At 28.0% G+C, this 40,525-nt stretch carries 39 protein-coding genes, 1 pseudogene and 1 riboswitch; of the genes and pseudogenes, 7 read left to right on the forward strand and 33 right to left on the reverse strand.

Going from position 1 to position 40,525, the window contains the following annotated elements; translation table 11 throughout:
- Window positions 1-75: 75 nt before the first annotated feature.
- The 3 genes and pseudogenes from HCG76_RS14005 to HCG76_RS14015 all read right to left on the reverse strand — a co-directional run.
- Window positions 76-1,206, reverse strand: a pseudogene (locus HCG76_RS14005) (HelD family protein); the annotation flags it as partial.
- A gap of 267 nt (window positions 1,207-1,473) precedes the next feature.
- A complete protein-coding gene (locus tag HCG76_RS14010) occupies window positions 1,474-2,829 on the reverse strand; it encodes a PFL family protein (protein ID WP_221701025.1) in 1,356 nt (451 codons plus the stop codon).
- A gap of 28 nt (window positions 2,830-2,857) precedes the next feature.
- On the reverse strand, window positions 2,858-3,127 hold the full coding sequence (locus HCG76_RS14015) for an ACT domain-containing protein (protein ID WP_195990261.1): 270 nt from the start codon (window positions 3,125-3,127) through the stop codon (window positions 2,858-2,860).
- Window positions 3,128-3,335: 208 nt separating this feature from the next.
- Between HCG76_RS14015 and HCG76_RS14020 the strand changes: the two genes are divergently transcribed.
- Complete coding sequence (locus HCG76_RS14020) at window positions 3,336-3,491, forward strand: hypothetical protein (protein ID WP_221701024.1); 156 nt, start codon at window positions 3,336-3,338, stop codon at window positions 3,489-3,491.
- Window positions 3,492-3,536: 45 nt separating this feature from the next.
- Here HCG76_RS14020 and HCG76_RS14025 read toward each other — a convergent pair whose 3' ends face one another.
- Window positions 3,537-4,751, reverse strand: a complete 1,215-nt coding sequence (locus HCG76_RS14025) for a sensor histidine kinase (RefSeq protein ID WP_221701023.1) — start codon at window positions 4,749-4,751, stop codon at window positions 3,537-3,539.
- Between the two features lie 276 nt (window positions 4,752-5,027).
- Between HCG76_RS14025 and HCG76_RS14030 the strand changes: the two genes are divergently transcribed.
- Window positions 5,028-5,609: an accessory gene regulator B family protein gene (locus tag HCG76_RS14030; RefSeq protein ID WP_221701022.1), complete on the forward strand. Its 582-nt coding sequence runs from the start codon at window positions 5,028-5,030 to the stop codon at window positions 5,607-5,609.
- Window positions 5,587-5,727 (forward strand): hypothetical protein, encoded by a 141-nt coding sequence (locus HCG76_RS14035; RefSeq protein ID WP_221701021.1) that lies wholly within the window; start codon window positions 5,587-5,589, stop codon window positions 5,725-5,727. The genes HCG76_RS14030 and HCG76_RS14035 overlap by 23 nt, the downstream gene beginning before the upstream one ends.
- A gap of 74 nt (window positions 5,728-5,801) precedes the next feature.
- Here the strand turns inward: HCG76_RS14035 and HCG76_RS14040 are convergent, their stop codons facing one another.
- The 17 genes from HCG76_RS14040 to HCG76_RS14120 form a co-directional block, all read right to left on the reverse strand.
- A complete protein-coding gene (locus tag HCG76_RS14040) occupies window positions 5,802-7,070 on the reverse strand; it encodes a sensor histidine kinase (protein WP_221701020.1) in 1,269 nt (422 codons plus the stop codon).
- On the reverse strand, window positions 7,070-7,789 hold the full coding sequence (locus tag HCG76_RS14045) for a LytR/AlgR family response regulator transcription factor (protein ID WP_221701019.1): 720 nt from the start codon (window positions 7,787-7,789) through the stop codon (window positions 7,070-7,072). Before HCG76_RS14045 ends, HCG76_RS14040 begins: the two co-directional genes overlap by 1 nt.
- A gap of 237 nt (window positions 7,790-8,026) precedes the next feature.
- Window positions 8,027-8,482: an S-ribosylhomocysteine lyase gene (locus HCG76_RS14050; RefSeq protein ID WP_221701018.1), complete on the reverse strand. Its 456-nt coding sequence runs from the start codon at window positions 8,480-8,482 to the stop codon at window positions 8,027-8,029.
- A 16-nt stretch (window positions 8,483-8,498) separates the two neighbouring features.
- Window positions 8,499-9,386, reverse strand: a complete 888-nt coding sequence (gene metF, locus HCG76_RS14055; RefSeq protein WP_221701017.1) for a methylenetetrahydrofolate reductase [NAD(P)H] — start codon at window positions 9,384-9,386, stop codon at window positions 8,499-8,501.
- A 158-nt stretch (window positions 9,387-9,544) separates the two neighbouring features.
- Window positions 9,545-9,727: riboswitch (SAM riboswitch) on the reverse strand.
- Window positions 9,728-9,787: 60 nt separating this feature from the next.
- The gene (locus HCG76_RS14060; RefSeq protein ID WP_221701016.1) at window positions 9,788-10,741 is read right to left on the reverse strand and encodes an MraY family glycosyltransferase; all 954 of its coding nucleotides are present in this window, start codon (window positions 10,739-10,741) and stop codon (window positions 9,788-9,790) included.
- 195 nt (window positions 10,742-10,936) lie between these two features.
- On the reverse strand, window positions 10,937-11,584 hold the full coding sequence (locus HCG76_RS14065; protein ID WP_221701015.1) for a V-type ATP synthase subunit D: 648 nt from the start codon (window positions 11,582-11,584) through the stop codon (window positions 10,937-10,939).
- A 3-nt stretch (window positions 11,585-11,587) separates the two neighbouring features.
- Entirely contained in the window at window positions 11,588-12,970 is a 1,383-nt protein-coding gene (locus HCG76_RS14070) for a V-type ATP synthase subunit B (RefSeq protein ID WP_221701014.1), read from the reverse strand.
- The gene (locus HCG76_RS14075; protein ID WP_221701013.1) at window positions 12,963-14,738 is read right to left on the reverse strand and encodes a V-type ATP synthase subunit A; all 1,776 of its coding nucleotides are present in this window, start codon (window positions 14,736-14,738) and stop codon (window positions 12,963-12,965) included. The genes HCG76_RS14070 and HCG76_RS14075 overlap by 8 nt, the downstream gene beginning before the upstream one ends.
- 17 nt (window positions 14,739-14,755) lie before the next feature.
- Window positions 14,756-15,067 (reverse strand): V-type ATP synthase subunit F, encoded by a 312-nt coding sequence (locus tag HCG76_RS14080; RefSeq protein WP_195988870.1) that lies wholly within the window; start codon window positions 15,065-15,067, stop codon window positions 14,756-14,758.
- The gene (locus HCG76_RS14085; protein ID WP_221701012.1) at window positions 15,060-16,061 is read right to left on the reverse strand and encodes a V-type ATP synthase subunit C; all 1,002 of its coding nucleotides are present in this window, start codon (window positions 16,059-16,061) and stop codon (window positions 15,060-15,062) included. The genes HCG76_RS14080 and HCG76_RS14085 overlap by 8 nt, the downstream gene beginning before the upstream one ends.
- 11 nt (window positions 16,062-16,072) lie before the next feature.
- Window positions 16,073-16,657 carry a V-type ATP synthase subunit E gene (locus HCG76_RS14090; RefSeq protein WP_221701011.1) on the reverse strand — a complete coding sequence of 195 codons (585 nt, stop codon included), beginning with the start codon at window positions 16,655-16,657 and terminating at the stop codon, window positions 16,073-16,075.
- Window positions 16,658-16,709: 52 nt separating this feature from the next.
- Window positions 16,710-17,192 (reverse strand): V-type ATP synthase subunit K, encoded by a 483-nt coding sequence (locus HCG76_RS14095; RefSeq protein WP_042396194.1) that lies wholly within the window; start codon window positions 17,190-17,192, stop codon window positions 16,710-16,712.
- 12 nt (window positions 17,193-17,204) lie between these two features.
- Window positions 17,205-19,154, reverse strand: coding sequence for a V-type ATP synthase subunit I (locus tag HCG76_RS14100; RefSeq protein WP_221701010.1), 1,950 nt, complete (start codon window positions 19,152-19,154; stop codon window positions 17,205-17,207).
- Window positions 19,141-19,467: an ATPase gene (locus HCG76_RS14105; protein WP_221701009.1), complete on the reverse strand. Its 327-nt coding sequence runs from the start codon at window positions 19,465-19,467 to the stop codon at window positions 19,141-19,143. Before HCG76_RS14105 ends, HCG76_RS14100 begins: the two co-directional genes overlap by 14 nt.
- 212 nt (window positions 19,468-19,679) lie before the next feature.
- Window positions 19,680-21,356, reverse strand: a complete 1,677-nt coding sequence (locus tag HCG76_RS14110) for a B12-binding domain-containing radical SAM protein (protein WP_221701008.1) — start codon at window positions 21,354-21,356, stop codon at window positions 19,680-19,682.
- 25 nt (window positions 21,357-21,381) lie between these two features.
- Window positions 21,382-21,879 (reverse strand): hypothetical protein, encoded by a 498-nt coding sequence (locus HCG76_RS14115; protein WP_221701007.1) that lies wholly within the window; start codon window positions 21,877-21,879, stop codon window positions 21,382-21,384.
- Between the two features lie 199 nt (window positions 21,880-22,078).
- Window positions 22,079-23,359: a hypothetical protein gene (locus HCG76_RS14120; RefSeq protein WP_221701006.1), complete on the reverse strand. Its 1,281-nt coding sequence runs from the start codon at window positions 23,357-23,359 to the stop codon at window positions 22,079-22,081.
- Window positions 23,360-23,656: 297 nt separating this feature from the next.
- On the opposite strand from HCG76_RS14120, the gene spoVB reads away from it, so the two are divergent.
- Window positions 23,657-25,156 carry a stage V sporulation protein B gene (spoVB, locus tag HCG76_RS14125; protein WP_221701005.1) on the forward strand — a complete coding sequence of 500 codons (1,500 nt, stop codon included), beginning with the start codon at window positions 23,657-23,659 and terminating at the stop codon, window positions 25,154-25,156.
- A gap of 69 nt (window positions 25,157-25,225) precedes the next feature.
- Here the strand turns inward: spoVB and HCG76_RS14130 are convergent, their stop codons facing one another.
- From HCG76_RS14130 to HCG76_RS14150, 5 genes are all read right to left on the reverse strand, one after another.
- Window positions 25,226-26,830 (reverse strand): putative polysaccharide biosynthesis protein, encoded by a 1,605-nt coding sequence (locus HCG76_RS14130; protein ID WP_221701004.1) that lies wholly within the window; start codon window positions 26,828-26,830, stop codon window positions 25,226-25,228.
- Between the two features lie 20 nt (window positions 26,831-26,850).
- Window positions 26,851-27,819: an RluA family pseudouridine synthase gene (locus HCG76_RS14135; protein WP_221701003.1), complete on the reverse strand. Its 969-nt coding sequence runs from the start codon at window positions 27,817-27,819 to the stop codon at window positions 26,851-26,853.
- A gap of 107 nt (window positions 27,820-27,926) precedes the next feature.
- Window positions 27,927-29,111, reverse strand: a complete 1,185-nt coding sequence (locus HCG76_RS14140) for a M20 metallopeptidase family protein (RefSeq protein ID WP_221701002.1) — start codon at window positions 29,109-29,111, stop codon at window positions 27,927-27,929.
- A 128-nt stretch (window positions 29,112-29,239) separates the two neighbouring features.
- Window positions 29,240-29,626 (reverse strand): hypothetical protein, encoded by a 387-nt coding sequence (locus HCG76_RS14145; protein WP_221701001.1) that lies wholly within the window; start codon window positions 29,624-29,626, stop codon window positions 29,240-29,242.
- A gap of 66 nt (window positions 29,627-29,692) precedes the next feature.
- A complete protein-coding gene (locus HCG76_RS14150) occupies window positions 29,693-31,687 on the reverse strand; it encodes an ATP-dependent helicase (protein WP_221701000.1) in 1,995 nt (664 codons plus the stop codon).
- A gap of 123 nt (window positions 31,688-31,810) precedes the next feature.
- On the opposite strand from HCG76_RS14150, the gene HCG76_RS14155 reads away from it, so the two are divergent.
- Window positions 31,811-33,277 carry a nicotinate phosphoribosyltransferase gene (locus HCG76_RS14155; RefSeq protein ID WP_221700999.1) on the forward strand — a complete coding sequence of 489 codons (1,467 nt, stop codon included), beginning with the start codon at window positions 31,811-31,813 and terminating at the stop codon, window positions 33,275-33,277.
- A 44-nt stretch (window positions 33,278-33,321) separates the two neighbouring features.
- Here HCG76_RS14155 and HCG76_RS14160 read toward each other — a convergent pair whose 3' ends face one another.
- Complete coding sequence (locus tag HCG76_RS14160; RefSeq protein ID WP_221700998.1) at window positions 33,322-33,546, reverse strand: hypothetical protein; 225 nt, start codon at window positions 33,544-33,546, stop codon at window positions 33,322-33,324.
- Between the two features lie 216 nt (window positions 33,547-33,762).
- A complete protein-coding gene (locus HCG76_RS14165; RefSeq protein ID WP_195988842.1) occupies window positions 33,763-34,089 on the reverse strand; it encodes a hypothetical protein in 327 nt (108 codons plus the stop codon).
- 226 nt (window positions 34,090-34,315) lie between these two features.
- Here HCG76_RS14165 and HCG76_RS14170 point away from each other — a divergent pair, with 226 nt between their 5' ends.
- Both HCG76_RS14170 and HCG76_RS14175 read left to right on the forward strand, forming a co-directional pair.
- On the forward strand, window positions 34,316-34,723 hold the full coding sequence (locus HCG76_RS14170; protein ID WP_221700997.1) for a Fur family transcriptional regulator: 408 nt from the start codon (window positions 34,316-34,318) through the stop codon (window positions 34,721-34,723).
- A gap of 74 nt (window positions 34,724-34,797) precedes the next feature.
- Window positions 34,798-35,721: a hypothetical protein gene (locus tag HCG76_RS14175; protein WP_221700996.1), complete on the forward strand. Its 924-nt coding sequence runs from the start codon at window positions 34,798-34,800 to the stop codon at window positions 35,719-35,721.
- A gap of 146 nt (window positions 35,722-35,867) precedes the next feature.
- On the opposite strand, the gene HCG76_RS14180 is transcribed toward HCG76_RS14175, so the two are convergent.
- The 5 genes from HCG76_RS14180 to lon all read right to left on the reverse strand — a co-directional run bounded on the left by HCG76_RS14180 (window position 35,868) and on the right by lon (window position 40,352).
- Window positions 35,868-36,374 (reverse strand): hypothetical protein, encoded by a 507-nt coding sequence (locus HCG76_RS14180; RefSeq protein ID WP_221700995.1) that lies wholly within the window; start codon window positions 36,372-36,374, stop codon window positions 35,868-35,870.
- A gap of 108 nt (window positions 36,375-36,482) precedes the next feature.
- Window positions 36,483-36,797, reverse strand: coding sequence for a hypothetical protein (locus HCG76_RS14185; protein ID WP_221700994.1), 315 nt, complete (start codon window positions 36,795-36,797; stop codon window positions 36,483-36,485).
- Window positions 36,798-36,820: 23 nt separating this feature from the next.
- On the reverse strand, window positions 36,821-37,198 hold the full coding sequence (locus HCG76_RS14190) for a hypothetical protein (RefSeq protein ID WP_370778508.1): 378 nt from the start codon (window positions 37,196-37,198) through the stop codon (window positions 36,821-36,823).
- Between the two features lie 234 nt (window positions 37,199-37,432).
- Window positions 37,433-38,032 carry a ribosome biogenesis GTP-binding protein YihA/YsxC gene (gene yihA, locus HCG76_RS14195; protein WP_221700993.1) on the reverse strand — a complete coding sequence of 200 codons (600 nt, stop codon included), beginning with the start codon at window positions 38,030-38,032 and terminating at the stop codon, window positions 37,433-37,435.
- Window positions 38,022-40,352: an endopeptidase La gene (lon, locus tag HCG76_RS14200; RefSeq protein WP_221700992.1), complete on the reverse strand. Its 2,331-nt coding sequence runs from the start codon at window positions 40,350-40,352 to the stop codon at window positions 38,022-38,024. Before lon ends, yihA begins: the two co-directional genes overlap by 11 nt.
- Between the last annotated feature and the right edge of the window lie 173 nt (window positions 40,353-40,525).

The following is a 40,525-nucleotide window of genomic DNA, read 5'->3' on the forward strand; positions in this document are numbered from 1 at the left end:
ATATATACTCAAAAAGGACACAGCACTGTGTCCTTTTAAATTTAATATATAATCAACCTTCATTTAAAACAGAGCCTTATTTATAGGATAACTTTGTAAATCTTTTAAGTATAATCTCATAATTTCTCTTTTAGAAAATAAAACATAACCTTCCATTAAAATATCATCTATTTCTAATGAACTACTTTCTAATAAAGCTATATATCTATCAATTATAGTCTTAAATATTAAATTTCCCTTTACCCTTGACGCATTTACAATTGATTGTTTTTCTCTATGATCTTCTATTTCTATAAGCTCCTTTAGCTTATCATCCTTAGTTTTTATTTTTCCTTTTAATTTAAGAGTTTTCATAACAAGTTCCTGAAATGTTGTTTGTTTTACATCATTTGATCCTAATGTAGGTAAAATATCAGAAATGTAATCTAGAAATAACTTATTAGGAGCTAATACTAATATATCTTTTCCATCCATAGATTCTCTGTATCTATATAAAAGATATGCTAATCTATGTAATGCAATTGTAGTTTTTCCTGATCCAGCTGATCCTTGAACTATTATTGGAAGGTTCTTAGGCCATCTTATAATATCATTTTGTTCCTTTTGGATAGTTGCAACTACTTCCTTAAGCTTTTTTCCTCTACTTTCTTCTAGATTTATTTTTAAAAACTCATCAACAAGTTCTGATCCCTCTTCACCATTAATAATAATTTCATTAGTACTTTCATCAAAAACCTTATCTAAGTGCTTATCACTAAATAAAAACTTTCTTTTTAGATTTAACTCACCTTCAACTACCCCCATTGGAGCCCTATAATAAGCTTCTCCTCCAGTCCCACTATAATAAAGATCTGCTACCGGTGCTCTCCAATCTACAACTATTTCTTCACCGTCTACTGTAGATGTTATTCCTTTTTTACCTATATAAATCTTTTCTTCAACTCCAAACTTTTCATTAAAATCTACCCTTCCAAAATAAGGATTTTTTAATGCTTCTTCATAATTTTCTATTTCTTTTTTTAGCAAGTTATATATCTTTTCAGTACTTTCTTTTTCTTGATTATAACTTCCTTTAGCTTCCTTAGTTAATACCTTTAACTTTTTAGCTATTTCTTCTTGGTATCTTTTTTTATCTTCGACTTCATTTAATATATCTTTACGCTTTTGTTCAAGAATTTCTTTTTCTAAAGCTAAATTTCCACTCATTAGTTTTTCCTCACGACCAATCTATTTTTTTGTATTATTTTATGCAACATTTAATAATAATCTACTGTTAGTAATTTGTACAGTTATAATTATTTATAGTATTGCCTAAATTGAACATTTTTATTTTATTTTTCCTAAGTTTATTATATATTTTTTCTATTTAACAATACAAATATTTAATTTTATATAATAAAATAGAGACTTGTCAAATATTATTTATTATTTTATAAATAATATTTGCTTATCTCTATTGTTATATTATTCTATTTAATTTTTAAATGAATGAATTGGTGCTGGTATTCTACCTCCACGTTGAATAAAATCAAATGAAGAATACTTATTTATAGGCATTACAGGTGCTGTACCTAAAAGCCCTCCAAATTCAACTAAATCTCCTACTTTACATCCTGGAGCTGGAATTATTCTTACTGCTGTAGTCTTGTTATTTATAACTCCAATTGCACTTTCATCAGCAATCATTGCTGATAATGTTTCTGCAGGTGTATCTCCTGGTACTGCAATCATATCTAATCCAACTGAGCAAATAGCTGTCATTGCTTCAAGCTTTTCTAGATTTAAAGAACCATTTAATACAGCATCTATCATTCCAGCATCTTCAGAAACTGGAATAAAAGCTCCACTTAAGCCCCCAACATGACTACAAGCCATTACTCCACCTTTTTTAACTGCATCATTTAAAAGAGCTAAAGCTGCAGTTGTTCCATGAGTCCCTACAACTTCAAGTCCCATAGCTTCTAAAATATGCGCAACTGAATCTCCAACTGCAGGTGTAGGTGCTAATGATAAATCTACTATTCCAAAAGGTGTATCCAATCTTTTAGCAGCTTCATGTGCTACTAATTGTCCTATTCTTGTAATTTTAAATGCAGTTTTCTTAATAGTTTCAGCAACTACATCAAAGCTTTCTCCTTTAACCTTCTCTATAGCTCTTTGTACTACTCCAGGTCCACTAACTCCTACATTTATAACTCTATCTGCTTCTCCAACTCCATGAAAAGCTCCAGCCATAAATGGATTATCCTCAACTGCATTAGCAAATACAACAAGTTTTGCACAGCCAAATCCTTTTTTATCTGCTGTTAATTCTGCTGTTCTTTTAATTACTTTTCCCATTTCCTTAACAGCATCCATATTAATACCACATCTAGTTGAACCAACATTTACAGAAGAACAAACCTTACTAGTTTTCGCTAAAGCTTCTGGTATTGAATTAATAAGAATTCTATCTCCTTTAGTATATCCTTTATGTACTAATGCTGAAAAACCACCTATAAAATCTATGCCTAATTCATGTGCAGCTTTATCTAATGTTTCTGCAAATTTCACATAATTAGTTTCATTTGTTGCTCCAGCTATTATTGAAATAGGTGTAACTGATACTCTTTTATTTACTATAGGTACTCCAAATTCATTTGCTATTTCATCTCCAACTTTAACTAAATCCTTAGCATAAGTAGTAATTTTATTATATATTTTTTCTCTTGCCTTATCTCCATCACTATCTATACAATCTAAAAGAGAGATTCCCATAGTTATAGTTCTAATATCTAACTTTTCTTCTTCTATCATTTTTATAGTTTCTAATATATTATTTGCATTCATAATTTTCCTCCATTAAAGACTTGATATTTTATACAGTATACATTGAGTTAAATATTTCTTCTCTTTGAATTTTAACTTCAACACCTAATTCTTTTCCTTTTAGCTCCAAAGTCTTTTTAATTTCCTCAAAATTATTAGTGCTTAATTTTAGGTCTAACATCATTATCATAGTAAAGAATTCATCCATTATTGTTTGATTAACATCTAAAATATTAATATTTAACTTCTGCAATTCACTACTTACTCCTGCTATTATCCCCACTTTATCTTTACCAATTACCGTTAAAATTGCTTTCATTTCTTAATTCCCCCTTTTTATTAACTGAACTTACACTCAGAAATTATATTTATTCTACTATTAACCCCCTCAATTGTCAATTTAATCCTTTTATATTTGTAATAGTTTTTTTATTATATGACAAAATATAATTAGGTGAATTTGTTGTTTAGTAATTTTCTAACTACATAATGATATACCTTTAAACATTGAAAGGAAGATGATTTTTATGAGTAATAATATTCATGTAAATACTCCAGCTGACTTAGCTAAAATAGGTAACTTCACAAAAAATGCTATTGAATCTTTTGAAAATTGTATTGTAAATGAACATAATTATTTAGAAAAAGTAGATAAAAATTTAAATAATAAAAATAATAAGTAAATAAAAAAAGTAGTATGAAAATACTATTTTATTTTTCATACTACTTTATATCTTAATAGTTATGTTAAAAACATCTGAATCTAAAGACATTATAACATTCCCTTTATATTTATTAATTATATTTTTTATATTATATAATCCGTATCCTCTTCCTTTTCCCTTAGTTGAAAATCTCACCTTAGAAATATCAGTCATCATTTCTTCTGTAAGATTAGTAATGCTATTTGAAACCTTTATTATATGCTTCTCTTCTCTAAATTCCGTAAAAATATTAATATGCTTTTTATCACTTTTACTTGCTGCTTCAATTGCATTATTTAATAAATTACTTAATACTACTGTAAGTTCACTATCATCTAATGGTATACATTCTAATTGGTTATTTATTTCATAACAACACTTTATCTCATTTTTTTCAGCTTGAGTTATTTTACTTAATAAAACAGCTTTAAGAATAATATTTTCAATATTTGATAAATTATGTAATAAATTTTTATTTTCGAATACATTTCCTATGTATTTTTTAGCTCTATCACGCAGCTCGTCCTCTTTGCAAACTTGTATCATGCAATATAATATGTTTAAATGATTTTTATACTCATGCTCACTTGCTTTCATTTCATCAATAAGATCTTGTATTAATGGATTAATACTTTCTTTCAATTCAGATTTTTTACTATTTCTATCCTTTTTATAAAGATCTATAAAATAAAATAAATTTATAACTATAATAGCTATAAATAGTACCCCACATTCTACTAAATTTAATCCTTCTATAGAGCTATTTTGAAATAACACTTTAAAAAATAAAAATACTATGATTATATTAATACAAACTATAAGAATAGAATTGTATTTTTCTATAAAATTATCTATTCTAACTTTTTTAAATTTAATAATTTTATGACTAAAATATATTGCTAAACTCATTGTTACCAAAAGAATTACCGCACATAACCAAGATGGTAAATCATTATGTCCAACTATTAAAATAGATATTACCATAACTATAAGTTCAGTAACAATTACTATAATACTTGAAATAATCAATTCAACTATATTAACTATAATACTTTTCTTATAAATTTGCCTTACTATAATTGTAGCTATTAAGAAAATAAAAATAAATGCTAATACTCTGTACTCCTTTAAAATCATAAATATAGTAGTTGCTATTATTCCCCCTACTATTGAATGAAAAATATATTTTTTTATATTACTTATTCCTTCAATAAATAGTATATGATATAGCATTAACATACTTGTAAATTCAAGAAATGTAAATATTTAAATCACCCCATATCCCCAACATATTTTATCATATTTTATCATATTTTTACATTTTCCAAAAGTATTTTTTACTTATTATTCATTATTAGAACATTACTGTTCATATTAAGAAAATATGTATCATTTCTTTCTTTCTATTCCTTTTTTCTTCTTTTTATGCTAATTTAAATGAAATTTGTGGTTTTAATAGAATTTAAGTGTAATTTATATTATAATTATTTATGTAATACTTAAGGAGGTATACTTTTGAGTAATCAATTTATAAAAAAACAATTAGATTTTATAGTTACAAATGTTGGATTAACTGATATTTATGAAATTGATAAAATAAGATATGGATTAGAAGTTTTTTATGGTGAGACCTCTAAAATAATAATTATGGTTTTAATTGCATTATTATTAGACAAGTTACCGGCATTTATATTGATGATAACTTTATTAATGCTAATAAGACCTTTTATTGGTGGAAGCCATGCCAAGACTTTTATTAGCTGTGTAGTTCAAAGTAATGTATCATTTATTGTAATATATTACTTAGCCTATATTCTACCTCCAATAAACATTATACTTCATTTAATGCTAATATTACTAAGTATTATAATTATCAGAAAATTCAATCCTGTTAATCCTCTTCGTAAAGTAATTAAAACACAATATAAAAAGATAAAATTTAAAAACATAGTTACTTTCACTTTATTAATTTGGTTTGTTTTTTCAAATTTATTACTATCAAATTACTATATTAATTGTGGTTTATTAATAATTTTATATATAATTTTAGATTTTTTAAAGGAGGTTTATAAAAATGAAAAAAAAATTAGCAGTTAAATTAGCTACTTTAATGTGTGCAGTTACAAGTGTAGGTGAAATAGCTACATTAGCAGCACCTAATAGTCTTTTATTATGGGGTGAACCAACTCCACCTATGAAAAAAGAAAATAAATAATAAATAGGAGATATATAATTAAAAATTTATTATATATCTCCTATTTAATTTTAAGTGTTTATTTCACTATACACTTATTTAACAAATAAAATTTTAATATTCATAATATCTTCTTCTAAAGATAATTGTATTTTTCCTCTATATTTATCTACTATATTTTTCACATTATATAATCCATAGCCTCTACCTTCGCCTTTAGTACTATATCCCATTTTAAAAATATTAGATAAATCTTCTCCTTTTAATCCTTCTGTCCTATTCTTTACATTTATTATATAATACCTATTATCCTCTTCTAGGATTACTTCTAACTCTTTTTTCTTTATCATACTAGTTGCTTCTATAGCATTATTTAATAAATTACTCAATATTACTGTAAGCTCTGAATTATCAAGAGAAATATCTTTAAAGTTACTTTTTATATTATATGTATATTGAACTCCTAACTTTTCTGCCCTTTGTCCTTTATTATAAAGCACAGCTTTAATTATAGTATTTTCTACATTTAATAACATTGAAAATTCTTCTGTATCATCTACTATATTTGATATATACTCTTGTAATTTTCCTTTCATTTCTTCTGGTGTTGTAACTTGTGCTATACTCCAAATAGTATTTAAATGATTTTTATATTCATGCTCATTAGCTTTAAGCTTACCCATTAAATCATTTATAAGTGGATTAAATGAAGTTTTAATTTCACTTTTTTTCTTTTCATTTAATGTTTTATATAAATAAACATAAAAATAACAGTTTACTCCTATAAGTATTAACCCTAATATTGTTATTGGAATAATAATCGTAGTACTCATTAACCTATTAGTCATTAATACCTTTATTAACAAAAAGAATACAAATAAGTTTAATATTATTATATTTATACTTTTATATTTAGAAAAAAAGGTTGAAAACCTTACCTTTTTTACAACTTTATTAGTACTTAATAAATAAATTAATATAGACATTATACATGTCACTAATATAAGATATGTTGTTGGACTTAAATCATCATTTCCCATTGTTACATACACTATAAAACTTATTACTAATTCAAAGCCTAGCATAAGTAAAGCACTGACTATAAATTCAATAAATGTTACTATTGTATCCTTTTTTTCATATTTACTTATTAACATAGAATTTAAAAATAATACCCCTATAAGAATTATCAGTGGATCAGTAGAATATATAGTTACAAATAATGAATATGTCAATGAAGTTATTATTGAAAGAATACCTATCTTAAAAATTCCTTGAAATATTCTATCATTTATTAAAATATTATATATTAAAAATATAGTTAAAATTTCTATAAACGAAATGCATATTCCTATTATGTCCATTATTCAATCCTCCTTAAAAATGCTTGTCTATATGTGTAGCTTAATAAAACCACATCATCACATCCCCTCAATTTAATATTCCATACTTTTTCATAGGTCTTTTCAATTTCAGTAACATACTTCATATTAATAGCAAATGATCTATGTGTTTGTATTATTTCATCATTATTTAAACTTTTTAAAACCTTAACTAAAGAAGTCCTTTTCACATTATATACTCCACTTATAGTATGAATATTGCAACATTTATTTATATACTCAATATAAATAATATCATTATGATATAATTTTACTGATATATTAGAGTCAAGATCTATAAATGAATAACATCCCTCTTTAATGTTCTTTAGTGGCGTTGAGTTTAAAAACACATCTACAATCTTTATGATATCCTTTTCCTTATAGGGTTTAACAATAAAGTCATAACAATGAATGTTTTTAAATGCTTCTATTATATGTACAAGCTCACCAGTTACAAATACTATTCCAGTTAAAGCATGATTTTCATATTTACGTATTTTTTTTGCTAAATCTAATCCTGAAGAGTCTTTCAACTGTATATCAATAAAAAATAAATGTATATCCTTTTCATCAATAATTTTTATTGCTTCATTTTTAGAAGCTGCCTCATATATCCTTACATCCACAAAATTTGATTTAATTATTGATGCTAATGCCTCTCTTTGAATTCTTTCATCCTCGACCAATAATATATTCATGCTTATCCTCCTAAAATATACATATAAATATATTATAGTACAATTTTAGATATTTTGCCACATTGTTAAATTATTATTGTATTTTATTTTACATTTTAATATATACCAATTAACTTTTATTAATTTTTTTATTAAAATAAAAAAAAATAAATAGACATATAATTTTACACACTTATTTGTCTATTTATTTTATTAATACTAAGTTACTTTTAATATACTTTTATTAAAAGCATTTATTTACTCACCATAAATATTTAAAGAAAAACCACTCTCTAATGCTTCTTTAGCATACTCTTTAGCACCAAACAATGATAAGTCTCTATAATTTCCACATTGTATATCATTAGCAGCAGGAATCTCTGTTGCTTTTAGAATTTCACTCAAAGCATTTTCTACAGCACTTTTAATTTCACTAGCATCTCTATCGCCAAAAATGCTTAAATAAAATCCTGTTCTACATCCCATTGGTGATAAATCAATTATTCCGTCTAAAGTATCTCTAAGTTTATATGCTAATAGATGTTCTAATCCATGCATTGCTGCAGTTCCAAAGGCTTCTTTATTAGGTTGTAAAAATCTAATATCAAATTTAGTTACATAATCCCCTTTAGGACCATTTAGCAAACAACATTTTCTTATATATGGTGCCTTTACCTTTCTATGATCTAATTCAAAACTCTCTACTTTATTCATTATTACCCTCCTAAATTTAAACAACTTTTCTATTATTAATTGAATTTATAATTGTATTTATATTATCATGTATTCTTCTTGCTACATATGGATTATTCATAGTATATAAATGAATTCCATCTACTCCACTAGAAACTAAATCTACTATTTGCTCAACTGCATATGCAATACCAGCTTCTCTTAATGCATCTTTATCATGTTCATATTTATTCATGATTTTAATAAACTTTTCAGGTATATGTGCTCCACACAAAGATGATATTCTTTCTATTTGATTCTTATTTACCACTGGCATAATCCCAGCTTGAATTGGTGATTTAATTCCTAATTTGTCTTTTTCTTCTAGCATATCATAAAAATAATTATTATCAAAAAATAGTTGAGAAATAAAATGAGTAGCACCCATTTCCTCTTTTAATTTCAAGTGCATCATATCTTCTTTTAAATCTCTTCCCCTAACATGCCCTTCTGGATAACATGCTCCAAGAATGTTAAAATCTCCTCTTTTCTTTATATGAGATATAAGCTCATATGCATAATTAAATTCACCCTTAGGATCTTGTCCAACTGGAATATCACCTCTTAAAGCTAATATATTTTCTATTCCATGACTCTTTAAATCATCTAATATAATATCTATTTCATCTTTAGTAGATGATATACATGTTAAATGTGCAACTGATTCTACTCCATACTTTTCTTTTACTAGCGAGGAGAGTTCTGTTGTTCTATTATTAGTTAAACTTCCACCTGCCCCATAAGTTACACTAATAAAGTCTGGTTTTAAATCATTTAATTCCTCTAAAGTTTTATAAACAGTGCTAATTGGTGATGTAACCTTCGGTGGAAATATTTCAAAAGAAAATACCAGTTCCTTGCTATTAAATAATTCATTAATTTTCATAAAAAAAGCCCCCTTTAAATTAGTTAGTAGTTTTTACTAACTACTAAATCCCCATATTAAATTTTTATTCTTTTTTATATTACTTATTCTTTTTTATAAAACAAAAAAACCTAAAGGATATTTCCTTTAGGTAAAAAAACACTTTGCCTATAAAAATACCCTTATCTATCAGCTTTAAGCTGTTGGAATTAGCACCACACATTAATTAATGGGTAATTAAATAATGGTTAATGGATAATTATAAATTTTATTTATTCTCCATTACCCATTCTTCATTTTCCATTAATGAAGTAGGTTGCTGGGTTTCAACGGGCCAGTCCCTCCACCACTCTTGATAAGATTTTATTAAATTATACAAAATTTTTCTTAATTTGTAAATACTTATTTGTTTTTTTCTTCCATTAAAACTTTATTAATAAAAGTAATAGTGAAATAACACTACATGTTAAACTTATTATACTTATAAATGTTACTATTTGGTTAGTATTAAGCCCCTTTGCTTGAAGCCTATAGTGAATTTGACTTCTATCTGCTTGATATATAGGTTTTCCCTCTGAAAATCTTTTAAATATTACAAATATATTATCAAATATAGGAACAGCTAAAGCTAATATTGGTATCATTAAACTTAATATAGTTGCTCCTTTAAATGCTCCATCTAAAGCTATAATACTTAAAATAAAACCTAAAAAATTAGCTCCTGAATCTCCCATAAATACTTTTGCCGGATATCTATTATAAAATAGAAATGCTAATACAACTCCTGCTGTTATTAATGAAAATAATAATGATGGAGGTTGCCCTAATATTATAGCCGTTACTGCAAAAGTCATTGCTGAAATAAAGGATAATCCTCCTGCTAGGCCATCCATTCCATCAGACCAATTTATTACAGTTGTTACACCAAAAATCCACGTTATAGTAAGTACAAACTGAACTATAGGTGATAAGGTTATGTATTTATCTGTAAAAGGATTTGTAAAACCTTCAAATGCAATTCCTGATTTAAATACTATTACTGCTGCTAAAAGTTGAACTATAAGTCTAGGAATAATACCAAATTCTTTTCCAATGCTTTTATAATAATCATCTACCACTCCAATTAAAAGAATCAATAATGCTCCAATGAATATTCCATACTTTTCATCAAAATTATAATTGTGAAAAGCAATAAAGTATGCTGTAAAAAATCCAATAAACATGGCAATTCCTCCACAAAGTGGAGTTGCTCCTTTATGAATTTTTCTTTTAGTTGGTTTATCAGTAAAATTATATTTAAAAGCTAATTTCATAAGTATTGGTGTCAAAATAAATACTGTTAAAAAAGCTATTATTGTCGCTAGTAAAAATTTCATTAACATTCTCCTTAAAACTTATCACAATATGCAATATTATGTATTCTATTAGCATTATACTATTAATTGAGTTTATTATCAAACATATAATAAATAATATTACATATGGAAAAATTTCAAACTTCGTCTATTAATACCTCATAAAAATAAGGAGCCGTTTTATAACAGCTCCTCTTTTATGTGATAATGTGTAAATTAAGCTTCTGCTCTTGAGTTAATCATATCCTTAACCTTCATTAATCTAGTAAGAGCTCCTCTTTCATTTTCATCAAGTTTCATTCTTATAAACTTAATAGTCTCTTCTAATTGAGGAATAGTCATGTATTCAAGGGCATTAACTCTTCTTCTTGTCTTTTCAATTTCATCAGCCATTAACTGAGTTGATTTTTCAACTTCAGCTAATTCAAGAAGTTTTGGAAGTATAGATTCAAGCTTTCCTATAGCATCGTCTAATTCAGAAGATGTATTTGCAAAACCATATGGATAAATGCTTCCTTCACTATCTTGTAATTGTCTGTGGAATTTCATTTGTGGAACATTAACACTCATTATGTTTTTTGTTCCTACTTCAACAGATACACTATCTTTAGGATAAGCAACTGCTTCTTCTAAGAATTCTGAACTCATTACAGCACTTGCCATAACGAAATCCTTAAATGAACCTTCAAGTTCAGATTCTACTGACTTTCTTAATTCATTATTATATTTAACAAGGTTAATGAATTGTCTCATTAATTCATCTTGCTTATCTTTAAGAAGCTTATGTCCTCTTGCTGCAGTAGTTAATCTCTTCTTCAGCTTAGATAGCTCCATTCTAGTAGGATTGACATTTAACTTTGCCATATTCTACTCTTCATCTCCCTTTGGCATATACTTTTCAAGATATTCATCTCTGATTCTCTTAAGCTCTGTCTTAGGAAGAATCTTAAGTAATTTCCAACCTAAATTTAAAGTTTCTTCAATTGATCTATTTGCTTCAAATCCTTGAGAAACATATTGTTCTTCAAATGCTTCAGCAAATTTAGCAAACTTCTTATCAGTATCTGATAATGCAGATTCACCTAAGATTGCTGATAATTCTTTAGCTTGCTTACCTTGTGCATAAGCTGAGAATAATTGGTTCATTGTATCAGCATGGTCTTCTCTAGTCTTACCTTTACCGATACCCTTATCCTTAAGTCTTGAAAGTGATGGAAGTACATCTATTGGAGGCATAATTCCCTTCTTGTATAATTCTCTTGAAAGGATTATTTGTCCCTCTGTAATATATCCAGTTAAGTCTGGAATTGGATGTGTCTTATCATCTTCAGGCATTGTTAATATTGGAATTTGAGTGATTGAACCACCTCTACCATTAATTCTACCTGCTCTTTCATATAATGTAGAAAGGTCAGTATATAGGTAACCTGGGTAACCTCTTCTACCTGGAACTTCCTTTCTAGCAGCAGAAACTTCTCTTAAAGCTTCAGCATAGTTAGTGATATCTGTCATGATAACAAGAACGTGCATATCTTTTTCGTATGCTAAGAACTCAGCAGCAGTTAATGCCATTCTTGGAGTAGCTATTCTTTCGATAGCTGGGTCAGAAGCAAGGTTCATAAATAATACTGCATTATCTATAGCACCAGTCTTCTTAAATTCATCAACGAAGAATTGAGATTCTTCGAATGTAATACCTATAGCAGCAAATACAACAGCGAAGTTAGCATCTGAATTTAAAACAGTCGCTTGTCTTGCAATTTGTGCAGCTAATTGTGCATGTGGAAGACCTGAACCAGAGAAAACTGGTAACTTTTGTCCTCTAACAAGTGTATTTAATCCATCAATTGCAGATATACCTGTTTGTATAAATTCTGATGGGAAATTTCTTGATACTGGGTTAATTGCTTCCCCATTTATATCTAATTGCTTTTCAGGTATTATTTTTGGACCGTTGTCAATAGGATGACCCATTCCATCAAATACTCTTCCTAGCATATCTTCTGATACACCTAATTGAAGTGGCTTTCCTAAGAATTTAGCTTTAGTTCCTTTTAAGTTAATTCCACTAGAACCTTCAAATAATTGAACCATTGCTTTTGATCCATTAACTTCTAGAACCTTACCTCTTCTTAATTCACCAGTTTGTATCTCAACTTCAACTAGCTCATCGTACTTAACGCCGCTAACTCCTTCAACAACCATTAAAGGACCAACAACTTCTGTTACTGTTCTGTATTCCTTAAGCATTAAGAACCCCTCCTTCGTTGATTAAAGTATCAATGTCAGCTCTTAATTCAGCAGCAATATCATCCATCTTAGATATTTCATCTTCATGGATATATTTACTTCTTGCAATCTTATCTCTTACTTCTAATCCTAAGATCTTATCTAAGTAAACTCCTGCATCTAAAGCTCTTTCTGCTTCTTTTCTGAATAATAATACAAGCTTTAACATTTTGTATTGTTTATCTAATGAAGTATAAGTATCTATTTCATGGAAACCATTTTGTTGTAAATAGTCTTCTCTTATAGACTTAGAAACTTCTAATTTTAATCTATCTTTTTCTGATAATGCATCAATACCAACTAAGCTTACGATTTCTTGTAAACCTGATTCTTCTTGAAGTAAAGTCATTGCTTCTTGTCTTAATGTAGACCAATCTGCAGCAACTGTTTCATTTAAGTAACCATCAACAGTATCAGCATATAATGAATATGAGTTAATCCAGTTTATAGCTGGGAAGTGTCTCTTATATGCAAGTTGAGCATCTAATCCCCAGAAAACTTTAACTATTCTAAGTGTTGATTGAGTAACTGGTTCAGAAAGGTCTCCCCCTGGAGGTGAAACCGCACCGATTGCAGTAACAGCACCTTGTCTTCCATCTTTACCTAAACAAACAACTTTACCAGCTCTTTCATAGTAATCAGAAAGTCTAGATCCTAAGTATGCTGGATAACCTTCGTCTCCTGGCATTTCTTCAAGTCTACCAGACATTTCTCTTAATGCTTCTGCCCATCTTGATGTAGAGTCAGCCATGATTGATACTGAGTATCCCATATCTCTGAAGTATTCAGCGATTGTTATACCTGTATATATACAAGCTTCTCTGGCAGCAACTGGCATGTTTGAAGTATTAGCTATAAGAACTGTTCTCTTCATTAGAGATTCACCAGTTTTAGGGTCTTTTAATTCTGGGAACTCATTAAGAACGTCTGTCATTTCGTTACCACGCTCACCGCATCCAACGTAAACAACTATTTCAGCATCTCCCCATTTTGCAATTTGGTGTTGAACAACTGTCTTACCTGCTCCGAAAGGACCTGGTACTGCAGCAGCTCCACCCTTAGCTACTGGGAAGAAAGTATCTATAACTCTTTGACCTGTAGTCATAGGAGCTTCTGGTTTTAATTTTTGTGCATAAGGTCTACCTTTTCTTGCAGGCCATTTTTGCATCATTTGAACTTCTTTATCACCTTTAGCTGTTTCAACAACACAAACTGTGTCAACAACAGTGAAATCTCCGCTCTTTATTTCTTTAACAGTACCTTCTACTCCGTAAGGAACCATTATTTTATGTAATACAACAGCAGTTTCTTGAACTGTTCCGATTACATCTCCAGCTTCAACTTTATCTCCAACAGCAACTGTAGGATTGAAAGTCCAAACTCTTTCTCTATTTAATGAAGTAACTGAAATACCTTTTGTTAAGAATGGTGATTGAGCTACTTTTTCAAATGCATCTAGTGGTCTTTGTATTCCATCGAACATTGACTCTATAAGTCCTGGTCCAAGTTCAATACTTAAAGGTTCTCCTGTTGTAACAACTGGGTCCCCTGGCCCTATTCCTGTAGTTTCTTCGTAAACTTGGATAGATGCCTTATCGCCTCTCATTTCGATGATTTCTCCGATAAGACCTTTTTCTCCAACCTTAACCATATCTAATATATTTGCTTCGTCCATTCCTTCAGCAACAACTAAAGGACCTGCAACCTTGATTATTCTTCCGGTCTTCAAATCTCTAACCTGCCTTTCTATAAAATATTGACACCAACAGCTTTTTCTACGCTATCGCTAATTCTCTTTGAACCTATATTTAAAGTTCCTTGATTACTTGGAATTAATATTACAGCAGGAAGCATTTGCTTATTGTAACGTTCAATTGTTTCTTCTATTGTTACTGCAACTTGTTCTGTTATGAAGATAACTGCGTATCCATTCATAGCCATTCTATCTACAGCAACTCTAGCTTCATCCGCTTCTACAACTGGAAATACATCTATTCCAATAGCTTTGAATGCTAAAACTGAGTCTTTATCACCAACTACACCGATTTTCTTATACATAAATATCACGCAGCCTTTCTCTGATTACTTCCTCAGCAATATTATTAAGCTTTCCTACCATAATGATTCTTATTATTTTAATTTCTGTTTCCTTAGCGTAAATATATGATAATATTCTTTCTGGTCCAAATGTTACAAGCTTTCCACTTTTCATAAGATCCATAATATAATTATCACTTAATTTTTCTAAAAGATTTGCTGAATTTGTAGCTATGTACCCTTCAACACCTTCTTTTATTAAATCAGAATATACACTTGTGCTTAATTTTGAAATAATATTTTCTGGTGTTTCATTTAATATAGATACTAAAGTATCTTTGCTTATAGATCCACCACTAACTAAAACTTCTGAAGCAAATTCTCTTCCTTTACCTTGCTTTTTAATTCTTAGTAAAGTTCTAATATTCGTAGCATCAATAATCGAATTTACAAGTTTATCTGTAAATTTGTAGTTTAAAGATTTCTTTATTTCTACTAATTCTTTAAACATATATCTATCTACAATAATATCAATATTTTGAGGATCTTTATTTGCTTCAAAATCAGCTATTACTTCTAGAACTGCCTTTTCAACATTTCCTTTTAAATCTCTGAAATTATCTGTATCAATTTTTCTCTTTAAATCACTTAAATCTTCTTTTCCTAAATCTATTAACATATTAGAAAAATCTTTTCCTAAGAATTTTCCTTTTAATAATACCTTTATATTGTGGTATTTATATTTAATACTCATTAGGTCTACGATTTCTTTTACTGGGCATAGTTCATAAACTAATTTATAAACTCTTTTAAGCTCTGTACTTAGAATTTCTTCATAATCACTTGCTCTTTTAACATTACCCATTATATTTGCATACTCAGTTTCCCCAAGTATTTTTAAAACCTCATCAGCAGAATTAGCTTCTAGCATTCTCTCTACTTTGGCCTTATCAAGGAGTCTTGTTTCCAATACCCAAATTCTTGAAAGAGCTTGAGTAAATTGCATTACATCCATACTACCCCTCCTTAATTAAATAACACCTTTGCCACTTCAAACTCTAACTCATCTCTTAATGAGCTTACTAAAGCTTCATAAGTGCTATTTATTTCTATGCCGTTATTTTCTAAGATGAACCCACCTTTAAAGTTTCCAGCTGTTTCACCTAAAATTATTTGTGCATCTACGTTTTTATTTAATTCATCAATGAAAGCTTCATCAACAAATTTTAATCCCTCTTCATTTAAGATTAAAGTTTGCTTACCACTTAAGTTCATTGAAGAAATTGCGTTCTTTACAAAGTTTAAGAAATCTTCTTTAGATAATTTTGTTAACTTATCTATACTTTTTTCAAAAACTTCATCTATAATTTCTTGCTTAGCAGCTAATTTGTTATTTCTAACTTTTAATTTAGCGCTAGAAATTACTCTTTCCTTTTTAGATTTAGCTTCAACTTCAGCTTTTTCTAAAATTTCTTGTGCAATTTCATTTGCACTGCTTACTTTCTTAGAAATAATTTTGTTCTTTTCTTCTTCAGCAGCAGCTAAGATATTTTCCTTTCCAGCTTCTGCATCCTTTAGGATTTTAGAAGTCATATTCTTTACATTTGACATAATTTATATCTCCAATCTTATATTGACGCTAATCTTATATTGCGGTGTAAAATTACATTGCCATACTTACTAGCATGAATGATATAACGAATCCTAATAATGCATAAGTTTCAACCATCGCTGATAAGATGATTCCCTTAGTGTTGTGTTCTGGTCTTTTAGCTAATATTTGAATACCAGAAGCAGCAACTCTACCTTGAGCTATACCTGAGAATAAACCTGCTAAAGCGATTGGTAAACAAGCACCGATTAAGTATAAACCTTGTTCTAAAGACATTCCTGAAGACATCTTAGTGTAAGCAACGAAACCAACAACGAAACCGTATAAACCTTGAGTACCTGGTAATAATTCTAATACTAACGCTTTACCGAACTTTTCTGGTTCTTCTGTAACTAATCCAGAAGCTGCTTCCCCAACTAGTCCAACACCTTTAGCTGAACCTATACCTGATAAACCAACTGCTAATGCAACCCCTAAAGCTGCGAATATTAAACCACCGTTATTTTCCATAAAAAATTGTATCCATGTATTCATTTTAAAATCCTCCTAATTTTCCTTTAAATTCATATATTTTTCTGATGCTTTGAATGGAGTAAATGCTTTTCCTCCACCTTCATAGAATTTTGAGAAATATTCTACGTATTGTAATCTTGCTGTATGAACGTATGCTCCAAGTAAACCTAATAATAAGTTAAATACATGAGCTGCTACGAATACGAAAGGTAATAATATTATTGCTGGACCAGTTAAAGACTTCATTAATAAGTTTAATGCTCCTGCAATACATCCACCTGATAATCCTAATGCCATAAGTCTTGTATATGAAACTAAGTCACCAATATAACTTGTTATTCCATATAAAGCATATAACCCTTGCCCTATTTGAGCTCCCTTTGTCTTTTCTTCTCTACCACCTGTTAATACTATTACAAGCATACCAAATATCATAGCTGCTATTGCAATATACTTAACTACTGATGGCCATCCTAACATTATACAACCAGCTAATACACCAATTGATATTAATGTTATTAACCATGAACCAACATCATAAAATGCATCTTTAGGTTTCCCTGATTTTATAAGTGTATATGCTTTTATACATAAACCAAAGAATATTTGAATAACCCCAAATACTATTGATGCAACTAGAAGAGTATTAACATCTTCTGTTGGATTTATAAGTCCTGGTATCTTAACTGCATCACCAAAGAATGATCCGTAAATCAATCCTATAACGATTGTTGGTATACTTAAGAATAAGAAGAATCTAGCAAAGTCTTCATTTTTCTTATTTAATTTTAAGAATTTCATTGCACAGAATGCACCAATTAACATTACTAATCCATATCCAACGTCAGCAACCATCATACCAAAGAATATTAAGTAGAATGGTACTAATAATGGTGTAGGATCCACTTCGTTATATTTTGGCAAACTATACATTTCAGTAACAGATTCAAATGTTTTGTTAAGTATTCCATTTTTTAACTTTACTGGAACTGCCTCAACTTCATCCTCTTTTACTTCTTCAAATGATATATAATAATCATCATTTAATACTTTTTTACATATTTTTTGTAATTCTTCGTTTTTCTCTACTTCACACCATCCTTGAATTGCAACAGTATTAGTAGTTCTTAAGAAGTTATTTGAAGCTTTATATCTTAAAACTGCGTTTGTAAGATAATCATAAACCAACTTCATTTTTTTGTAGTCTTCTTCAAAAGAGGCTACTTCTTCTTTAACAAAGAAAATTTTTGATTTTAATTCTTCAATTTCATGAGCATGATTTGTTATTACCACTTGTGGTATTTCGTTATACTCAGACTTAAATGAACTGAATCCAAATCCCCTTAAAAGGTTTAGTACTTCGTCATGTCTTTCTTTTAAAGCCACAACTACAACATTTATGTCATTATTACCTCTAGAGATAATTTCAACATATTCGGTATCTAAACTTTCAGTAAGCTGTTCTTCATATTGCTTTGAAATACTACCTACAAAAGTTGATACCTTATCTAGCTCATTTAGAGCTTCAAAAGAAATATCTAAGGCCTGCCATGGAGTTAAAACTTCAATTTCACCTTCTAGCTTAGTAATCTTACTTTCTATGCTATGAAGCTCATCTTCCTTTTCCTTAACTTTAGCATAAATTTCATTCCAGTTAATACTCTTAACTGCTTTTTCTAATTCATCAATAGTTAAGTTTTCCTTGTCATCCTCTAATGCTTTTAATCCTGACTTTTTAGGCATATAGCTAGTTAAAAAGTCTAGAGTCATTTTAGCCTTTGATAAATCTTCTTCATACTTTGCTATATTTGAATCTATAGAATCCTTTGAAAGAGATTGTAACTCCTCATTAGCTTCTAATATATTTTCATCTTGTAGATTTATAAACTCTACATTAGAAAAACCTTGAAGCCTACGAAGAAGTTCTTCTTTCTTTGATTCAAAGGTTAGCAAAGTGAATTTGTTCATCTTAACTATTGCCATGAATCTTCACTATCCTCTCAACAACTATATTAATAGCATTATCTTTTACTTCTTGAGACATATTACGTATAGCTTCTATGTCCTTTTCACCCATCTTTAAGATAGGTTCTGAATTGCTATTTCCTTCTTCTAAAGCTGCATTTAATAAATCATTAGCTTTTATTTTAGCATTGTTTATTATTTGGTCATATTCAACCTCTGCTTCTTTAGTCGCATTGCTAACAATTTCTTTTGCATTTTGTTTAGCTTCAGTAATTATTGCTTCTGCTTTTTTCTCAGCTTCTTTTATCTCATTAATTGCCTCTAATGCCAAAGTCTCACCACCTTTACTATATACAACTTGGATAATATAAATATTAATACTTTATATAGTATTAATTACTTTTTATCTCTTTTATAATTATACACTGTTTTTACAATTTTTCAACTTTTTTTTATTAACATTCCCTAAACAACATTTTAACTTTATAATAATTATCTATTTTATAAAACTTTACCTCCTTTTTAGGAAATATTTTCATATTGTTAAATACCTTGTACTTTACTAGTTATATCCTCCATATCTCCATCATAGGAACATAAGAAATATACTTTTTCCTTATTTACATAATTATCTTTTACAAAATCATTTATATTTATAATAAAACTTTCAATATAATGTTCCCTAAATGAATATTCATCTCTCAGAAGATCCTTTATTTTACTCTCTTGACATTTTTCCAACCCTTTTCCTAAAAATTCCGGCATACCTCTTCTTTTATTGAACATTAAATAATCATATTTTATTATGTCACGTAATACTTCACTATCTAACTTTGTTATATCCATATTAAAATCTAAAAATACTTTATAATATTCACTATTACCTATATTTCTATCAAAATATCCTTTTTTATCAAAGTAGTTTCCTAGTTCTAAATAAAAATCATAAGGTGTATCAAAACTATTAATTAAGAATTTTATTATATTATTAAATTTTTGAGAATTATAATATTTATCAACCATACTTTCTACTTTTTTTAATAATAAAAGTTCATCGTAAGACACATCTTTTGTTTGTAATATTTCATATGGTGGATATGGTGAATACTTCATTCCATATTCCTCAGCTTCCTCTCTCATAGATGATCCTCTAAGTAACTTTAAAAATCCCAACTGTATCTCTTCTGGTCCTATACTATAAACATCATTAAAGGACTTTTTAAATGACGTTATATCTTCTCCTGGTAAACCTGCAATTAAATCAAGATGTTGTTTAATATTTTTAATTTCAAGTAATTCAACTACTTTTTCTTTTATATCACTAAAATTCACAAATCTATTAATTCTATTTAATACATCATCATTAGTTGTTTGAACTCCTACTTCAAACTGGAATCTATCCTTTGGAGCCTTTCTTAATAATTCTAATTCTTGTGGTTTTAATATATCTGCCGATATCTCAAAATGGAATTGCGTATTAGTTTCAGCATTAATTAAAAATTCCCATATAGCCATAGAGAATTTAAAATTACAATTAAATGTTCTATCAACAAACTTAACTAATCTAACCTTTTTATCTATAAAGTATTGTAATTCTTTCTTTACTCTCTCTACATTTAGAAATCTTACTCCATGTGTAGTAGATGAAAGGCAATATTTACAGTTAAAAGGACATCCTCTAGACGCTTCATAATATACTATTTTATTATCTAAATTTTCATCCTCTTTATATGGAAACACTATCTCTTCCATATTCATTAACGGTCTATTTCCATTACTTATAACTTCACCATTTTCTTTAAAATATAATCCTCTTATATCTCTGACATCTCTACTTCCTAGTAAGTACTCAATAAACTCTCTATAAGTTTTTTCCCCTTCTCCTTGAATTACATAATCTCCTGGAAGTTCCTTTAATATATTTAAACTATCATAAGACACCTCTGGACCACCATAAACAATTTTTATATTTTCATCTACTAATTTTATTAAATTTGATAATCTCTTTACTACTTCTATATTCCAAATATATGTTGAAAAAGCTATTACATCAGCTTTTTCCTTTATTATTTCCTCTAATATTTTTTCATCTCTATCATTTATAGAAAATTCTCTTATTTTACATTCGTAATCCATATCCTCCGTAAATGCCTTTAAATACCTAACTGCTAAATTGCTATGAACAAACTTTGAGTTTATAGCTGTTAATAATACCTTCATCCTTTTCTTCCTTTCCTTGGTTTAACTATTTTATTTTTTCCCCTTTTATAAAGAAAATGTCTTCCCAAACTTTTTCTTCTTTTATTGTATATATATCACTCAACAACCTTTTTGTATCATCTATATTTGATTTAGAAATAGGGTTTAAATTTTTAAACTCAAATTCCTTTGTTTTTCCTGATGGCAAAACTGCCATAACCTTATTATTAAACACCTCACCAATTTCCTTATTTATATCCCATATATATATTTCTCCGCCAACCTTAACTAATTTACTAGCTTCTTTAATCAAATTAATTTTATTAGCTTCTCTCCACATACTACTTAAATAAAAGAATACTGTACAAGTATCATATCCCCCATAAGTATTTTTTTCATCAATAGACCCTTCTAATAAATCAACAGAAACCTCATCTATAGCATCCTTGGAAATATTATATATTACTCCATAGCTTTCCCCTACATCTAATACATCTCCTGTTAACTTTATGTCACTTAAATTTAATATAATTGTTTTTCCCATAAATACCACTCCCCATTTTTACTATTAATAAATTTTACTATTATATTTATATAATTATGTAAATTATTTTTATAAATTCATATTTTTTATTATGTATTTAGGTTTTGTAGTATTTTCTTCTTCCACATGTATATTACATCATTTTTATATGTTAATGCAAAAAAATATTTTGAGATTACTCCCAAAATATTTTTCACTCTTATTTAACTTTCTTTTTTTGTTTACTCTTATATATTAAAGCTAATATTATTGATATTACAAAGACTATAATGAATATCCAAATTACATTTGGTAGATTAAATATATTTTTATTCAACGCTCCTCCTATTTTATATAAACATCCACCCTTACTATCTAATATATATATATTTGAATTATTATATTTTATTTTCTCTACATGACTTTCCTTATCTAATGCAACTATAGCTCTAGATGTATTATTTTCTGTTAAAACATATATATAATTATCTATATTATCTGCAAATATTACTGTATCTTTAGGAAAACACTTTCCTTCGTAATCAATAGTTAATCCACTTAGTGATGATACTTTATCATGTTGATATCTAGGTCCTAATGTAACTTCTGTTGGATGATTATTTATAACATACGAAAGTTTATTGCTTCCATCAGAAAATCTTGGTGATATAATTGGATCTCCTCCGCTAAAATCTGGCCATCCATACCAAGATTTTTCTTTTATATCATATATATAATCCACATCATCCTTAACCGGTCTAACTCCACAATCCTCCATTCCACCAATTATAGCAGTTAACTTTCCTAGACTATCGATAGCTAAACCTTCAACATTTCTAATACCTGTAGCATAAGTTACAAATTCTTTACTATTTAAATCATATCTCAAAATACTTGCATTGCTTATAATATTCTCTTTAATTTTTTGCCCTTCCTCACACTTTGTTCCAAAAGGAAGAAACCCATAATTATTGTTATATCCTATACCTGTTGCTTCCCATTCAAAGGATGCCATATCTTCATTTTTATTATTTTCATCAACAACTCCAGAGTTAGTATTAGACCCTATACTTATATATAAATATTCATTATTTAAAATAATATTTGTTTTGTAATTTAATCCATTGTTAGGCAGATTATTAATTAATTCTATATAATTTTTCTTATTTGTATCATATAGTAATACTCTATTGTCACTTGCTATTATAATATCATTATTATAACATGCTATATCATATATATTTAACTCTTCATCATATAGTAAAATATCTTCTTTATTATCCTTATTTACTATTTTTATAGTATCTTTAAATGCTATGTATAAATTATTTTCTTTATCAAAATCAAAAGAGACTGCTCCTTCTAAAGCCTTTGTATTTATTGACCAATCTACATTTTTATAAATTAGATTCAAGTCATACCTATTACTAATTTTATAAATTCCAAATGATAAAGTTACAATAACTATTGAAAAAACTAAAAATTTTAAAAACCTCTTCATTAACTCTCCCCTCCTTTATATTTTTATTTATATTTTCTACATAATAAAATATTACTTAATATTTAAATAATAGATAGTTGTATCATATTATCTTATTTTACCGAATAAGTATTAATGTACTTAGCTCTTAACTTTTACTAAACATATATTGTAATTATTTTTTAAAATTTCAAATACTAATATCTTAAATAGATATATACTTTATAAAACTGCAGTACTATTTTTATTTATATTTTGACTTTATAGAGCTATTTTTTACTGTAGACTTATAAACTTTACTTAAGGAGGCAAATTATTTTGGGACAAGATAATTTTTTTAAAAACTCATTTTTCCTTACAGCATCAAATATCGCAACTGGAATTTTAGGCTTTATTTTTTCAATTTACTTAGCAGATATTGCAGGCCCTGAAGGTGTAGCTCTTTATGGCTTAGTAATGCCAATATATAATCTTTTTATTTGTTTAATGACAGCTGGAATAATTGCTGCTATCTCTCAACGTGCTGCTATATATGAATCAAAAGGTGAATATAACAATTTATTTAAAACTATTCGTTCTGTCGCTTTTTTTAATATAATTTGGGCAATAGCTATAGGCCTGATAGTCTTTTTTCTAGCTCCATACATAAGTCAATATGGAATTAAAGATCCAAGAACTATAAATGCCATAAAGGTAACTTGTCCAGCAATGGTTTTTATAGCACTTTCTAATATTTTAAAAGGATTTTTTTATGGTTCTTCTAAAATAAAAATTCCTGCAGTTATAGATATTTCTGAAAAAGCCATGAGAATAATAACAATAACCTTGTTAATATGGATTTTTCATGCAAAAACTTTATCATCAATTGTAACTTTAGCATATGTTTCATTAGCTTTAGGAGAGCTTCAAAGCTTACTTTTACTTTATGGATACTATAGATATACAGTAAACCGTATACCCCCTAGCTATGAAAAACCTGAAAGTAAAGCTCAACTTCTATTTAATGTATTAATAATTTCATTACCACTTTGCTTAAATGGATTTCTTGGAAATGCATTTTCTACAATTTCAACTTTAATTGTACCTAGACAACTTGTAGCTTCAGGCTTAGATTATAGCTCTGCACTAAATCTAATTGGAAGATTTAATGGTATGGCATTAACCATAGTTACATTTCCTCTTATAGTTGTAAACTCGATAAATACATTGTTAGTTCCAGACTTATCTCAAAGTATAAGTAATTCGGATTATTACAATGCTTCCGTTAGAATTAAAACTGTATTAAAAATTGCTTTTTTATTGGGAATGGCTACAACAGTTATATGTCAACTTATTCCAGACTCTCTAGGGCAGATGTTCTATAAAAGAGATGATTTAGGGTTGTATATTAGACTTGCTTCTTTATCGGCACCTATTTTCTTTGTAGCGAATACTATGTTTGGTATTTTAAATGGGCTCAATAGACAAAGTATTATTTTGAGAAACTCTATAATTATTTCTATTACTGAAATAGTATGTCTTTATATTTTTACAGCTATTCCTAGTATAAATATTTTTTCTTACGTTATAACTATATTTGTTACTTCAACTTTAGGATTAATAATAAATTTACATGAAGTAAACAAACATATTGAATTAAATTTATCTTTATTTAATATAATTATTTTCATACTTACAGGAATACTAGTTTATTTGATGCTTAATTTATTTACTAATAGACTATTAGATGGATTATTTATAAGTAAAAACATAATAGTAATAGTTTTAACATTTGGTATTTTTGCTTATCTCAGCAGATTTGGACTTGAAGAAGACTAAATAAAATTTATTTTTAACAAAAAAGATTCATTATCTTGTTATAGACAATGAATCTTTTATAATTTTATTCTACATATTTTTTCTTAAAAATCTTGGTAATAAAGTAAATAATCTTGGTGAAATCATATCTAAATCCTTCTTCTTTATTCCACCTAGTAAAATCATAGTAATAAAGTATACAGCACCACCGACAGCTATTAATATCAATGCAACTAAGCTAGTTAAAAGTCTTCCACCTTCAAGTATATTCATTATTCTATTAATAGGAATTTTACATAAATAAATACTTAAAGCCATAACACAAGATGCCATGAAAGGAATAATTCCTAATTTAATTATAGGAATTCTCATTTTAAATATTCTTCTTAATCTAATATGATTTATTATAACAGGAACAAGAAAGGCAAAGAAACTTGCAAAAACTGCCCCTAATATATTAATATCTTTCATTCCAACTAATATATAATTAATAACAAATTTTATTATAATACTTAAGAAAGCTGTACTTAACACTAAATATAATTTATTTATCCCTTGAAGAATTGTATTTTGAATAGCAGAAAGTGACATTAAAATTAATACAATCGAACCATACATTAATAATTGATATCCTTCTGTACTTCCATAAATCATTATATATACTTCTTTACTTAGCATAGATAATCCAACTGCTGCTGGAATTGTAATTAAATATGTTAATCTAAAGCTATATGCCATTTGTGATTTTAACTCTTTTTTCTTTTTCATTGTAAAAGCTTGAATTATTTTTGGAAAAACAGCTGCACTTAAAGCTGTAACAACTGATAATGGAACATATAATAAGGTATTATAACATCCTAAAATTCCAAATAACTCTTCTGCTTTATTATCAGCAAATCCTGCAAAAAGAAGTCTTCCCTTTACATTAATAGTATCTATCATTCCACTAGAATTCTGTAAAGCTGCAACTAATATAATAGGAACTCCATACTTAATAAGCTTTTTTAAAATCTTTCTATCACTAATATGCTTTTCGGCTTTATTTTCCTCTTCTGCCTTTTCTGCAAATCTTTTTCTATCATAAACTACAAGTATAAATATAAGTGCTACAATTGCACCTATAGTAGTACCAACCGTTCCCCCTGCACTTCCCCATTCAACACTTATATTGATAAAAATAAATGCAAAAATCAAACTTAATACTACATTTACAATTTGCTCTACAACTTGTGATATGGCTAGAGTTTTCATTTCCTCAACACCTTGAAGATATCCTCTATATGTAGCTAATATACAACTAAAAAATACTGTTGGAGCTAAAAACATTAATGATAACGTTACATTTTCCCATTGAGTTAATTTTGCAATAGGCTCTATAAGTACTATAAACCCAATTGTAATTACAGCTCCAATTATAGCTAGATACCTTCTTGCCAATTTCATAGCCCTTAATGCATCTTCTTCATGTCCCAATGCCCTTAATTCAGATACAACTTTTGCAACAGCTGGCTGAGCACCTAAGCTTGTAATAGCTAATATAAACACAAAATAACTATAACTTGCATTATATATTCCTATTCCCTGTTTACCAATTATAGCTCTTAATAATGGTATATATGCAGCTGAAAGTATTTTTACTAATATCCCAGCTACAGATAAGATAAGAAAACTACGCCCCACTGACTTCTCTTCCATAACATTCCCCTTTATACGTTCTATATACTAAATTTAAATACATCCTTTTTTATCTTTTTAAACATTGGTGGGAACGCTTCTGCAATAGTCTTATTTTTTAAATATTCTAACTTCCCATCTGCTCCTTTAAATATAAGTTTATATGCATAAAGGAACTGATAATTCAATCCAAATTTATTATCAAAGAATGAATTTAACTTTCTATCCCCATACTTAAAATCTCCTATTATAGGATTTCCTAAATGAGTTAAATGAGCTCTAATTTGATGACTTCTTCCTGTAATAAGATCAATTTCAAGTAATGAGTACGCCCCATTAGTTTGAACTGTCTTTACTTCCATAGCAATTTCTTTTGTATTAGGTCTTTTCTCATCAAAAACTTTTGATATATTTTCATTTTCATTTTTAGAAATATATCCTTTATATATTCCATCTCTTATTTTTCCCTTAACTAGAGCATTATAATACTTCTTTACATTACCTTCTCTTATCATTTCATTCATTGTTCTTAATGCTTCAAAATTCTTTCCAAATATAACAACACCAGAAGTATTTCTATCTAATCTATTACATGGTGCTGGAGTGAATGTCTTTTCCTTTTCTGGTAGGTAATCACCTTTCCCATGTAAATATGATAATACGTAATCTGTAAGTGAAGGCTCTGCACCTTTTTGATCTGGATGAACTAAAACACCAGGCCACTTTTCAACTATTAATATATTCTCATCTTCATATGTAACCATAAGACCACTATAGTTTACTTTTATAAACGAATCTTCTTTTTTCTCTTGTTTACTTTGAAGATATCTTATTTCGATAACATCTCCTAATTCTAAAGAGTAATTTTCTTTCTTTTTAACTCCATTTACTCTTATGTCACCCTTTCTTAATGCTTTAAAAATAGCACTTAAGGGTACATCCTTTAAATATTTTCTCAAAAACTTATCTAGTCTTTGCCCTGCCTCATTTGTTCCTATTTCAATTTTCAAAAAATCAACTCCTATATTATGTATATGAAACAACTCTTCTTTAAGTCAGAGTTGTAAATTCATCATCCTTCGACAATTTCCCATTATATTAGATTAATATTATTTTTTTAAGTTGTCAAATAATTTATAGCAACTTCACATTGAATTGCTACTCCAATAGGTAATGCATCTTCGTCTATATCAAATAAACTATTATGTGCTGAATGTATTATTCCTTTTTCCTCATTTCTAATTCCTAGAAAATAAAATACTGATGGCACTTCATTTGCAAAATACGCAAAACTTTCTACTCCTAACTTAGGATTTTTTTGCACTTTAACATTTTCAGAACCTATAATATTTTTTGCAGAAGCCTCTAGTATTTCAACCATATTATCATCATTATATAAACAAGGATATGATTCTTCTATCTCAATTTCTGCACTTCCTCTGAAAGTTGTACAAATTCCATTTACAATTTCTTTTAATCTTCTCTTAGCAAACTCTCTATCTTCATTTGTCATAGTTCTTATTATTCCACCTAGCTTTACCTCACTAGGAATTATATTTTGTGCTGTTCCACCATGTATACTACCAATTGTAACAACTGCAGGATTTACAGGTTTTATTTCTCTGCTAACAATACTTTGTAATGACGTAACAACATGACTTGCAATAACTATTGGGTCAACTGCTGTATCTGGATAAGCTCCATGTCCACCTGATCCCTTTATTGTAATAGTAAATGGATTAGAGGCTGCATTTACTGTACCTCTTTTAACCATTATCATTCCTGCATCTAATACTTCTTCAACATGCAAACCACACATAACATCAACAGCAGGATCTTTTAAAACACCTTCTGATATCATAACTTTTGCTCCTCCAGTAGTTTCTTCTGCAGGCTCAAATATTAATTTTACAGTTCCATTAAATTTATCTTTATTTTTATTTAATAGCTTTGCTGCACCTAATAAAATAGTTGTATGTCCATCATGTCCACAAGCATGCATTTTTCCATTAATCTTTGACGCATAGCTACAACTTTTTTTATCTTGCATTGGTAATCCGTCTATATCAGCTCTTAATCCGATTACCTTATTATTAATACCTTCTTTAGTTCCTTTAATTATTCCACATACTCCCGTACCTGCAAACTCTTTAAACTCTATTCCTTCTTTAGTTAAAAATTCTTTTATAAATTTAGATGTATTAGTTTCTTCAAATCCTAATTCTGGATATTGATGCAGAGTTCTTCTTACTTCTATTAATTCTTCCTTAATATTATTTGCTTCTATATTAAAATTCTTCATAATTATAAAAACTTCTCCCAAAAAAATTTACAGGCTTATACTAAAAAATATAAGCCTTCTAGATTAATTATATAGTATGAACCCTGTTTATTCAAATACTTTGATATTCCTTCTAGCTTTTTCTGAATTTATCTTAGCATTTTTTCTAATTCATAAAGTCTAAACCTCTCTGGTTGTTGGAATTCTGCACCTGAAGACCTTTTTTCTATTAATTTCTTATATTCTTCAAATTGTGCATCTCCAAGTTTTTTTCTTATTACATTTAATTCACACTCCTGAATATATTCTCGCTCTTCTTGAGACAAAACTATATATTTATTTAACTTGGATATTATCTCATTTAAATTTTCTTTTTCTTCAGAAGTAATTAAATCATTATTTTTTTCAATAAATGCTTCTATCTTTTTTCCCTCTTCAGGTGAATAAGCTAATACTAATTTATTAAAACAACTTAATCCTAAAGTAATAATAGTTGTAAATAAAACTAGCTTCATATATTTTTTATATTTTTTCATAACAAAGCCACCTTTTTTGTATATTACATTTTTATTATTACCAATTTTATAAAATATTAATTAAAGTTACTTAATTAATATTACTAAGTTATTTTCCATTAATATTCTTAAAGAAAAACTTCTATCAATATCATTTTTAAATTTTAATGTTATTTTATCTCCAGATATAGCTTTAACTTTTCCATCTCCATATTCCCTATGAAAAATAGAATCTCCTTTCTTAATGCCATAATCAACTACATTACTCTCCTCTTCTAAACCACTCTCTAAAATGAATCTTGATACATCACCAAATTTACCTCTTATAGTTTTAGGAGAAAATACATAGAGATTCTTAATGGCTCTAGTTATCGCAACATAAAAAAGCCTTCTTTCTTCTTCTAAATTTTCTTCAATTGATGACTTATGAGGAATAGTTTCTTCTACACAATTAATAATAAATACATTTTTAAATTCCATACCTTTTACACCATGGATTGTACTTAATATTACTCCATCTTGAACTACTTTACTTTTTTCTATCTCTTCTTTGACATTTTGTACGTGTGATAAAAATTCTGTTATACTTCTAAAACCTTCTATTGCACCCTTAAACTCTTCTAATACATCTTCTAAATCGTTAAAATTTTGATTATACTTATTTGAATATTCCCTAAGATAATCAATATATCCAAGAGAAGATATTATATATTGTACAGCACTTCCTAATGAAATTTTATTTAAATAGGCAATTTCTTTCTTTAAATCATCTAACTTCTTAGCTTGAAATGGTGCAGTATCACTTTTATCTATAAGAATATCAAACACTTTCTTATATTCTTTATAAGTTGCTACATAACTTAAATTACTTTTACTAATATACCTAAAAGGTTTATTTATTATATTATTGAAGGCCTCCTTATTATAAGGATCTATAGCTAACATTAAATAATTTATAATATCTTTACATATAAAATGTTCAAAAAAATTATATCCTTTATCTAATAAAACAAAAGGAACCTTTCTCCTTGTAAAAGTATCAATTAAACTTCTCGCTTCCATATTAGTCCTATACAATATTGCATTATTACTATAATCTTCACCAATAAAGCCTTTGATAATATTAACGATTTCTTCACCTTGAAGAAACTCATTATATGGCTTTATAAATCTCATAATTCCTTTTTCTGATTCAAAAGATAAAATTTCTTTATTATTTCTTCCTAAGTTATTAGCAATCAAATTTTTAGATATATCAATTATATTTTTTTTACTTCTATAATTTGTTGATAGATATACTTTTTTTCCATTAGGAAATGATTTATCAAATTCAACCATATACTCAGGTTTAGAACCTCTAAAAGAATATATACATTGATCTTCATCTCCTACTGCAAACAACTCATTTTCTTCATTAATCATTTTTAAAAATTCTATTTGCAACTCATCACAATCCTGAAACTCATCAACTAAAACATATTTAAATAAACTTCTATATTTTTTTAATATATTTAAATTATTCTTTAATAAATATATTACCCTCACAGACAAATCATCAAAATCCCAAAGTTTTTCTTTTTCTTTTTGTTCCTCATACTTTTCATAACATTCCTTAAAAACTTCCATAGATATTGATGGAGAAAACTCTTCTAACTTACCTAATGATGTTTTGAATAATGATATATTATTTAAAACATCTCTAACTTTATCATCATTTACATCATCAAAATATTTTCCTAATACACTTTTTACTATTCCATGGCCTTTACCACCATCTATTATTTTTATATCAAATCCTTCTCTTAATAAAATTTTATAAAACAATCCATGGAAGGTTCCAAAAAAAGGCGCAATCTCCTTTTTAAAAATATTTTTATATCTAGACTTCATATTTTCAGCAGCTGCTCTAGTAAATGTTATAACAATTATATTGCCAACCCTTACATCTCTTTCTTCAATTAAATGGTTAACTCTATTTATTATAACTGTTGTTTTCCCACTTCCAGGAGCTGCTACTACTAATACATTTTTATCCTTAGTATTTATTGCTTTCATTTGATAATTATCTAACTCCATCTTCATATGTGCTCCTTAAATTTAATATACTTTAATTATTACCACTATTATAATACAAATAACTATATTGTAATAATTTATATATAGATGTACAATATCTTTAGGTATTTTTCAATAAAGGAGATAAAAATGGAAAATTTAATGAGATTTGACGTTACTAACGAAAGAAATCTTACAATGCTTGTAGATTTTTATGAATTAACAATGGCTAATGGATACTTTAATAAAGGAGTACAAAACAGAATAGCATACTTCGATATGTATTTCAGAAGAGTACCTGATGGTGGTGGATACTGTGTTATGGCCGGAGTTGATCAACTTATTCAATATTTAAATAGTTTATCATTTACTGAAGGAGATATTAAATATTTAGAAGCAAAAAATATTTTTTCACAAGAATTTATAGATTACTTAAGAAACTTTAAGTTCGAATGTGATGTTTGGGCTATACCTGAAGGAAATCCTGTTTTTCCTAATCAACCTTTAGTAACAGTTAGAGGTCCTGTTGTACAAGCTCAATTTGTTGAAACAATGATACTTTTAACTATAAACCATCAAACATTAATAGCTACTAAGGCAAATAGAATTTGTAGAGCTGCAGATGGACGAACTGTTATGGAATTTGGTTCTAGACGTGCACAGGGTTATGATGGTGCTATATATGGTGCCAGAGCTTCTATAATAGGTGGCTGTGATTCTACAGCATGTACCATTGCAGATAAATACTTTAACGTACCAGCTGTTGGTACAATGGCTCATAGCTGGGTTCAACTATTTGATACTGAATATGAAGCTTTTGAAGCATGGGCACAAACATATCCTGATAATTGCTCTTTACTAATCGATACTTATAATGTTCTTAAATCAGGATTACCTAATGCTATTAAGGTTTTTGATAATATTTTAAAACCTCTTGGTAAGAGACCAAAAGGAATAAGAATTGATTCTGGAGACATAACTTACTTAACTAAAAAATGTAGAAAAATACTTGATGCTGCTGGTTATAGCGATTGTAAAATAATTGTATCTAATTCTTTAGATGAACATATAATCAGAGATGTTCTTTCACAAGGAGCTTGTATAGATTCATTTGGAGTTGGTGAAAGATTAATAACTGCTAAATCTGAACCTGTATTTGGTGGTGTTTATAAACTTGTGGCTGTTGAAAAAGACTCAACAATAATTCCTAAAATAAAAATTAGCGAAAATAGCGAAAAAATCACTAATCCTGGATTTAAGAAAATATACAGATTATTTGATAAAAATAATGACACTGCAATAGCTGACATTATTTCTCTAAACAATGAAAATATTGATGAAAATTCAGAACTTGAAATATTCCATCCAATTCACACATGGAAAAGAAAAAAGATAACTAACTTCTATGCAAAAGAATTATTAGTTCAGATTTTTGAAAAAGGTGAACAAGTATACTCTTCACCTTCAGTATTAGAAATTAAAGATTTTTCAAAAAAAGAAATATCTAAATTATGGCCTGAAATTTTAAGATTTGAAAATCCTCATACTTATTATGTAGATCTTTCTGAAAAGCTTTGGAAGCTAAAGCAAGAACTTTTAATGGAAAATAATCATTAAAAATAATAGTCACTGATATCTTTTTACTTCAGTGACTATTATACTTACTCATCCTTATATCCAACATAGGATGGAATTATATATTCCAAATTTGAATCCTGTGAATACATAAAATCATCATCAATAATTTCTTTAAAAATAACCTTTTCTCCAACTAAATGCTCTACAAAAGGACAAATCTCATCGTTGTTTTTACCCGGACTCATTGGACATTCATTGCTACAACTTACCCGTTCCTTCTTGCTTGACCAAAATGGACATTTACTCATAACCCATACCCCCACTTTATTTGTAAACGAAATCATAAGGCTATTATATAACATAATTATACATAAATAAACCCTTATCCCATTTTTATAATGTTTATACTATTTATTTATAATATAACATATTTTCTCATTAAATCAATATTTTTATAATTTTTTGATAAAAAAATATCAATTTCTCCATAGAAGAAATTGATATTTAAATATTTCATATTAAAATTATTTTACTGCAGAGTTTTTAACAACTGATATCTTAATTATTTCGTTTTGGAATGCTTTTAATAAAGCTTTTTCTAAAACTTTTTGTTGGTCGAAATTTTCAATATCTCTACACTCAGCAAATACTTTATTTAATTCTCCATCAACATTAGTATATGTTAATGTAACATATGGTTTATCGTATTCAACCTTTATAATTTTTAATCCCCAAGAAATTTGAGCATAATCACCATCAACTGTTAACTTAGTTAAAGACTTTAATTTTTCATTTTCAGCGTTTGGATCATTAATTATTAATAGTTCATCGCCTACTTTATATTTTGCCATATACTTTATCCTCCTTTATATCAACATTAATTATAAATTATATTTTATACAATTAATGCATTAAATATGTAATTATTAATTCTTACTCTTCTTATAAAATATCATAATGTGTATAATTTTACAATGAAATTTTAATAAGTTGAAGTTATCAAATAATAAATGTTATTGACAAATAATTATAATTTTTAATATAATGTTATTAAATAAATATAGGATGGTGTACCTTATGGAAGATATAATTCTAACCTTTAAAGAAAAAAAACTTAAATTAACACCTCAAAGACTAGCTGTTTATCAATACTTAAAAAGCACTAGTGAACACCCTTCAGCTGAAACTATTTATAAATCTTTACAACCAAATTATCCTACTATGAGTTTAGCTACTGTATATAAAACATTAAAAACGCTAGTAGAAATTGGACTTGTACAAGAATTAAATGTTGGTGAAGGTAACTTCAGATATGATGGTAATTGCAGCGAGCATGGTCATATACAATGTATTACTTGTGGTAAAGTAGATGATTTACACGATGTTGATTTTTCTCCATTAAATAAAATGGTTGAAGAAAATACTCAATATAGAGTTAAATGGAATAAGCTTTTCTTTTATGGGTTATGTAAAGAATGTCAGTAGAATATCTACTGGCTTTTTTTATTATATAAGTATTTATTATCTCATCTAAACATATACTTAACTGAGGTGATACTATGTTCAATTTTATAACATTAAAAAAGAAATTTTTTATAGCATTAATTATTGCTATTTTTATAATATGTACAAGTATATATATTATAAGTAATACATATCCAAAAAACACACAAACTATCTCTAATAAAACTCTTGAGGATACTAAAGAATATGATTTTGATTGCGATGGGGAAGATGACCAATTAACTGTTATATCAACTAATTCAACATATTCTATAAAAATTAAAAACTCCCTTGGAGAAATATTATTAAAAAGCAATGAATTTGACTACTCTCTATTAGATATAACCTCTTCCTGTACTATAAATATTTCATACTTAGATTTAAACAGAAATAAAGTTCCTGAATTGATTATTAGTGGTTTTAAAAATAATAAACCTACTTTTTATATATTCCAATGGGTAGATACTACGTTTGAAGAAGTAGTCTTTTCTCAAAACAATATTTTAGGAATTCTCGACTACAATAATTCAAGAACACCTAAGATATATACAACAAACTCTACTACCGGAGATAAAGGTACCAACGGCTATATACTAAATTCGCATTCTTTAAAAGATATTACATTTAGTAGTCCTAAAATCCCATCTCTAGGAAACATGCAAACACTTATAAATATTATTGAGGCTGATTATGAATTAGATGATGCACCAGATATATTTACTTCATATATCCCTAGCAAAGAATTAGGTGTATTGTGGAACTTAGATAAATTAACTTATAGATATTCATTTCAAAAAGGTTATTTCTATGATATTTCATGGGATGATTCAGGAAAAGCTACTTCACTATATTGGATTCTTTCCTTTGAAAAAGTTAATTTTACTGATTCAAACAAAAAAACTGAAGAACTCACTTTACATGTAAAAGCTGAATTAGACGAATTAGATGAATATAAAATTTCTTCAATAATTAAGTACTAATAAAAGGCCGCTATAAAAGCGGCCTAAAAGGGGGATGGGGGGGTTTAGCTTTAATGAAGATTTCTCTTCATTTGCTATAGGAGAATACTCTCCGGTACAGTAATAGTATTAACCTTTCTCTTAATTTTATTCACTTATTATTAATATTACTCATCAAATACCCCATCATTATACATCAAAATTATCTTATCTATAAAAGCTCCTCTTTCTCCATTTACAATACTTCTAATAGCCTTTAACATCTGTATGTTTTCATCATTTCTATCAACTTTCCCATCTAATATATCATCATTAACAACTTCACTAGTTTCCTCTTCATCATTATTGGACTCTTTATTAAAATTCATAACATTAGAATTTTGATTCATGGAACTTCCCATAGGATTCATAGCTCCCATTAAATTTCCTAAATTCAAATTATTAAAATCAAATCCTTGTGTATTCATAGACTGTAATAAACTATTTATTTGATTCATGTCTATGTTACCAAACATACTACTTAACAATTGATTAGGATTTATTCCAAATGGTCCATTATTATATGTTTGCCTATTATTCATATTTGCATTATTATTCATATTCGCATTATTTCTATTTTCATTTGCAGTTTCACGTCTAGTATCGCCTCTGCTTTTATGCTTACGCTTGGACATATAATTTCCTCCAATTAATTTCTTTACTCCATTATATGTAATTTAATAATATATGTTTATAATTTAGGACATTTTTTTGGAGGGTCATAAGACCCTCCATCCTCTTAACTAACAGCAGCAGTTACTTTCACAGCAACAGTTGTTTCCTACGTTATTATTTCCTCCAAATAGGCTACCATAGGATCCACCACATAGTAAGAATAATAAGATTATTAGATATGAACAGTTGTTATTAAGAAGTCCTGAACCACATGCAATTAATAAGAATATAATTGGTGCTACACAATTATTTAATCCACCAAATATATTTCCACATCCTCCTGCATTATTTGCTACAGCATTATTACAGCAGCAAGGTTCACAACAACAAGGTTCACAACAACATTCTTGGCAACAACATTTATTGTGTTTTTTCTTTGACATAACTATTCCTCCTTCCTACTAAATTATACTAGGCCAGCATAAGGTAATGCGTTATTTCCGCATCCAAAGCTACCGTTACATAAGAATAGGATAACTAGCAAGAATAAATATCCTCCACCACAATTTCCTAATCCACCAAAGAAACCATTATTTGAAGTATTTCCTCCGCAACAACAATTACTACTTGTGTTACATCCACATCCATATCCAGTGTTTCCAGCGTATCCGCCACATCCACCTTGTCCAGCATAGAATAAAATTAATAATATCCAGATCCAGCTTCCAAAGCCACATCCTAAATTACCATTACCTCCAAAGCCATTACAGCCTTGATCTACTGGAGGATAGCTTGGACATTCAATGTCATTTAATTCATCAATCATATCATGCATACTAGGCATATTAACATTCCTCCTAAGGATTTGATTTTTTTGTTTTTATACTATATACTATTCTTCTCAATGTTATTTGACACCATTTTCATCTCTTTCATGATATTTTTTTCTTAAAATTTCTTAATTTTAATTTTGATGCCTCCCTAACATTTCCCCTCTCTACTAATTATTCTAAATAGCTATTAAATGTGATAAATATTATAAAAAAAATAGCTACCCTTATTTGGGTAGCTATTTCATTTAAACTTGTGCTTCTTCTGATAAATCTTCAAATATATTGTTTATAAGCTCATCTTTTCCTTTTTTATTTAAAGATGAGAAGAAGTAAAATTTATCTGTACTTCCAAGTCCTAATGTTTCTTTTATTAACTTTCTACTTTTTCCAAGATCATTATTAGAAAGCTTATCACTCTTTGTTGCTATAACTATACAATCATAATCAAAGTGTTTAATCCATTCATACATCATGATATCATCAGCTGTAGGTTTATGTCTTGAATCAACTAAAAGTATAACTCTCTTTAACTCTTCCCTACCAGTTAGATACATTTCAATAGTTTTTCCCCAGCTTTCCTTTTCCTTCTTAGATACTTTAGCATATCCATACCCCGGTAAATCTACTAGATAAAAGTCATCATTTATCAAGAAAAAGTTTATAAGTCTTGTCTTACCAGGTGTTTGAGATACCTTAGCAAGTTTTTTTCTGTTTGTTAAAGCGTTTATTATAGAACTCTTACCTACATTAGATCTTCCAACAAAGGCAATTTCATTTCTACCATCAATTGGGTATTGATTTCTCTTAACTGCAGATATAATAAACTCAGATTTTTTAATTATCAATTTTATCAACTCCGATTAATGCATTTTGTAATACTTCTTCAACATTATCAGCAAATATTAAATTTAATTTACCTTTAATTGAAGTAGGTATTTCATCTACATTCTTTTTATTTTCTTTTGGTAAAATAATTGTATTAATTCCTATTCTATGTGCTGCTAAACATTTTTCTTTAACACCACCAATAGCTAATACTCTTCCTGTTAAAGTAACCTCTCCAGTCATAGCTATATTTCCCTTTACCTTATTTTTTGATAAAGCAGATACTAATGCAGTAACTATTGTTACGCCTGCAGAAGGTCCATCTTTAGGAACAGCCCCTTCCGGAACATGGATATGAACATCATTTTTCTTATAGAAATCCTCAGGTATGCCATATTTATGGCCATTAGCTCTAACATAACTATAAGCAGCCTTAGCAGATTCTTGCATTACCGAACCTAATTGACCAGTTAATTCCAACTTGCCATTCCCTTTCATAACTGCAACTTCAACTGGTAAAGTATCTCCACCATATGCAGTCCAAGCAAGTCCAGTAACAACTCCAATTTTATCATCCTTTTCTTCATTTTCAAATTCAAATACAACTGGACCTAAATATTTTTCTAGCTTACTTGTAGAAACTGTTAAACTCTTTTTCTTACTTTTAATTAATTCAGTAATAGCTTTTCTAATAACCTTATTAATTTGTCTTTCTAAAGTTCTAACCCCTGATTCTCTAGTATATCCATTTACTATTTCTTTTATAGTATTATCAGAAATTTTTATTGTTTTTTCATCAACACCATACTCTTCCATAGCCCTTTTAAGCAGATGGTTTTTAGCAATATTGAACTTTTCTTCATAAGTATATCCTGATACCTGAATTATTTCCATTCTATCAAGTAAAGCTCTAGGTATAGTATCTAGCGAATTGGCAGTTGTTATGAATAAAACATTTGATAAATCAATTTCAACTTCCATAAATGCATCTCTGAAAGCCTTATTTTGATTTTGATCTAAAACTTCCAATAATGCATCTGCTGGATTACCTTTATAGTCTGAACTTAATTTATCAATTTCATCTAATAAAATCAACGGATTACTTACTTTAGCTTCTTTTAATGCATAAACTAATCTTCCAGGCATTGCACCTATATAAGTTCTTCTATGTCCTCTTATTTCAGCCTCATCACGAACTCCACCTAAAGAGATTCTTACAAACTTTTTATTTAATGATTTAGCTACTGATTTAGCTATAGAACTTTTCCCTACTCCTGGTGGACCAACTAAGCATAAAATAGGTCCTTTTAAAGATTTAGTATATTGCTTTACTGCTAAATATTCTAAGATTCTTTCTTTAACTTCTTCTAATCCATAATGTTCTTCATCAAGTATTGTAGAAGCCTTTTCTATATCAAATGAATCCTTAGTAGTCTTACTCCAAGGTAATGCAACAACCCAATCTAAATAACTTCTAATGCTATTTCCATCACTTGAGTTAGATGATTTTAGCCTTGATAACTCATATTCAGCTTTTTCTCTAACTTCCTTTGGCATTTTAAGCTTCTTTAATTGTTCCGTATATTTATTTATCTCTCTTTTTTCTTCATCTTCTCCAAGCTCTTCTTGAATAGCTTTTATTTGCTCTCTTAAGAAATATTCTTTATTACTTTTATCAAGCTTAGTTTTTACTTTATTTCCTATTTCTTTTTCAATTTGAATTATTTGTATTTCTTCATCAATAAAGACAAGTAACTTTTCTATTCTTTCATGAACATTGATAGTTTCTAAAATTAATTGCTTCTTTTCATCCTCTAATTGTATATAAGCAGCAATTAAATCTGTAACTTTACCTAAATTTTTCTCTTGCTCCATCATTTGAAGAACTTTACTATCATCACCTTCTGTCACATGTATATATGCAGCAAATGCCTTACCAAGCTGATTTCTAAAAGCTAAGTCTTCATTAGTTTCAACATCTTTTTCAGATTCTGATATTTTTTCTATAACACCCCTAAGATGATTATCTTTTTCTTCAAATTCTAATAATGTAGCTCTTTCTATTCCTTCAACCAATACTCTTGTAGTTCCCTTTGGAAGCTTAAGTATTTGCTTTATTTTACATATAGTTCCTATTGAGTACATGTCCTCTTTTTCATTTGGCAACTCAACTTCTGGATCTTTTTGTGTAACTAAAAATATTTTACCCTCTTGTAGCATTGCTTCTTCTAATGAAGCAATAGACTTTTCTCTACCAATATCAAAATGTATAATCATATTGGGAAAAATAGTAATACCTCTAAGAGGAATTAACGGTAATAAAATTGAATCTGTATTCATTTTCCCCCTCCATTCTAAAGACTATCTTATTAATACATTTAACTTTTCCATTATACACATAAATACATCTTTTTTCAACTTCATACACCAAATAGTTAAACTGCGAACTACAGTGAGAACGAAAAATGGAATATTACTTTTCCGGGAAGCGGTGAAATTTTCACTTTGAATTT

Origin of the sequence: Clostridium sp. K13 (genome assembly GCF_019734195.1) — a bacterium.
Classification (GTDB): Bacteria; Bacillota; Clostridia; order Clostridiales; family Clostridiaceae; genus Clostridium.

Excerpts from the sequence above, each read along its gene's own strand:
- HCG76_RS14010 (WP_221701025.1), bottom strand. The coding sequence starts at position 2,829 with ATGAATGCAAATAATATATTAGAAACTATAAAAATGATAGAAGAAGAA.
- HCG76_RS14015 (WP_195990261.1), bottom strand. The coding sequence starts at position 3,127 with ATGAAAGCAATTTTAACGGTAATTGGTAAAGATAAAGTGGGGATAATA.
- HCG76_RS14020 (WP_221701024.1), top strand. The coding sequence starts at position 3,336 with ATGAGTAATAATATTCATGTAAATACTCCAGCTGACTTAGCTAAAATA.
- HCG76_RS14025 (WP_221701023.1), bottom strand. The coding sequence starts at position 4,751 with ATGTTAATGCTATATCATATACTATTTATTGAAGGAATAAGTAATATA.
- HCG76_RS14035 (WP_221701021.1), top strand. The coding sequence starts at position 5,587 with ATGAAAAAAAAATTAGCAGTTAAATTAGCTACTTTAATGTGTGCAGTT.
- HCG76_RS14040 (WP_221701020.1), bottom strand. The coding sequence starts at position 7,070 with ATGGACATAATAGGAATATGCATTTCGTTTATAGAAATTTTAACTATA.
- HCG76_RS14045 (WP_221701019.1), bottom strand. The coding sequence starts at position 7,789 with ATGAATATATTATTGGTCGAGGATGAAAGAATTCAAAGAGAGGCATTA.
- HCG76_RS14050 (WP_221701018.1), bottom strand. The coding sequence starts at position 8,482 with ATGAATAAAGTAGAGAGTTTTGAATTAGATCATAGAAAGGTAAAGGCA.
- metF (WP_221701017.1), bottom strand. The coding sequence starts at position 9,386 with ATGAAAATTAATGAATTATTTAATAGCAAGGAACTGGTATTTTCTTTT.
- HCG76_RS14060 (WP_221701016.1), bottom strand. The coding sequence starts at position 10,741 with ATGAAATTTTTACTAGCGACAATAATAGCTTTTTTAACAGTATTTATT.
- HCG76_RS14065 (WP_221701015.1), bottom strand. The coding sequence starts at position 11,584 with ATGGCAAAGTTAAATGTCAATCCTACTAGAATGGAGCTATCTAAGCTG.
- HCG76_RS14070 (WP_221701014.1), bottom strand. The coding sequence starts at position 12,970 with ATGCTTAAGGAATACAGAACAGTAACAGAAGTTGTTGGTCCTTTAATG.
- HCG76_RS14080 (WP_195988870.1), bottom strand. The coding sequence starts at position 15,067 with ATGTATAAGAAAATCGGTGTAGTTGGTGATAAAGACTCAGTTTTAGCA.
- HCG76_RS14085 (WP_221701012.1), bottom strand. The coding sequence starts at position 16,061 with ATGGATGTAATGCAATTTACTCAAGCTCTTTCAAGAATTTGGGTATTG.
- HCG76_RS14090 (WP_221701011.1), bottom strand. The coding sequence starts at position 16,657 with ATGTCAAATGTAAAGAATATGACTTCTAAAATCCTAAAGGATGCAGAA.
- HCG76_RS14095 (WP_042396194.1), bottom strand. The coding sequence starts at position 17,192 with ATGAATACATGGATACAATTTTTTATGGAAAATAACGGTGGTTTAATA.
- HCG76_RS14100 (WP_221701010.1), bottom strand. The coding sequence starts at position 19,154 with ATGGCAATAGTTAAGATGAACAAATTCACTTTGCTAACCTTTGAATCA.
- HCG76_RS14110 (WP_221701008.1), bottom strand. The coding sequence starts at position 21,356 with ATGAAGGTATTATTAACAGCTATAAACTCAAAGTTTGTTCATAGCAAT.
- HCG76_RS14115 (WP_221701007.1), bottom strand. The coding sequence starts at position 21,879 with ATGGGAAAAACAATTATATTAAATTTAAGTGACATAAAGTTAACAGGA.
- HCG76_RS14120 (WP_221701006.1), bottom strand. The coding sequence starts at position 23,359 with ATGAAGAGGTTTTTAAAATTTTTAGTTTTTTCAATAGTTATTGTAACT.
- HCG76_RS14130 (WP_221701004.1), bottom strand. The coding sequence starts at position 26,830 with ATGGAAGAGAAGTCAGTGGGGCGTAGTTTTCTTATCTTATCTGTAGCT.
- HCG76_RS14140 (WP_221701002.1), bottom strand. The coding sequence starts at position 29,111 with ATGAAGAATTTTAATATAGAAGCAAATAATATTAAGGAAGAATTAATA.
- HCG76_RS14145 (WP_221701001.1), bottom strand. The coding sequence starts at position 29,626 with ATGAAAAAATATAAAAAATATATGAAGCTAGTTTTATTTACAACTATT.
- HCG76_RS14150 (WP_221701000.1), bottom strand. The coding sequence starts at position 31,687 with ATGAAGATGGAGTTAGATAATTATCAAATGAAAGCAATAAATACTAAG.
- HCG76_RS14155 (WP_221700999.1), top strand. The coding sequence starts at position 31,811 with ATGGAAAATTTAATGAGATTTGACGTTACTAACGAAAGAAATCTTACA.
- HCG76_RS14160 (WP_221700998.1), bottom strand. The coding sequence starts at position 33,546 with ATGAGTAAATGTCCATTTTGGTCAAGCAAGAAGGAACGGGTAAGTTGT.
- HCG76_RS14165 (WP_195988842.1), bottom strand. The coding sequence starts at position 34,089 with ATGGCAAAATATAAAGTAGGCGATGAACTATTAATAATTAATGATCCA.
- HCG76_RS14170 (WP_221700997.1), top strand. The coding sequence starts at position 34,316 with ATGGAAGATATAATTCTAACCTTTAAAGAAAAAAAACTTAAATTAACA.
- HCG76_RS14175 (WP_221700996.1), top strand. The coding sequence starts at position 34,798 with ATGTTCAATTTTATAACATTAAAAAAGAAATTTTTTATAGCATTAATT.
- HCG76_RS14180 (WP_221700995.1), bottom strand. The coding sequence starts at position 36,374 with ATGTCCAAGCGTAAGCATAAAAGCAGAGGCGATACTAGACGTGAAACT.
- HCG76_RS14185 (WP_221700994.1), bottom strand. The coding sequence starts at position 36,797 with ATGTCAAAGAAAAAACACAATAAATGTTGTTGCCAAGAATGTTGTTGT.
- HCG76_RS14190 (WP_370778508.1), bottom strand. The coding sequence starts at position 37,198 with ATGCCTAGTATGCATGATATGATTGATGAATTAAATGACATTGAATGT.
- lon (WP_221700992.1), bottom strand. The coding sequence starts at position 40,352 with ATGAATACAGATTCAATTTTATTACCGTTAATTCCTCTTAGAGGTATT.